Below are 57552 nucleotides of genomic sequence, written 5' to 3'. Positions count from 1 at the left end.
CAGATGGCCCTTGCTGCCGGCCGGTTGTGCGGGCGCGTAGGCGATGTCGGTGACCACCTGCGCGGCGTGGGCCGGCGGCGCCGAGGCCACCGACACACCGACGGCGGCCAGCACGGTCATCGCCATGCCGACGATCATGGCCGTGCGGATTCGAGCTTGCATGGTGCGACTCCGGTTGGTCGGATGATCGCCGCTTCCCCGGTCCCCGGCCATAGCGCCTGCTAGAACCCTGCTAGAACAATGTCCTGCTCGAGTGTCGCGGCTCACATCGATATGGGCGGGGAGACGATATGACACGTAAGTGACGCTGGTCAAAGTTTTCCGCACTTCATCCAGACCGGACTGAAAAAGCGGCATAAATCGTACTTTGTGGATCACAGGGCTCGAAGGCCGACCAGATCATCCATGGCGTGCACAGGCGGTCGGATAAGCACCCACGGGGCCTTGACAAGCCACTCGGCAAGCGACACCGGCCTTACCGGCAGTAAACACCCGCGCAACCTCGGGTTAACGCCGTGAAAGTTTCATCCTCTTGCCCCGGCCGATTCGACGTGACAATCTTTCCAACGCCGGGTTGGTGATAATGTCCACCGTGATGATCACCCCCCAGTCGCAGGAGGACGAATGCGAAAGGCACGCGCTGTTCTCGTCTCGGCCGTCATGGTCCTCGGAGTGTCGCTGACGATCGGCGCCGCCCCGGCGCACGCCGAAAGGCTGGCAGGCGTCTTCAGGGACTACTCGGAGTGCCAGCGGATCGGCAGCCACGGCATAAACCAGGGCTGGTGGGACGACTATTCATGCGAGTGGGAAGGCCGTTACCGCTACTACTTCCTCTACGCGTGACACCGTGAGCCGCGCGCACCCCCGGGGCTGAGGGGCCGGACCGGGGGGCGCGTGTGTCTCACCGTTCTTCCTGCCGGTCGCGAGGCCGGCCGGTGCCGGTCAGCGGTGCAGCAGGATCGGCAGGCGGGCCCAGCCGTGCGCGATGAAGGACGGCACGTGGGGCAGCTCGCTCTCGTCCACGGCCAGCCGGAGGTCCGGGAAGCGGGCGAACAACGCGGGCAGGGCGGTGAGCGCCTCCAGCCGGGCGAGCGGAGCCCCGATGCAGCGGTGCACGCCGATGCCGAAGGCCAGGTGCTCGTCGCGTTCCTTGGTCGGGTCGAACCGGTCGGCGTCCGGGCCGTGCTGGTCGGGGTCGTGCCCGGCCGCCAGGTAGCTGGTGATGATCGCGTCGCCCGCCTCGATCCGTACGCCGCCGATCTCGATCGGCTCGATGGCGAAGCGCAGCGGCAGGTTGGCGATCGACGGCGTCCAGCGCAGCGTCTCCTCGACCACCGCGTCCCAGGAGACCTCTCCCGACAGGACCCGCTGCAGGTGGTCCGGATGGGTGAGCAGGGCGTGCACCGCGTTGCCGATCAGGTTGACGGTGGTCTCGTGCCCGGCCGCGATGAGGAGCAGCAGGGTGTCACGCAGCTCGTCGTCGGTGAGCGAGTCGCCGCTGTCGCGGACGTTGATCAGCTCGGTGGTCAGGTCGTCGCCCGGGTGCTCGCGCTTGTGGGCGACCAGGGCGGGCAGCACGGTGCCGATCCGGACGGCCGTGGCAGCCGCCTGCTCCGGGGTGGCGGTGGTGTCCATGATGGCCTCCATCACCTGGGCCATCTCCTCCCGCATGCCCTCGGGGACGCCGAACAGCTCGCAGATCACCCGCATCGGCAGCGGGTGGGCGTAGGCGGCGCGGAGGTCGACGGCCTGGCCCCGGGGCTGCGCGGCCATGGTGTCCAGCAGTTCCGCGACGATGTCCTCGACGATCGGCTGCATGGCCTTGGTACGGCGCGCGGTGAAGCTCGGGGCGATCAGCTTGCGCAGCCGCCGGTGCTCCTCGCCGTAGGCGCTGAGCATGTTGGACACGCCGATCCAGGTCATGATCCAGGTCCAGCCCGGCTCGGCGAGCGCCTGGGGCAGCAGCCGCCAGTGCCGCTTGTCCTTGCTGACCAGCGGATCGAGGATGAGCTGCTTGAGCAGGTCGTGCCGGGTCACCGCCCAGGCCGGGATGCCTCCCGCGAGCTCTACGAGGACCAGGGCGCCGAGGTCGCGTAGTCGGCGGACCTCGCCGGGGAGGTCGGAGCCGAAGGGATCGAGGACGACGGGGGCCGCATTGCCCACGGGGATTCTCCTGGCTGGTCGGGACGGATCGGGGTGAAGCGCACCGGCAGGTGCGCCAGCGCGCGATGGAACGGGCCGGGCCGCCACGACAGCTCGTCGCGGGGGACGGTCAGTTCGAGGTCGCACAGGTGAGAGGTCAGGCGTTCGATCGCGGTCATCGCGATGAGCACGGCCGGGTCGCTGGCCGGGCAGCGGTGCGACCCGGCGCCGAAGCCCAGGTACGCGCCGCCGTCGGAGCGCAGTTCCTCGGGGATGCCGGTGGGCTCGGTGTTGGCCGCGGCGTAGGAGACGAGGACCAGCTCGGCCGGCTGGATCCAGGTGCCGTGGAAGTGCACGGGCTGGAGCGTGAAGTACGGGCCGTAGTTCGCCATGGCGGGCTCGGCGCGCAGGGCTTCCATGAGGGCGTCGTACGTGCTGAGCGCGCCGTTGGTGAGCGAGCTGTAGTAGCGGTCGTCGCTGACCATCCGGGAGATCGTGTTGGAGATCAGGTTGGCCATGGGGTCGTAGGTGGCGGCCGTCACCAGCACGAGGGTCTCCGCCAGCTCGTCGGTCCGCAGCATGGCCGGATGGTCCATGAACCAGGAGGTCAGGTCGTCGCCCCGCTGGGCGTGCTTGGCCTGGATCAGCTCGCCGATGTAGCGGCTGAACGCCTCGCTGCCCCGCGCGCCCGTCTCGCCGTCGGCCTCCATCATGTCCGACAGGGCCTGGACCAGGCCTTCGCTGTCGGAGTCGGGCCGCCCGAAGAGCAGGTTGAAGACGCGGGCCGGGATGAGCCGGGCGAAGTCGGCGACCAGGTCGGCCTCGCCCTTCGTGGCGAACCGGCCGATGAGCGAATCCGACACCTCGGTCACCAGCTGGCGCAGCTTGTGCGGCTGGATCTGCTGGAAGCAGTCGGCGATCACCTTGCGGTAGCGGGCGTGCTCGGCGCCGTCGGAGAACAGCGCGTTCGGCCGGTAGCCGAGCATCGCGATCACCCCGCCGGTCTCCGGGGTCTCGGGGAGCCGCGCCTGCCAGGCGCCGGAGTTCTTGCTCCAGAAGCCGCCGGCGTTGGTCAGCACGTCCAGGGCGGCCCGGTAGCCGATCACCAGGTGGGCCTCGACGCCCGGGGCGATCTCCACGGGCGCGACCGCGCCGTGCCGCGCGCGCAGCTCCGCGTAGACGGCCTGCGGGTCTCTGGCGTACTCGGGCCCGTACAGGCGCCCGGCGTCGGGCATGTAGCGCAGGGTCATGACAACACCAGCTCTCTGACGTGCTCCACCAGCGCGATCAGCGAGGCGCGGGCGGAGGCGGGGTCGCGGGCGTCGCACACCATCAGCGGCGTGCGCGGGTCCAGGTCGAGCGCCTGGCGCACGGACTCCAGCGGGTAGTCCGGCGAGTCGGGGAAGTGGTTGACGGCCACGGCGTAGCGGATGCCGGAGTTCTCCACCAGGTCGAGCACGGCGAAGCTCTCGTCGATGCGGCGGGTGTCGGCCAGCACCAGGACCCCCAGCGCGCCGCGTACCAGCTCGTCCCACAGGACCTGGAAGCGGGTCTGTCCCGGCGCCCCGAACAGGTAGAGCACGACGCCCGGCAGGGTGAGGCGGCCGAAGTCGATCGCGGTGGTCGTGGTCGTCTTCTCGTTCACGCCGGTGAGGTCGTCGACCAGCGTGCCCGCCTGGGTGAGCACCTCTTCGGTGTTGAGGGGCTTGATCTCCGAGAGCGCGCCCACGATGGTCGTCTTGCCCACCCCGAACGGCCCTGCGATGACCAGTTTGACCGGGATGTGCTCGGCGCTGACGCGACTGTCAGAGAGCGCGGAGGCCATTGAGTACCAACTCCAAGATCTCGATGTCGGGCAGGTCGGTGGCCGGCGGATCGCGGGTCAGCAGCGTTCCGCCGCCGACCAGCCCGGCGACCAGCAACCGCACCACGCAGTAGGGCAGGCCCAGGTGCGCGGCGCACTCGTACACCGACAACGGCCCGTCCCGCAGCAGGGCCAGCAGATGCGAGCCCGGAGGGTCCAGCCCGTTGGTGGCGGCGTCGGGCGCGATGTAGACCAGGGTCGTCCGCTGGACGCTGATGTGCTCGGGCACGGTCAGTCTCGCGGCGGCCATGTAGTCCGGGACGACCCGCCGCCGTTGTCGTCCTGAGGTCATGTCCGCACGCCCTGCACCCTGGCCGCGCTGGCCTCGTCGAGAGCCTTGATCAGCTTCTGCACCTGCAGCTGCACCTCGTAGGCCAGCGCGCCGACGTTGACCGCCCCGGTGGCGGCGACGACGATGGCGGCGCGGTCGCCGGCCGGGGCGATGTAGTAGTAGCCGCTGTCGGCCGAGATGACGATGTCCACCACCCCGCCTTCGGAGCCGCCGCTGAGGCCGTCGCACAGGGCGCGGGCGGCCCCCAGCACGGAGCTCGTCATGGCGGCGGCGCGCTCGCCGGTCTCGGTCGTCACGTCGGCCGAACCGCCGAGGATCAGCCCGTCACGGCTCAGCACCACGCCTCGCGTGACCCCGGGCAGCGCCATCAGGGGCGACAGGACCCAGGACACGTCGAGGGACAACGCGCGTCCCTTGGTCGGAACACGGCCAGAAGCGCTGTGAGCGTCCATGGAACGGTCAATTCCCTTCGGTGATGTCGTGCTGCTGGGTCGGGAGCGCTTCGCGGCGGCCCGCTTCGGCTCCGATCTGGAAGTCCCCCCACCGCTTCTGGGCAGCCTCCGGGGTGGTGAGCACCTTGCCGTCGGGGCCCTGGGAACCGCCCGCGCCGGGCCGGGGGCCGGACGCGGGGCGCGGCGGCGACTGGCGGCGACGCTGCGGCAGCGGGGCCAGGTCCTCTCCTGTCTGTTGCCGCGTCTCCGCCGCGGGCTCGGTCCGCGCGAACGAGGCGACGGGCGCCGACGCCACGGGCTCCGGCCGGAAGGCGGGGGCCGCGGCGCGGACCGGCTCGGGCGCCAGCACCGACGGCCGGCTGTGCTCCGGCATCTCCACGAGCAGGGCGGTGGGGATGTTCAGCACGGCCTGCACGCCGCCGAAGGCGCTCTTCTTGACCGTGACCTGCAGGCCGTAGTGCGCGACCTGGCGGCCGATGGCGGCCCAGCCGGTGTGGGGCGGGTTGCCCAGGTCGACGAGGCGGGCCGGCTGGGTGCCGCTCAGCAGGCGGGTGGCGCGGGCGTACTGCTCCTCGTTGAGTCCGACACCGGCGTCGTCGATGACGATGGCGGCGCCGTTGTTGGTCTCGTGCACGGCGATGGTCACCTTGAGCGTGCCGTAGGAGTGGTGGACCGCGTTGGCCAGCAGCTCGGCGGTGATGAACAGGATCGACTCCGCGGCGCGGGCGGCGACCCCGATCCGGCGGCGCAGGTGGTTGGCGGGGCCCTCGATGCGCTGCTCGAAGTTCTCCACCCGGGAGATGGCGCCCACCATCAGGTCCACCAGGTAGGTGTCGTCACGCGACAGGCCGGGCGTGGCGCCGCACGCGATGCCGGTCACCTGGACGCGGCGGATGATCAATTCGTTGAACATGTCGAGTCCCAGCACCTCGCGCAGGAGCGCGGTGTGCTCGTCGCCGCTGTAGCGCTGTTGCACACCGGCGAGCAGGTCCTGGGCGCGCAGCGCCTGGGTCTGCACGCGGGACATCGCGCCCCTGATGACCGCCTGGGCCGCTTCGTCGATACGCTCGCCCTCCTCTCTGACGCCGCGGGTGAACGCGTCGAGGAGGGCGCGGTGCTGCCTGTCGACGTCCGTGCCCGCGAGCGCCTGGTGCTGCACGCCGGGCACGATCACGTGCGGGCTGCGCAGGTGGGACAGCAGGGCGGGGACGCGCTTGGTGATCAGGTGCTCGGTCTCGGCGCGGACGAGCTCCTGCTGGGCGCGGGCCTCGCGCAGCAGCTCCGCGCTCTCCTGGGCCTGGCGCTCCGCGTGGGCCAGCCGCTGCTCGGTGGCGCTGGTCTCGCGCGTCCGGTGTTCGTGTTCCTGGCGGGCCTGGGCGAGCTGCCCGCGGGCCTGGGCGAGATCGCGGCGTACGCGCACGTGGTGGAGGAGGACGCCCACGAGGGCCCGGGCGAGGACCAGGGCGATGATCGCTGCGGGAACGCTGAAGGAGTCTGGCGGCATGACAAGTCCTGGGGTCGAGGAGAGCCGGCGGAAAGATGTCGACCGCCGAAGAGTTTGCTAGCGGCGCGTGGGGTTCTCGCGCGGCGTCCGGCCTGGACCGCGTCGGCGTTGACCGAGCCCTTCCGCGACGTGGGCACGGCTGCGTGCCCGGTGCGGCTCTGCCTGAGGCAGGGCGGGGCCAAGCGACATGTGCATCCTCAGTCTCAGTCGAACGACGGCCAACAGGGAAACCAGTATTCCCGCTTGGTCACGATAGTCAACCGTGTGTAAGGTCTTCAGTGCATTCCGTCGCGCAAATTGTCCCGATTTGTTCCGATTGCGGTGGCGTCGGGACTATTGGGCGCAGGGCACGCCGACCCCATGGAACCGGACCCCTCCCCCGTCCCCTCCGGCCGGCACCGCCTGACGCGGGCCGTCCGGGTGGTCCGCGGCGGCCGGCCTCACCCTCCAGGCCGGGGAGATCGCCTTCGTCGGCCTGTTCGCCGAGGAGATCGGGCCTTCAGGCGAGCAGCTCGACCGCGCCGAGGCGGCCTGAGCGGGGGTTCGGCCGGTCGATGCCCTCCGTCAGAGGGAACGCGATCCCCTTTTCTCACCCGTACGATCACCATAAATGGATAAAGAAGTCCCATGGGGAAGGTGCTCCGCTTCGACCCGGGCAACGCCCATTTTGAACACCTTTGGAGAAATGCGGGCGAAAGGCGAAGGTTCTGAACAGAAGAACCGAATAGGGTGTCTTTAGGTACACGCCTGAGCTGCCCGAATCGCTGAATCACCGGGAGACAGCGCCCGGACGAATTCGGCGCACAGGCGGGGCCGCGCAAGCGGGCCACCTCGCAAGCTCTGCCGTGCGAAGGGAGCCGGCAATGACCAATCCACGCTACGCACGACCGCAGGAGACGTCCCGAGGTCAGGTGCCTCCACAAGCCCGTCAGGAAACGCCGCAACAGGCGCCTGCCCGGCCCACGATGGAGGCGCCCCAGCCGACCGGCTGGGTCGGCTGGGTGGCACTCGCCGGCATCGGGATGATGATCCTGGGATGCTTCCAGGCCTTCATGGGTCTGGTGGGGATCTTCAACACCGACTTCTACGTCGTCACCGCCAACAACCTGGCGATCCCCGTCAACTACACGGCCTGGGGATGGTTCCACCTGGCCATGGGTGTGATCGTCTTCCTCGCCGGCGCCGCGATCATGACGGGCAAGACCTGGGGGCGAGTGGTCGGCATCACCCTCGCCGCCCTCCAGGCGCTCGTCAACTTCGCCTGGCTGCCCGCGTACCCGGTCTGGTCGACGATCGTCATCGCCTTCGACGTCCTCGTCATCTACGCGCTGGCCGTCCACGGGAGGGAGATGAAGGCGTTCGACCGCGGCGCTGTCCCATAGGACGCTGATCGAGGAATCGGCGCTGCTTCGGCGGCGCCGATTTCTCGCGGCCGTCGTCGGGCAACGGTCCAGCGCGAGCCAGGATGCCACGGTGGTTCCCCTCGGGAGGGATGGCCTGGTCAGCGCGGTCGGAGACCAGGCCGCAGGGTTGGCGAAGCCGCCGCGTCAGTCTCCGGTCTTGCGCTCGCGTTCGTACGCGGCGTTGATGCGCAGCGCCTCGGCGAGCTGGTCTTCCAGGACGATGATCCGGCAGGCGGCTTCCACGGGGGTGCCCTGGTCGACGAGTTCCCTGGCACGGGCCGCGAGGCGCAGCTGGTAGCGGGAGTAGCGGCGGTGGCCTCCGCTGGAGCGTCTCGGCTCGATCAGCTTGGCGGTGCCGAGGGCCCGCAGGAACGTGGGGGTGACACCGAGCATCTCGGCTGCCGCACCCATGCTGTAGGCGGGGTAGTCCTCATCCTCGAACCGGTCGTCGGCCTCGTGTGTGACGCTGCCCGCGGTGCCGCCCGGGCGGGCGCCGGGTGTGTGGGTTTGATCCATAGATGCCTTTCATCATGCGAACAAGGGCCCCGGCGCCTGTATGCGCCGGGGCCCGAAGAGGTTCAACACCATCTACCGGCCATTCGGCCGGCCTACTGTATTCCGCATCCGCCCTGATGTGCGGCGGTGATGCGGGGATCGCGAATGCGTGACCGTAGACCACCTTCCAATCTTGTGGAACTGCGGCACCCGTCCGGCGGGACTCAGCCGGCGACGGGCGATCCTTCGATGGCGTTCAACACTCCCTTCCTCAACTTGCCGGACTGACTGTCCACTTCCACTTCGGCAGCGCGTCCACGATCAGGACCCCTTACCACTGCGTTGGCCCATCACGTCCGACCTTCTGCCTTCACCTACTCAAACCTCGTCACGGGCAGTTCGTCGTGTTGCGGTAACTCTTCTGCTGCCCGGCGGATCCGTTCCTTTCGATGACAGGAACTCTAGCGCGTACGTCTTCGGATGTCTACTACGGCGAACATAGATTTTCGGTTCCAGGCCTCCGCCCCGGCCGGGTACCTGGAAAGGGCGTCGGACGCCGTGCGGGCTGATGCGACGGAGCCGGCGAGGCCGGGGTCCTCGCCGGAAACAGGGCTCAGCTACGTACGGCCAGGTCCTGGGCGAGATGGCCGATGACGTCGCGGGCGTCGTCCTCGATGCCGTTGATGAAGGTGGATCTGCGCCGCCGCAGCATGGGCAGGCCCAGCGCGTACAGTCCCGGGCTGTCGACCACGCCGCCGTCGTGGCGCAGCCGGCCCTTCTCGTCGACCACGGGCACGTCCAGCCAGCCGTAATCGGGCCGGAAACCCGTCGCCCACACGATCGTGCGGATCTCGCCGCTGTTCAGATCGAGCTGCAGGCGCGCCGACTCGGGCACCCGGGTCGGCTCGAAGCTCTCGGGCGGGCCGACCTCGGCCTCGCGGCCGGACGTGCGCGCCCACGCGTCGAAGCCGTCGAGCAGGCGCCTCATCTTGAGGTCCGCGAGCGAGAACACGTTGCGCAGGCCGCCGGAGAACAGCGCGCGGCCGTCGCGCACGGCCGCCCAGCGGCCCACCAGCTCGACGCCCATCGCGGTGAGCGCGTTGAGGTCGAGCGTCGCGCGTTCGGGGGTGCCGACGAGCTGGGGCGAGGGCAGCCGCCTGGCCCGCGTGAGATCGTCGACCTCGTCGTAGCGCTGGTCCCACACGCCGGAGGCGTCCATCCACCACAGCACGTCGCGCCCGCGGTAGGTGCGGGGCAGCCGCACGTGCTCGCCCACCGAGAGGATCACCGGCCGGCCCGACCTGCGCAGCTCGGCGGCCAGTTGCACGCCGGTGGCCGACGCGCCCACGACGAGCACGCCGCCGTCGGGGAGCTGACCGGGTTCGCGGTAGCCGAACGGCGTCAGCTGCCGCACGGAGGACGGCACCGCCTCGCTGAACTTGGGCACCACCGGCTGGTTGCAGGCGCCGCTGGCGATGACGACCGCCCGGCAGCCGATCTCGCCGTGGTCCGTCGTCACGTCGTATCCGCCGTCGGTCCGCCGGACGGACGTGACGTTGGTGCTCGTTCGTACGGGAGCGCCCGAGAGCACGGCGAAACGCTCGATGAACTCGGTCACCTCCCCCATGGTCATGTAGCCGTCGGGGTCCGGGCCCTCGTAGCCGAGGCCGGGCAGGCGGCTCTGCCAGTTGGGGGTGAGCAGGCGGAAGGAGTCCCAGCGCTCGCGCCGCCAGGAGTTCGCCACCTCGCCGCGCTCCAGCACGACATGATCGATCGAACGGTCGCCGAGGAAGCGGCTCGCCGCGAGGCCCGCGTGCCCCGCCCCGATGACGACCGTTGTGACACGCTCGCTGATGACTCGGCCCTCAGGCGACTTCGACGGTGACGTCTGTCGGGTTGGTGATGGCGTCGAACACGGCCGAGCGCTTCTGCGACTGGGCCACCAGCGCCTCGATGTCCTGCTTCGAGGCGTCCGCGTCGATGTTGAAGGTCACCTTGATGTCGGTGAAGCCGTTGCGGACGTCGGCGTCGGCGCCGAGGATCCCGCGGATGTCGTGCTTGCCTTCGAGCGTCGCCTCGACCGAGCGCAGCTGGATGCCGCGGTTCTGCGCGACGGACGCGACGCCCGCCGTCAGGCAGCTGGCCAGGCCGACGAGGAGGTACTCGATCGGCGTGATGCCGTTGTCCTCGGCCGCGAAGACGTCAGGGTGGTCGGCGTCGAACACCGCTTCGTTCTTGTGGGTCTGCTCCTGCCCCAGACCGAAGAACTCCTTGACGGTGGTGGTGCTGTGGACGCCGTTCTGCCACTTGGAGGACGCCCGCCAGACGAACTGCGCGGCCTCCGGCGCGGTCTTCAGCACCTCGCGCGCGTCCAGCAGCGCCTGCACGTTCACTCCGTTGGCGACAGTCGTCATGTCCCGCACCCTTCGGCTACTTCCTGTACTTCCAGTAGGTATTTGACCATACACCCACGGTGGCGGCTACCATAGCTCCCATGTCACAGCCAGCCTCGACGCTCGCGGCCGGCATGGCCGGCACGGCCGGCACCGTGGAAACCCAGTATCTCGACCTGCCGCAGCCTGTCCCCCTCGACTGCGGCAGAGATCTGCACCCGGTGCGCGTAGCGTATGAGACCTACGGAGTCCTCTCGCCCCAGCGCGACAACGTCATCCTCGTGTGCCACGCGCTCAGCGGCGACGCCCACGCCGCCGGCCTGGCCAAGGTGCCGTCCGAGGAGAGCACCCGCGACGGGTTCGGGGCCGCCGACCGCGACGGCGCCGCCGGCAAGGGGCTCGGCTGGTGGGACGGGATGATCGGCCCCGGCAAGGCCTTCGACACCGACCGCTTCTTCGTCATCTGCACCAACCTGCTCGGCGGCTGCGGCGGCACGACGGGCCCGTCGTCCATCGACCCGGCGACGGGCAGGCCGTACGGGGCGGACTTCCCCGTGATCACGGTGGCGGACATGGTACGGACCCAGCGCGCGTTCCTGGACGTCCTGGGCATCGAGCGGCTCGCGGCGGTGGCCGGGGGCTCGCTCGGCGGGATGCAGGCCATGGAGTGGGCGGTCATGTACCCCGACCAGGTCGACGCCGTCGTGGCGATCGCCAGCACGCACGCGCTCCACCCGCAGGGCATGGCCTGGAACGCGATCGCGCGTGACTCGATCATGCGCGACCCCGCCTGGCAGGGCGGCCACTACTACGGCACGGGCCGGGCGCCCGACGGCGGCATGGGCGTGGCCAGGATGGTCGGCCACATCACCTACCTGTCCGCGCCGGCGCTCGACGACAAGTTCGGCCGGCGGCTGCAGTTCGCCGACGACCTCCGCTACACGATCACCGAGCCGGAGTTCGAGGTGGAGAGCTACCTGCGCCACCAGGCCGGCTCGTTCGTCAAGCGCTTCGACGCCAACACCTACCTCTACGTCTCGCGCGCGCTGACGTACTTCGACCTCGCGCGGCAGCACGGCGGCGGATCGCTGACGCGGGCGCTCGAAGGCGTCGCCGCGCGGACGCTGCTGATCGCCTTCAGCTCCGACTGGCTCTACCCGCCGAAGGCGTCGGAGGAGGTCGCGCGGGCGCTGCGCGACCTCGGCAAGCCGGTCGAGTTCGAGGTGATCGAGGCACCGTACGGCCACGACTGCTTCCTGCTCGAAGAAGCGCGCCAGACTCCCATGATCCGCCGGTTCCTGGCTCAGGGCGGGACCGGATGACGTCGAAGAAGAGGCCTTCGTGACCGACCAGTTTTCCCGTGCCGAACAAGCCCGCGAGTTCGGGTTCGAGACCCGGCAGCTGCACGCCGGGCAGCGGCCGGACCCGAACACCGGCGCCCGCGCGGTGCCGATCTTCCAGACGACCAGCTACGTCTTCGAAGATCCCGAGTCCGCGGCGGCGTACTTCAACCTGCAGGAGTACGGCAACACCTACTCGCGCATCATGAACCCCACCGTCGCGGTGTTCGAGGAGCGGGTGGCGAACCTGGAGGGCGGCTGCGGCGCGGTGGCGTTCGCCAGCGGGATCGCCGCGCAGGCGGCCGCGCTCTTCACGCTGCTGGAGCCGGGCGACCACGTCGTCTCGTCCTCGGCGCTGTACGGCGGGACGGTCAACCAGTTCAAGCACCTGCTGCGCAAGATGAACGTGGAGCTGACCTGGGTCGATCCGGACGATCCCGACGCGTGGCGCCAGGCGGTGCGCCCGAACACGAAGGCGTTCTTCGGCGAGACGATCGGCAACCCCGCCGGCAACGTGCTGGACATCGAGACCGTGGCGGCCATCGCGCACGAGCACGGGCTTCCGCTGATCGTGGACAACACGTTCGCGACGCCTTACCTGTGCCGCCCGATCCAGTGGGGCGCCGACATCGTGATCCACTCGGCGACCAAGTTCATCGGCGGCCACGGCACGAGCATCGGCGGCGTGGTCGTCGAGTCCGGCGCGTTCGACTGGTCCAACGGGCGGTTCCCGGTGGTGGCGGACCCGTCTCCGGCCTACCACGGCCTGCGTTTCCACGAGACGTTCGGCACGTACGGCTATCTGATGAAGCTGCGCGCGGAGACCCTGCGCGACCTCGGGGCGGCGCTCTCGCCGTTCAACGCCTTCCTGTTCCTGCAAGGGCTGGAGACCCTGTCGCTGCGGATGGACCGCCACGTCGAGAACGCGCGGGCGGTCGCGGCGTTCCTGGAGTCGCACGAGTTGGTCTCCAACGTGAGCTATGCCGGCCTGCCTGGCAGCAGATACCGGCCGCTGGTGGAGAAGTACCTCCCGCGCGGCGCCGGCGCGGTGTTCTCCTTCGACTGCGCGGGCGGCCGGGAGGGCGGGCAGAGCCTGATCGGCGGGCTGACGCTCTGGTCGCACCTGGCGAACGTCGGCGACGCGAAGAGCCTGGTCATCCACCCCGCGAGCACGACGCACCGCCAGCTCGGCGACGCCGAGCTGCGGGCGGCCGGCGTCGGGCCGGGCACGGTGCGGCTGTCGGTCGGCACCGAGTCCGTCGAGGACCTGATCTGGGATCTGGAGCAGGGGTTCGCCCGCGTCGCCAAGGCGATCGGGGAGAAGGAGGAGACGGCATGACCGAGCTCGGGCGTTACCAGGACCCGCTGACGATCCAGCGCGTGCTCCACGCCACCAGGTCGATCGCGATCGTGGGCCTGTCCGGCAACGAGCTGCGGGCCAGCTACTTCGTCGGCTACTACCTCAAGCGGCACGGCTACCAGGTGATCCCGGTGAACCCCCGGGAGAAGGAGATCCTCGGGGAGACCTGCTACCCGAGCCTGCGCGACGTACCCGTCCCGGTCGACCTGGTGAACGTCTTCCGCGCGCCGGACGCGCTACCCGCCATCGCCGAGGAGGCCGTGGCGATCGGCGCCGCCGCCCTGTGGTGCCAGTTCGGCGTGATCAACGAAGAGGGCGCGCGGATCGCCGAGGACGGCGGCGTGACCGTGATCATGGACCGCTGCATCAAGGTCGAGCACGCGCGCTACGTGGGCCGGATGCACTGGCTCGGCTTCAACACCCAGCGCATCACGTCCGTCCGCGCCGGGCTCCAGTAGTCACGCGCTCCGCCGGGTCGTCCCGTCGCGAACGCGACGGGCTCGGCGACGGCGGCCGCCGGTGAAAGTTTCACGTCGTGGACGCTATAGCGCGGTCTGCTGGACCGTGAAACTCCAGATGCGGGCGCTTCGGGGGCAGGTCCGCACCGCCGGTACGGATCGCCCCCGTTGACGTGAGGGCGGGGTGTCGGATGTACTCCGCGACGACGCACCCACCGGAGCAGGCCATGTGGTTCGGCGGAAAGAAATGGTAGCGCTAACACGCGCTGTGGCCGCCCGCTCCGACCTAGCCAAGGAGCCCTGGATGTCCCTGAGCCGCAGGCAGTTCGGCAAGGCCGCCCTGGCGTCGGCCGCGCTGGCGGCCACCGGTGTGGCCGGTTTTCCCCGCGCGGCGCAGGCGGCCGGCACCGCCTACGTGTTCGCGTACTTCACCGAGTCCCCCAACCAGTCGGCCGCCGACTACGGCCTGCACCTCGCGGTCAGCCGGGACGGCCTGAACTGGGCGCCGCTCAACCAGAACAACCCCGTCGCGACTCCGACCGCCGGGCAGCAGGGCCTGCGCGACCCCCAGATCCACCGCAAGCTCGACGGCGCCTTCGTGGTGATCGCCACCGACCTGAAGGGCCTCGACTTCGGCACGACCAGTCAGTATCTGCACGTCTGGGACTCGGCCGACCTGACCGCCTTCACCGGCTACCGGCGGCTGCGCATGCACACCACCAGCGGCCACACCTGGGCGCCCACGGTATTCCGCGACGCCTCGCGGGGCCAGTACGGCATCGTCTACTCGTTCAACACCGGGGGCCGGGACATCCTGGCGGTCAACTACACCAGCGACTTCCAGTCGGTCAGCGCCCAGCAGCCGTTCTTCAGCCCCGCCTTCAACGTGCTCGACGGGGACATCGTCGTCGACGGCGGCACGACGTACCTCTACTACAAGAACCTGAACGACGGGAACCTCTACGGCGCCCGCTCGGCCACGGGACAGCCGAACAGCTTCACCACGTACACCGGCGGCCTGCGGATGGGCAACGCGATCGAGGCGCCGCTGCTGCAGAAGACCAACGAAGGCGGCTGGCGGCTGTGGGGCGACTCCTTCAGCCCGGTCAACAACGACTACTACCTGTGGTCGTCGTCGAACATCGGCGCCGGCGCGTGGACGGCGGCCAGTCAGCGGGACTACACCCCGCCGCTGAACTCCAAGCACGGCTCGATCGCCTCGATCACCGACGCCGAGTACAACGCGATGGTCGCGCGGTGGGGGCTGCCGAACTGGGTGCGGCTGAAGTCGTACAACTTCCCCGACTATTTCGTCCGGCACGCCGACCGGGTGGGGCGCATCGACCCCTACCCGTTCGATCCGCACCAGGATCAGTTGTGGCGGATGGTGCCGGGGCTGGCCGATCCGGCCGGGGTCTCGTTCCAGTCGGTGAACGTGCCGGGCGACTACCTGCGGCACAGCAACTACGCGGTCCGGCTCGACCCCGACGACGGCTCGTCCGTGTTCCGCGCCGACGCCACCTTCCACCGCGTGGCCGGGCTGGCGGACGGCGGCTGGTCGTCGTTCCGGTCGCACAACTTCCCGACCCACCACCTGCGGCACCAGGGGTACGTGCTGCGCATCGACCCGGTCAGCTCGTCGTCGAGCGCCACCGACCGCCAGGACGCGACCTTCCGGGTGGCCTCATGAGCGAGATCAGCCGCCGCCGGCTCTTCCAGGCCACGGGTGCCGCCGTCGCGCTCTCGGCCGCCGGCCAGGTGGCCGGCGCCTCCCCCGCGTCCGCGGCCGCGCTGCCGTGGGCCAGATCCGACATCGGCGTCTCGGCCTACGCCTTCGACCTCGGCCAGGTCCGGCTGACCTCCGGGCGCTGGCTGGACAACCAGAACCGGACCCTGAACTACCTGCGCTTCGTCGACGTCGACCGGCTGCTGTACGTCTTCCGGGCCAACCACCGCCTGCCGACCGGCGGCGCCGCGGCCAACGGCGGCTGGGACGCGCCCGGCTTCCCGTTCCGGTCGCACATGCAGGGCCACTTCCTGACGGCGTGGGCGCAGGCCTACGCCGTGCTCGGCGACACCACCTGCCGGGACAAGGCCGTCCACATGGTCACCGAGCTGGCCCGGTGCCAGGCCAACAACGCCGCCGCCGGGTTCACGGCCGGTTATCTGTCGGGCTTCCCCGAGTCCGACATCACCGCTGTGGAGAACCGCACGCTGACCAACGGCAACGTCCCGTACTACTGCATTCACAAGACGCTGGCCGGGCTGCTGGACGTGTGGCGGCTGATCGGCGACACCCGGGCCAGGACCGTGCTGCTCGCCCTGGCGGGATGGGTGGACACGCGCACCTCGCGGCTCGGCGCGAGCCAGCTGCAGGCCATGCTCGGCACCGAGTTCGGCGGCATGAACGCGGTGCTGACCGACCTGTACCAGATGACCGGCGACTCCCGGTGGCTGACCACGGCCCAGCGGTTCGACCACGCGGCCGTGTTCAACCCGCTGGCCGCGGGCCAGGACCAGCTCAACGGGCTGCACGCCAACACGCAGGTGCCCAAGTGGATCGGGGCGGCCCGCGAGTACAAGGCGACCGGCACCACCCGTTACCGCGACATCGCCGCGAACGCCTGGTCGATCACCGTCGGCGCGCACACGTACGCGAACGGCTCCAACAGCCAGGCCGAGCACTTCCGCGCCCCGAACGCGATCGCCGCCCACCTGACCAGGGACACCGGCGAGGCGTGCAACACCTACAACATGCTGAAGCTGACCCGGGAGCTGTGGCTGCTGTCGCCCACCCGGGCCGACTACTTCGACTACTACGAGAACGCCCTGCTCAACCATCTGATCGGGCAGCAGAACCCGGCCGACGCGCGCGGGCACGTCACGTACTTCACCCCGCTCAACCCCGGCGGGCGCCGGGGCGTCGGCCCGGCCTGGGGCGGCGGCACCTGGAGCACGGACTACGACTCCTTCTGGTGCTGCCAGGGCACCGGCATCGAGACCAACACCAAGCTGATGGACTCGATCTACTTCTACGACGGCACCACGCTGTTCGTGAACCTGTTCGCGCCCTCCACGCTCGACTGGAGCCAGCGCGGCATCACGGTCACCCAGACGACCTCATACCCGGTCGGCGACACCACGTCGCTGCGGGTCACCGGCGAGGTCGGCGGGACGTGGACGATGCGCGTCCGCATCCCGGCCTGGACCCAGGACGCGACGATCAGCGTCAACGGGGTGCGGCAGAACATTCCTGTCACCCCGGGCAGCTACGCCGGCCTCACCCGGTCGTGGGCGCCGGGCGACACCGTGACCGTGCGGCTGCCCATGCGGGTGGTCATGAAGGCCGCCAACGACAACCCCGGCCTGCAGGCCGTCACCTACGGCCCGGTCGTGCTGTCGGGCGACTACGGCAACACCGGCCTGTCGTCCGCCCCGGTCCTGGTCCCCTCGTCGATCACCCGTACGAGCACCTCGTCCCTGGCCTTCACGGCGACGGCGGGCGGGGCGACGGTGCGGCTGGGGCCGTTCCACGACGCGCACGGCCACAACTACGTCGTCTACTGGAACACCGGCGGTCAGGGCGGCACCGGCTCCGGCTTCCGGCTGCTCAACGCCGCCAGCGGGCTGGTCCTCGGCATCCAGGACATGTCCACCGCCGACGGCGCCCCGGCGCTCCAGTGGACCGACAACGGCACCGCCGACCACGACTGGGTCCCGATCGTCGACGGCGACGCCCTGCGGTTCCGCAACGCGCACAGCGGCAAGGTGCTCGGGGTCGAGAACATGTCGGCCGCCGACAACGCCCGGGTGGTCCAGTGGGACGACAACGGCACCGCCGACCACCGCTGGACGGTCACCGACACCGGCGACGGCTCGGTCAAGATCCGCAACGTCCACAGCGGCAAGCTGCTCGGCGTGCAGAACGGCTCGACGGCCAACGGCGCCCCGGTGGTCCAGGACTCCGACAACGGCGGCGCGGACAACCGGTGGCGGTTCGTGCCGAGCGGCGCCCGGCGCGTCCAGAACGTGGCCACCGGGATGGTGCTCGGCGTCACCGGCATGTCCACGGCCGACGGCGCGCTCGTCGTCCAGTGGGGCGACACCGGCACCGCCGACCACCTGTGGACGGCGGTCGTCGACACGGGCGGCTACCTGCGGCTGCGCAACGGCCACAGCCAGAAGGTGCTGGGCGTGGAGGACATGGGCACCGCCTCCGGGTCGCGCGTCCTGCAGTGGGCCGACAACGGCACGGCCGACCACCGCTGGCGGCTGCGCCCCGGGCCGGGGGCCGCCTTCCGCATCCAGTGCGCCAACGGCGGCCGGGTCCTCGGCCTCGCCGGGACGTCCCAGGGCGCGCAGGTCGTGCTCGCCGACGAGGGAGCGGGCAACACCCTCTGGAGGTTCCTCTGAGGGCTACGCGGCGGCGGCCAGGCGGCGTTCCACGGCGGCCAGGCGGCGTTCGACCTCGGTCAGCCGGTCTGCCGTGGGGCGGCCGCGCAGCAGGTCGGCGAGCTGGTCGGCCTCCTGCTGTTCGAGCTCCACGGTGTGCGCGGGCGTGTCGGGGTCCGCTTCGTCGTAGAGCAGGAGGGTGCGTCCGGCGGGAGTGACGATGACGGCGAGGTGGTCTCCCCGCCGGGTGTCGGTGTGATGGACGGTCCCGATGCCGGGGATGGTGTTGCTCGTGATCTTCATGGGTCTCCTTCCCTGTGACGTCATGCGGGCAGGCTCTCCTGCCGCCGGTCGCCCCTGCCCCACGCGATCAGATCGGCGCTGAGCGGGACCTGGATGTCGGTGATGTCGAGCAGCGTGACGCGGATGCCCCACTGCCGGGTCGTCTCGCTGACCTGGCCGGCCAGGTCGGCGCCCGCGCCGGCGACCAGGGCGGGGAGTTCGGCCAGGTCGCGCCGGGCGATCTCGCGCCGCAGCACGTTCTCGGCGACGATCGTGGTGGCCGTCAGCGGGCCTTCCACCGCCGTCGCGAAGCGGACCGGGTCCTCGACGGCCGCCATGACGCCGGCCCGCACCCGCACGCTCACGCCGTCGCGGGTGACGGCCTCCTTGCCGAACACGTCCAGCCCCGCCGTGCGCAGCGACACTCGTACGTCGCGCTCCAGGATCGGCCAGACGACCACGAGCCCCGGCCCTCGGACCCCCGTCACGCGGCCCAGCCTGCGCACCACCAGCCGCTCGTCCTCGCCGACGACGCGCACCACCCGGGCGATAAGCGCGGCGAGGAGCAGGAGGCCCAGCAGGAGCCACACGGCCGGCGCCTGCCACGTGACCGTCTGACCGTCCAGCGCGAACATGCCCTCATCCCCTGTCGACCTGGCTCGTCGTCGGCGCGAACCTCGTCACTTGGAGGAAATTCGAGCAATCGGGTCCGCTCACTTACCAGTTTGGCCCAGGAACAGGAATCCGGCTATCGGGGCCGGCACCCATTTCGCGGGGGGAAGACTATGTAGATTTCCGAATTCCACGGTGTAGCCGCACGTGGGGGCCGGGATTCAAGAGCCGGTCAACTGGTGAGCATTCTAACCTCGATTTATTCCCGGCACGCATCGGCCGTCGTTTCCTGAGGGCCTTCCCGGGTACGGTGCGACCGGCATGAGGGATGGAAGACGGCGCCTGATGGATTACGTGCTCCCGCTGCGCTGGGAGGACGACTCCGGCCTTGAGGAACTGACCGCCTACCTGCGCGCCCTGAGCCGCCGCCTACGGGTCGTCGTGGTCGACGGTTCTCCCGGGCCGCTGTTCGAGCGCCATGCCGCCGCCTGGCGCGGCCTCGTGACGCACGTCCGTCCGGACACCGATCTGCTCCGCGCCAACGGCAAGGTCGGCGGCGTGCTGACCGGCATGCGGCTGGCCCGCGCCGAGCACGTGATCATCGCCGACGACGACGTGCGCTACGACGAGTGGGCCCTGGCCAGGATGGATCGCCTGCTGGACGAGGCCGAGCTGGTCCGGCCGCAGAACTACTTCGCGCGACTGCCCTGGCACGCCCGCTGGGACACCGCCCGCACCCTGCTCAACCGCGGTCTGGGCGCCGACTATCCCGGCACGTTCGGGGTGCGCCGCTCGTTCTTCGCCCGGATGGGCGGCTACGACGGTGACGTGCTGTTCGAGAATCTCGAACTCATCCGTACCGTACGCGCGCACGGCGGCCGGGAGCTGCGCCCGCTTGATCTCTACGTCCGGCGCCTGCCGCCCGACGCCGCCCGCTTCTGGAGCCAGCGCGTCCGGCAGGCGTACGACGACCTGGCGCAGCCCGGCCGCATGGCGCTGTTCCTGTCCGTGCTGCCGGGGCTGGCCTTCTGCCTGCTGCGCCACCGGTATGTCCTGCCCGTGGCGGGCGCCGTACTGGCCGTGGGGGTGGCGGAGGCGGGGCGGCGCAGGGCGGGCGGGCGGCGCGTCTTCCCGGGCACGTCGGCGCTGTTCGCCCCGGTCTGGATCGTGGAGCGGGCGACGTGCGCCTGGCTCGCGGTCGGGGCCGCCGTGTGCGGCGGCGTGCCGTACGCCGGGCGCAGGCTCCGCCGGGCGGCCCATTCCGTACGGTGGCTGCGTCAGGCCGGGGCCTCGCGCTCGCTGGGCGCCCGGAAGCCGGCCACCTTGTGCGAGCCGTCGCAGAACGGCTTGACCGACGAGAACCCGCACCGGCACAGCGCGACCGTCGCCCGCCCCGCCGGGATCGGCACGCCGTCCTGAGTCACCAGCTCGAACGGCCCCCGGATCAGCAGGGGCCCGTCCTCGCAAGGCGTCACCGTCACCACGTCATCTCCCTGATGCGACATCCCACCCCTCTTCCCGGCGGAACAGCGGGGACACCTGACACCAGGGAGGCGAGTTTGGCGCACAGGTCCCCGGGCAGTTCCCGGGCGAGAAGGGGGACTCGTGACAGCGGTTGATGCCAGGAGGGCCAGGAGGGAAGGTCGCGGCGCCACCGGGCGGGAGCCGGCCACGAGGCTGCCCGCTCCGCGCGGGCCGGTCACCGCGACGCTCTTCGACCGCCTGACCCGTCCGCCGGACGACAGCCCGATCCCGCTGGACGTCACCGGCGCCGAGCTGGGCGACGACGACTTCCAGCTCGCCCTGTTCGTCTGCTACGAGCTGCACTACCAGGGCTTCGACGACGTGGACGAGCGCTGGGAGTGGGCGCCGCCGCTGCTGGCCGCGCGCATGGAGCTGGAGCGGCGCTTCGAGGAGACGCTCGCGGCGGCCGTGCCCCGGCCGCCGCTCGACGGGCCGGTCGAGGTACGCCGGGCGCTCAGGGAGCTGACCGCCGACGACGACGGCCCCTCCCTGTCCGCCTTCCTGTCCCGCCGGGCCGGCCTGGAGCAGTTCCGCGAGTTCGTCATCCACCGGTCGATCTACCACCTCAAGGAGGCGGACCCGCACACCTGGGCGATCCCCCGCCTCCGTGGCCGGCCGAAGGCCGCGCTGGTGGAGATCCAGGCCGACGAGTACGGCGGCGGCCGGGCCGAGCGCATGCACTCCGAGCTGTTCCGCGCCACCATGCGCGGCCTCGGCCTGGACGACTCCTACGGCGCCTACCTCGGCCGCGTGCCGGGCATCACGCTGGCCATCTCCAACGCCATGTCCCTGTTCGGCCTGCACCGGCGGCTGCGCGGCGCCCTGATCGGGCATCTCGCCGCGCTGGAGATGACCTCCTCCCTGCCCAACCGCCGCTACGCCATCGGGCTGCGCAGGCTCGGCGGCGACGACACCGCCGCACTCTTCTACGACGAGCACGTGCAGGCCGACGCCGTGCACGAGCAGATCGCCTGCCACGACCTGTGCGAGAACTTCGCCGCCGAACACCCGTGGCTGGCCGGGGACGTCCTGTACGGGGCGGCGTGCGCGCTGCGGCTGGAACGCCTGTGGGCCGAGTACATCCTCGGCCGCTGGGACGCGGGGCTGACGTCGTTGCGGCATCCCTGACGGGGGCTCGCCGATCTTCGTCACGTGAGGCATACTGTTGCCGCCCTAACAGTGATCATTGACTCATGTGCGGGCATCCTGTGGCGGAACCGGCAAAGGAAACAGATGTCTGATCATGGCGTCGACCGGCGTAGATTTCTGACCGTCTCCGGCCTGGCCCTGGGGGTGGCGGCCTTGCCCACCGGCGCGACGGCCGCGACCCCGTCCCCTTCTCCCGCCCGTGCCGAGACGTGGGAGAACATCATCGAGAAGTCGTCCTTCGACAGCTGGACGGCCTTCGACCGGGAGTGGAACCGCCTCTATCCCTGGGGAGGCGACGACGACACCCACAACGGCGCCGCCCGGATGCACGCCGACCAAATCTCACTCTCCGGGGGCGTGCTGACCCTGAAGGCGACCCGGCTGGCCACGGCCGACGGGACCAGCCCGCACAAGCCGTACGCCCCGCTGTGGTACCGCTCCGGCGCCATCCACGCCAAGGAACAGATCATCGTCAACGACCAGTTCCCCGAGTACGACATCGAGGGCGAGTTCAGCGCCCAGACCGGGCCGGGCATCTGGCCGGCGTTCTGGACGACCGGGGAATGGCCGGCGTGGCCGCCGGAGACCGACATCCTGGAGTACGTGGGCGACTCCACCAACCTCTTCAACACCTGGAACAAGACCTCCAGCGGCGATGAGGGCGAGGAGGCCGGCGACGACTACTTCGTCACGCGGGAGCGGGTGCCCGTCGCGGACCCGGCCGCCTGGCACAAGTACCGGGTCTGGATGTACAAAGACGGCGACGACGTCGGGCTGGACTACTACCTCGACGGCTCCTGGGTGGCCACCCACAAGGGCGAGAACTGGGCCGGCGTCCCGCAGTACCTCATCATCAACCTGCAGATGGGCTCGTACGCGTCCGGCCTGGACGGGCCCGGCGACCCCGGCTGGAACCAGCAGCTGCCGGGCCCCACCGGCGACACCCACCTCCGTGCCCGCAACGTCTGGGTGGGCCGCACCCGCGCCTGGTGACAGGCCGCCGTTCCGGAACTCCCCGCGTGTCGGATCTTCGCCCCGCGCCGGCAGGCTCCGGCGTCATCTGTCGCCGGGAGTCAGGAAGTCCTGGAGCTCGCGGTGCCGGAACTGGTACGTGGCGCCGCTGACGCGCAGCAGGTTGGCCTCGCAGGCCCAGTCGAGAAAGGCCCACAGCCGCAGCGGCAGCAGGCCCCGCGCGGCCGCGACGGCCAGGCCGATCATGGTGCGGGCCCAGGCGATCGCGCCGAAGGCCAGGCCGAAGGTCACGCCGCCGACGAGTGCGCACAGCAGCGACTCGGCGACGTCGTGGTTCATGAGGAACACCAGGAAGGCCGCGACGCCGCCGATGAGGCCGAAGGCCAGCCCGATGACCGCGTTGCGGTGCAGGGCCTCTCGCGGGTGGGCCAGCTCCGCGTCCTTGCTCCAGCCCCCGGTGGCGATCGTGAAGACGACCCCGAGCGCGAAGGCGAGGACGAAGGCGGCGGCCACCCCCGCGGCCAGCGGCAGCGGACCGGCGCCGGCCAGCCGCAGCGGCGGCAGGCCGGTGAGCGCGCCGCACAGCCCGAAGCCCAGCAGGGTGAGGGGTTCGGCGCGGATCGCCTCCGGCACGGTCATACGCTCGGCTCCCGGACGACCGGCCGCCGTCAGCCCGATCACGGCGCCCAGCACCAGTCCCCCCGTGCCCCCGGCGACGACCGCGAAGCCTGGACCGAAGGCTCTTCCCCCGGTCAGCGCGAGCCCGGTCAGCCCTCCGAGCACGCCGACGGGCACTCCCGCCAGTGCGCCCACCAGACCGCCGGTGACCCGGCGCCGTCGCGGCACCCCCGTCCGCCCACCGGCGGCGGCCGGCCACGGCGCCAGCGACAGCACGGTGGCGATGCCCACCCAGCCCGCCATCAGCGCCAGAGTGAGCGACTGATCCGGCAGCTCACCGGCCGCCGAGCCCGTCCAGAACGCCAGCATCGCGATCACCGCGAACACCACACACCCCAGACTGTGCAGCACCCGCACCCGCCGCCGCCCCCCGATCGGCCACAACAGATGAGGCACAAGATCGATCGCCGTCAACCCAGGCGACATCCGCCCCACCCCAGCAGCGCGACCCGCCTGCCCACGCGGGTGGAGGCCGAGGGGCCCGTCCGCCTCCGCACCGCGACCCGCTTGCTCGCGCAGGTGGGCGGCCAGGCGGACGAGCCATGCTCGGACCTGGTCAGGGCGGTAGGGGGTGCCGTGGGGGGTGCGGGGTGCCAGGTGGGTGGCCGCAGGCACGTACGCGTCCAGGAGCCTTCCGGCGATCAGTGCCGCTCCGGCGGCGGGGTCGGCGTCCGGGTCGGCGTGGAGCAGGTCGTCGGGGTCGCCGCCGGACTCCACGGCGGTCACGGTCAGCAGCAGCCGCCACGGCGTGGCGAGCGCGGCGTGCACGGCCTCGCCCGCCGGCCCCGACAGCGCCGCGTGGACGGCGTCGCGGTGCGGGGCGAAGGGGTGACCGTCCGGCCAGCGGGCGCGCAGGTAGGTGCCGATCTGCTCGGTGTTGAGGTGTCTCAGCCTGATCAGGGCGGCGTTGTCCAGCCCTGCCCCGGCCGCGCGCAGCTCGGCGTGGCGGTCGGCGCGGCAGGTCACGACGACCGCGCCCGGCCGCCGCCCGGAGAGGTCGCTGTAGCGGTTGAGCTCGGCGAGCAGCCCGATCGCCCGGCGCGGCGGGCCCGACGACGGCTCCGGGTCCAGCTCGTCCAGCCCGTCCACCACCGGCAGCACCAGGCGGTCGCGCACCAGCCGGTGCGCGTCCCTGGCCGCGACCCCGAACTGCTGCGCGAGCTGCTCGGCCAGCCAGGATTCGAACGGCCTGCCCAGGGTCCACCGGGCCGCGTTCAGGCGCACCGGCACCGGCCGGTCCCGGCCGGGTCGTCCCCCCAGCAGGGGTTCCAGCAGTTGCAGCACCAGCTCGACGGCGAGCACCGTCTTGCCCGCCCCCGACTCCCCCACGACCAGCAGGCGCCGCGGGCGCAGGCCGCCGAAGAACCGGCCGATCGCGTGCAGGTCGTGCGCCGCCCCGCCGCCCGAGGCGTCGTCAGGGCCGAAGGGAAGCGGCGCGAGACTGTAGCCGCCGAGCAGCCCTTTGCGTGCCCGGTCCTCCTCCCGGAGCACGCGCCGGGCCAGCAGCCGGACGGCGGGATCGGGCAGGGGGACGTCGGCGGGGGGCGGCTCGGGTGCGGGGGCGGCCGGTTCGGCCAGGGCCGCCCTGGCCGCCCGCCAGCGTTCGAGCTCGGCGGGGATCAGCTCGGGCGGATGGTCGCAGTAGTGGAAGCAGGCGGTGACGAAGGCCCGGACGAAGTCCCACCGGGGCAGCCTGTCGGTCTGCCGCAGGACGTGCGAGGTCGTGCTCTTCGGCAGGGCGTCGACCTTGGTCCCGTCGGCGGTCGACGTCTGACCGCCGAGGACGCGCAGCCTGCTCAGGGACGGCTCGCCCGCCCACTGCCTGAGCAGGGCCAGCGAGCGTACGAAGTCCGCCGTGCCGGCGGTGCCGGGGCCCGGCGGGCGGGGACGCTCCGCGGTCATCCGTCCCCCGTCCGGACCAGCGACCACGCGAAGCTCGCGCGGCCGCGCCGCGGCCACCGGCCGGCCACGCACCGGCCCTCCAGCGTCTGGACGTGGCGGCACTCCATCAGGAAGTTGCGCGCCTCGTCGGCCTCGACGAGCTCGCGGCCGACGGCGATGGGCACGAACCCGTGGCGGGGGATGTAGACCCATCGGCCCCGGTCCCAGTCGTAGGGGTCGAACCAGCGGTGGCGCACCGTACCCGACACGCGCACCTCCGGCCCGTCCCTGGTCAGGACGAACGACCCGTGCGAGCGCAGCAGGCTCATCCTGCTGACGTAGAACAGCTCCGTGCCGATGAAGGCGTTGATCCGCGCGTCCCAGTGGTCGTGCGACCAGCTCGACCCGCCGTCGGGCAGCAGCCCCGCCTCCCGGGTGAGCTGCCGCTCGAACCGGCGCTGGTTCCTGCGCTCGGCCTTCTCGATCACCCGGAACGAGCGCAGCCACCGCGACGACATCGTCCTGGACGCGCCAGCGCCGTCCATGAAGTGCTCCAGGAAGTCGGACGCGATCGGGTGGACGTCGCGGCCGCCGTCGATGATCGAGCGGAACAGCGCCACCAGCTCGGGGACGGGCCGGTCCGTCCGCCGCCGCAGGCCTCGCAGGAACATGCGCGCTCTCCCCCCGAGGGGGCCCGGCTCCGGGGTCATGGACACGTCCGGCGGTACTCTTCCTCCTGCACGTGGTTCTCCCATTCCTCGCGGGTGAGGGCGCGGCCCGCGTTGGCGCACGCCGCGGCCACCAGGTCGGCGGGGGTGCGGACGTTCCAGAGCCGCGCGGCGCCGTCGCCGCCCACCGTGGCGACGGACGCCCCGTCAGGGCCGTAGGCGACGTCGGTCACGCCGCCGGTGTGGCCGGTCATCGGCGCTCCGAGCCTCCGGTGGATCCGCAGGTCCCAGAGCTGCACGCCGCCGCCCGCTGAGCCGGTGGCGAGGATCCGGCCGTCAGGGCTGAACGCGAGCGCGCCGGTCGCCCCGTCCTCGTTGATCAGGGCGATGCCCGCCGGGCGGCGGCGTCCGACGTCCCACAGCCGGACCGCGTCGTCGGCGGCCGTGTAGGCGAGCGTCCGGCCGTCGGGGCTGAACGCCAGGTCGTTGACCAGCCCGCCGGCGGCGGCGGGCGGCGAGCCGGGGATCTCGCGGCGGGTGGCCACGTCGAAGAGCCGCACCCGCTCGTCGAAGCCCGCGCTGGCCAGCGTCGCGCCGTCCGGGCTGATCGCCATCCCGGTGACGACGTCGGTGTGGCCGGGGACGCGCAGGCGCGGCCCGGTCTCCCTGCGGCGGGCGAGGTCCCAGAACGCGATGTCCTGACCGACCTGGACGGCGGCGAACCTGCCGTCGGGGCTGAGCTCGGCCACGCCGTCGAGGGCCTGGTCGTGGGCGAGCTCGCGGCGGCCCGCGACGTCCCAGAGCCGCAGGCCGTCCACGCCGGAGGTCAGGAGCGTGCGGCCGTCGGGGGTGAACTCGATCGTGGCCACGGAGCGGCGGGTGCCCGTCGGCCTCAGCGGCGGGCCCGCGGGCCGCTGGGTGGCGGTGTCCCACAGCTGGATCGCGGGATCCTTCTCGCCGGCCGCCCCGGCGGCGAGCGTGCGTCCGTCGGGGCTCAGCGCGACGGCCGAGCGCGCGGGCACGTGGGTCCCGATCTGCTGGCGGATCCGCGGGTCCGCCAGGCGCACCACGCCGTCCTGGCCGGCCGCTGCGAGCAGCGTCCCGTCCGGGCTGAACGCCACGCGTTCGAGGACGCCGACGTTGTCGGCGAGCGTGAGGAGCCGCCGGCGGGCCGCGGTGTCCCACAGGACGGTGCGGCCGCTGCCTCCCGCGGTGGCGATCCGGGTGCCGTCCGGGCTGAAGGCGATCGCGGTGAACCCGGCGAGGTGGTCCTTGAGCTCGCCCGTCCGCTCACGCGAGGCCAGGTCCCACAGGTGGGCGGTCCTTCCCTGGCTGACGGTGGCGAGGGTGGCGCCGTCCGGGCTGAGCGCGACGTCGAGGACGGTGTCGGCCTGCCGGGCGACGGGTTCGCCCCGCGGGCGGGAGGTGACGGGGTCCCAGAGCCGTACGGCCCTGCCTCTCGCGACCGCCATGACCGTGCCGTCCCGGCTGAAGGTCACCTCGCGGACGATGTTCGCCAGCTCCGGCCCGTGGTCGGCGCGGCCCATCGGCGGGCCGTGCGGGCGGTGCGTCGCGGCGTCCCACTGCCGGACGACACCTCTGAAGTCGCCGGTCACCAGGGTCTTCCCGTCGGGACGGTACGCCAGCGCCGACACGACCGCTTCGTGCTCCAGCGGCCGGCCCAGCTCGCGGCGGGTGGCCACGTCGTAGAACCGGACGCTGCCCGCGCACGCGGTGGCCAGCGTCCGGCCGTCGGGGCTGAAGGCCAGGCGGACGTCCGAGCAGTCGTACTTCGGCCGGGTGATGGGCGCGCCGAGCTGCCGGCGCGACGCGGTGTCCCAGAGCCGCGCGGTGCCGTCGTCGCTCCCCGTCGCGATGGCGGAGCCGTCGGGGCTGAACGCCAGCGCCATGACGCCGCGCGCGTGCCCGGTGAGCGTCCCCCTGCCGGTGCGGGTCGCCGCGTACAGGACGCGGTTGCGCGCCTCGTCGGTCGGGGCGATGTCCCACGCGGCCACGGCCAGCAGTGAGGAGAGCGTGGCGTCTCCGGTGACCTCGCTCTGCGCGGCGAGCTGGCGCGAGATCGCCACCGCGCGCTGCCGTACGGCCTCGTCGGCCGCGGCGACGGCGGCGACGGCCGCGCAGAGGGCGAGCACCGACAGCGCCGACAGACCGCCCATGACGAGACGGCGGCGGCGGGTCACGCGCCGCGCCTCCCGCACGGAGGCCGTGACGAAGCTCTCCGCGGTGGGGCCCGGCGGGGGGAAGCTGCCTGGGTCGCGGTCCCAGCGGGGCCTGCTGTCCTGGACGGCCAGCAGCCGGGGGCCCCGGTAGAGGAAGGCGGGGTCGCGGTGGTTCTCGGCCCACTGCCCGGCGGCGTCCAGGAGCCGGTCGTACACCTCCTGCGCGGCGAGGTCGGGTTCGAGCCACTGCCGCAGGGTAGGCCAGGCCGTCAGGAGCGCGTCGTGGGCGATCTCGACGGAGTCCTCGTGCAGGGTGAGCAGGCGGCGGCCGGCGAACGCGGACAGCAGCGCCGCTACCCGCTCCCCTGGGCGCGCGGACGCGGCGGCGTGCAGCTCGGCCAGCGTCGCCGCGCGCCGCGCCGGCCGGCCGCCGGGGGTGATCACCATCATCCGCCGGAAGATCCTCAGCGCGGCCTTGCGGTCCTCCGGTGGCAGCTCGCCGAGCGCCTCGTCGGCCGTACGCCGTACGGAATCGCGGACCCGGCCGGACTCCTCGTAGCCGCGGACGGTCAGGGTGCGGCCCTCGCGTCGCTCCCAGGTGTTGCGCAGCGCCTGGGAGAGCAGGGGCAGGGCCGCGGCCCCGTAGCGATCGCCCGCCGACGGCCCGGCGCGCAGCTCGGCCAGGATGATCTCCACCAGGCCGGGTTCGAGCTCCAGGCCCGCCGCGGCGGCGGGGCCGGTGATGGCCAGCCGGAGGTCCGGCTCCGTCATCGGCTCGACGATCACCTGGCCGTCCTGGATGGCCTCGGCGAGGTGCGGGTAGGCGGCGCAGCGTTCCCAGTAGTCCGCGCGCACCCCGATGATCACCGCGGCGCCTCCGGGGCGGGCCGCCATGGCGTGCAGGGCTCCGACGAACGCCTGGCGCTCCCGCTCGTCGGTCACCAGGGTAAACAGATCCTCGAACTGGTCGACCACCAGGACGAGCCGGCCGGGCGGCCGCGGGTCGGCACGCAGTGTCCGCTCGATCTCCTCCGGGTGCCCACCGAACGCCCGCGCCCAGGCTTCGGCGAGCGCGCGGAACGGCCGCGCGGTCGGCGTGACGAGCAGGCGCGGCCAGTCGTGCGATCCGGCGAGCGCCGGCATCAGCCCGGCCCTCAGCAGCGACGACTTGCCCACGCCCGAGGCGCCGGAGACCAGCAGGACGGTGCCGTGGTCCGTCAGCCGCCTTCTCAGACGGCCGAGGAGGTCGCGGGTCGCCCTCGTACGGCCGAAGAACAGCTCGGCCCTCCCGCTCTCGAAGGGCGCCAGACCCTGGTAGGGGCATAGATCGTGCGCATGGCCGTGATCCTCCCGCTCGCCCATGGCGCTCATTCTGGTCACTCGCCGCCGCTCCCATCAATCGCATTCGAACGGGGATCCGGGATGGCCCGGCCCGTCCGATTCCGTCCGATGTCGTCTCACCAGTGGCCTGAACAGCGTGGACGCGGTTTCGATGGTCCTCTCTGTCCGCACCGGCAGGGCTGACGAAATCGAACCGGGGGGTGTCGGAACCGTGGGGGATCCCTGTGCCGGGATGTCCTTGGGGGCGCTGCTGCGCGGGTGGCGGGAGCGCGCGCTGCTGACCCAGGAGCAACTCGCCGAACGGGCCTGTCTCAACGTCAGAACCGTGCGCCGTATGGAGAGCGGCGCGCTCCTGCGGCCGCGCGTGACGTCGATGCTGCTGCTGGCGGAGGCGCTGGAGCTGAACGGCGCGGACCGGGCGACGCTGAACGCCGCCGCCCACGGCCGGCCCGGCCCGGCGGTGGCGGGGCCGCCTCCGGTGACCGTGCCCCGGCAGCTGCCCGCCGACGTCGCCGCGCTGGCCGGCCGGGATCGGGAGCTGGCCGTCGTGGAGGGCCACCGCAGCGCGCACACGGTGCCGGTCGTCTGCGTCAACGGCATGGCGGGCATCGGCAAGACAGCGCTGGCCGTGCACGCCGCGCACCGGCTCGCGCCGCTGTACCCCGACGGCCAGCTCTTCGTCGACCTGCGCGGCCACGCCCCGAAGGCGCCCGTCGAGCCGGGCACGGCCCTCGCCCGCGTGCTGCGCACCCTCGGCGTCCCCGGCGAGCACATCCCCTGGCACCCCGACGACCGCGCCGCGCTCTACCGCAGCGTGCTCGCCGGGCGCAGGGTCCTGATCGTCCTGGACGACGCCGCCGGCGAGCACCAGCTCCTCCCGCTGCTGCCCGCGGGGCCGGGATGCCTGGTGATCGTCACCAGCCGCCGCCGCCTGACCTGTCACGGCGACGCCCGCGGCCTGTCGCTGGACGTCCTGCCGGTCACCGCCGGGATCGCGCTGTTCACCCGGCTGGCCGGCCTGGACCGCCGCGCCCCGTCGGACGTCCTGGCGGAGGTCGTGCGGCGCTGCGGGCTGCTCCCCCTGGCCATCCGCATCGCCGCCGCCCGGCTCAGGGCGCGCCCCGCCTGGGGGGTGCGGCATCTGCTCGACCGGCTGGCCTGCGACCGGCTGGCCGAGCTGGCGGACGGCCCGCACAGCGTCGCCGCCGCCCTGGACCGGTCGTACGATCGGCTGCCGGACGAGCAGCGGCGGGTGTACCGGCTGCTGGGCTCGGGCGGCCGCGGGGGCCTCGGCGCCGACACGGCCGCCGCGCTGCTGGACACGAGCATGCCGCGGGCGCGGCGGCTGCTGGACCAGCTGATGGACGCCCACCTCCTCCAGGAGACGTCACCCTGCTGGTACCGGATGCACGACCTGGTGCACGACCACGCCGCGGCGCTGTGAGCGGCCGTCGGCGCGCTCGACAGATGTTGTGCCCCGCGCCGGATGCACACGACGAATACCCGGTCCCCCCGCTCCCGCCCCCGGCCTAGCATCGTCGGCGAAAACGGGTCTTGTGCCCGATAACTGTCGCACTGGGAGCTTTTGTTGCCCGCTTCGATGCACTTCCCGCGGTCTGTCGCCTCGGTCTCCGGGGACAACCTCCACCAACTGCCCGAGTTCCGCGACACGCGGGTGCTCGGCCTGCTGCCCGACACCCTCGGGGCCGACGCGGACATCACCTTCGGCGAAGTCACGATCGCGCCCGGCCAGGTCGTGCCCACGCACAGCAACGGGCACGCCGAGGCGATCTTCATCGTCGAGGGGACGCTGCGGCTCTGGCGTCCGGGCGGCTCGGTGGAGCTGTCGGCTCCGGGCGCCGCCTATTTCCCGCCCGGGGAGGCGCACTCCATCGCCAACATCGGCAGTGAGCCCGCGCGGTTCCTGGTCGCCTACGCCACCGGCGGCCACGACAAGACCGTGACCTCGCGGCTGCTGCCCGACACGGCGCTGGAATCGGGCGTGAACCCGAACACCGCCCCGTCCACGGGCCTGTTCGACCGGTGGGCGGTCGCCGAGGACATGGTGTCGTGGGTCCCCGTCGAGCCGTCGAAGGGGATGCGGCTGCGCTGCCGCTACCTGCTCGAACCGGCGAACGGCACCAAGGAGTTCGTGATCGGCACGGCGGGCGTCGACCCGCACCTGCACTACACGATCCACCGGCACGCCCCGGCGGAGATCTACCACGTGCTCGAAGGCACCGCGACGATCTACGTGGGCGACGACGGCTACGAGGTGGCGCCGGGTGACACGGTGTACGTGCCGGCGTGGGCGCCGCACGGCATCGACACCGGCGACTCCGAGCTGCGCATGTACTGGTTCTACACGCTCGACGCGTGCGACGGCGCCTGGGCGTGGGAGCCGCTGGAGCCGGTCTACTCCACGCCGCCGCGCCGTCCCCTGGAGACGGGCCCGCGCCGGGGGTTCCACGTCTGATGGCCGGCATCCTCTTCGCCGGCGGCCGGGTCTTCGACGGCACGGGCGCGGCTCCCGGGCGGGCGGACGTGCTCGTCGAGGACGGCGTCATCGTCGCGGTCGGCACCGGCCTGGCCGCCCGCGACGACGTCCGGGTGGTCGACGCGACCGGGAAGATCGTCCTCCCCGGCCTGATCGACACGCACGTCCACCTGACGCTCTCCGACATCAACCTGGTGAACCGCGTCTCCGACCCGTTCTCGCTGCACTTCTTCAAGACAGTGGTCAACTGCCGCAAGACGCTCGAAACCGGCATCACGACCGTGCGGGACGCGGCGGGCGCCGACCTGGGACTGAAGCAGGCGCTGTCACGCGGCCTGATCGAGGGCCCGCGCACCCTGATCGCGGTGAACATGATCAGCCAGACCGGCGGGCACAACGACGGCCACCTGAGCTGCGGCGTGAACCTGGCCCTCTTCCCCGAGCATCCGGGTGTGCCGTCGGGCATCGCCGACGGCCCTGACGAGATGCGCAAGACGGTGCGCACGATGCTGCGCGCCGGCGCGGACGTGATCAAGGTCGCCACCACGGGCGGCGTGCTGTCGCCCGCGGACGATCCGCGCCACGCCCACTTCCGCCCGGACGAGCTCGCCGTGCTGGTGGCCGAGGCGGACGCGGCCCACGTCCACGTGATGGCGCACGCCCAGGGCGTGGAAGGCATCAAGAACGCCGTACGGGCCGGAGTCCGGTCCATCGAGCACGGCATCTTCCTCGACGACGAGGCCATCGAGCTGATGCTGGCGCGAGGCACCTGGCTGGTGCCCACCCTGATCGCGCCCATGTCGGTCATCGAGGCGGCCGAGCGCGGCGAACTGCACGAGCCCGCCGTACTCGACAAGGCGCTGGAGGTAGCCTCCGTACACCGTGAGGCCGTCACCAGGGCCATCGGGGCGGGCGTCAACATCGCGCTCGGCACCGACACCGGAATCGGCCCGCACGGCGACAACCTGCGCGAGCTTCAGCTGCTCGCGGAGTGCGGCCTGCCCCCGTACGCGGTCTGGGCGGCGGCCACCTCGCGGGCCGCGGAGCTGCTCGGCCTCGCGGACCGGATCGGCCGCGTCGCGCCGGGACTGACGGCGGACCTGGTGCTGCTTGAGGGCGAACTGACCGATCTGTCGGACCTGCGGGGCCGGGTGGCCGAGACGTGGCAGTCCGGCCGACGCGTGTACGAGCGAGGAGAGGACGGCACACTCCGATGACCGCCGACGACATCACGGGGTCCGGCACGCACGACCAGGGAGCGTCGTCTCTGGCGTCGCTGCGGTCCTTCCAGGACTACCACTGGCTGATGCTGAAGGTGTTCCACGAGGCCGTGGAGAGCCGGCACGGGACGCGGGGCCTGGCGGCGATCGCCCGGGGAGTGCGTCAGGAGGGCGTCTACCGCGGCACGGCCATGCGCGACCAGCCCGCCTCGTTCGTCACCGGCCGCGACCCGGTCGCGCTGCTCGAACACTGGGACAGCGGCGAATGGGAGCTGGCCGCCGCCGAGGGCGAGCTCTCGGTCGCCACCGACGGGCCGGCCGTCGTGCTGACCCTGCCGGAGGCCCCCGGCCGCGCGTACCTGACCGAGCTGATCGGCGAGACCGCGGCGCTGTCCGCCCTGGGGCTCTACTGGCCCGAGCTGACGGCGGGCATCACGGCGGGCTACGGCGCCGGGGTGGTCCTGGAAGCCGACGACGCCGCCGCGCGGCCCTGGCGCCTGCGCGTCACGGGCGCCGGCCCGGTGCGGCGCGCGCCGCGCCTCGGCGCCCTGGCGGCGGACCCGGTCCGGCTGATCGAGGTGAACCGGCGCACCACCGGCCTGCTCGCCGCCATGCAGATGTACGTGTCGCGCGAGCTGGTGAGGGCCTACGACGCCTCCGGTGAAGAGACGATCCGGCAGGCGGCGTACCGTTTCGGCGCCGACAGGGGCGGCGTCATCCGGGACCGCATGCTCGCCCTCGGCAAGCCGCTGACCATGGCCAACTTCGGGAGCACCGACGGCCTGCAGGAGCGCGACCCGAGCGAGGCGGTCTTCGTCTTCAAGGAGCGCCAGCACATCAGCGACGGGGCCTACTACCTCGACTGCACCTACTGCCCCCTGGCGGAGGTCTGGTCGTCGGAGGGCGAGGAGGGGCTGCGGCTCGGCTACCTGTTCGACTCCTCCAACCACCGAGGGCTGTTCCAGGGGTACAACCCGGAGACCGAGGTGCGCTGGACGTCGGTCAAGTCGCGCGGTGACCAGGTCTGCAGGTTCCGCTTCACCGTTCCCGCCCTGCTCACCGAGGACGATCCCACACCGGAGGAGTTCGACCGGATGGACCATATATCGCTTTAACGGCTTTTTGTCCAAATCACGGGGTTATGCCCCTTACGATGACGGCATGATTGCCGAGTTGCAGCGCATCGCCGACCGGTTGGGGGCAGCCCTCGACCGGCCGGTGGCGATCGACGACATGCAACTCCGGCAGTACGTCTACACCTACCACCCCAGCGGCAACGACCCGGCCCGCGAGCAGGCCATCCTGCGCCGTCACGCCGGCCCCGACATCCTGCGCTGGACCGCCGTGCACCGGGCCCAGGAACGCAGGGGCGCCTTCCTGCTGCCGGCCAACCCCGCCATCGGGATGACCTGCCCGCGCTGGGGCGCGGTCGCGCGGGCCGGCGGCAAGGCCGTGGCGTACATCTGGGTGCAGGTCGACGATCCCGAGCTTTCGGAGCAGCGTCGACGGCGGATCGAGGCCGCCGCCGAGAGCGTCGCCGAGGTGTTCCAGCGCCAGCGGCACATCGACGAGCTGCGCAGCCTCAGCGAGCGGGAGAGCCTGATCCGGTTGCTGTCCGACGACGCCGAGGCCCGGGTCCGCGCGGTCGAGCGCATCGCCGACGCGGACATCTTCCGGCACGAGTGGCCGACCGCCGTGGCGGTGTTCCTGCCCGTCTCCGGCACCGGGGCGGGGCTGGGCGAGGCGGAGCGGTCGAGCCTGTCGGCGGCTCTCGAATCGGTGCGGATGGCCCTTCCCTCACGGCAGACCCTGAGCCTGGTACGCCAGAATCACGGTCTGCTGGTGATGGCCAGGCCGGACGACGGAGCGGTGCCGAGGCACACGCTGGACCAGAGGTTCGCCGAGACGGCCCGGGAGAAGATCGAGCTGGCCCTGCCGGCAGACGGTTCGTTCACCGTCTGGGCGGGCGTGGGCTGCGCGTACCCACAGCTCACGGAGCTGGTCTCCTCCTACCGGGAGGCGCTGCGCGGCGCCCAGGTGGCCGCCTCGCTGGGCAGCATGGCCAGGACCGTGCACCACACCGGTCTCGGGGTGTACTCGCGCATCGCGCAGCTCGTGAACGACCAGCCGGAGGAGGTCGTCCTCCATCCCGGGATCCGCCTGCTGATCGACCGGGAGAGCACGGGAGCCCCGCTGGCCGAGACGCTGGAGGTCTTCCTCGACAACGCGGGCGACGTGGCGCGCTCCGCCCAGCGGCTGCACCTGCACCGCGCCTCGCTCTACGGACGGCTGCGCCGCATCGAGGAGATCACCGGCCTGGACCTGGGGAACGGCAACGACCGCCTGGTCGCCCATCTGGAGCTGAAGCTGGCGCGGCTCATGCGGTTGCGCACGCCGTACGGCACGGACACGACCGGCACCGGCATCTCCGCGTTAGGCGACGCGTAGCCGAGCGGCCGGGTGAGCCCCGGCCCCGACACGGCCGGTCTCGTTGACAAATGTCGTTCCCCACGCTCCGACGTGCAACATCTGTCGGCAGTCAGCGGAATGTCACTCTGCGAGGATTCCGGCAATCCCACCCGTGCTTGGAGGTTCGATGACTGCTCCCAACCGGATCCCGCCCCGGCGGGTGCTCCGCGCTCCACTGACGTGTTCCAGGTAGGGGGCGGACGATGAACAGGACGATGAGGCTGCTCGGCCTCGCGCTGAGCGTGACGCTCGCGCTGACCGCGTGCGGGAGCGGCTCCGGCGACGCGGCCGGCGGCGGCGAGACCACGACCAAGCCCGCCGGGACCTGGGCCAGCGCCGATCCCGCGCTGGCCGAGGAGCTCAAGGCGGCCGGGTTCACCGGCGAGATCAAGGGCGCGACCGACCTCACGATCGGCATGCCGTGGGCGGTGGAGGAGAACGGCAAGCCGACCGGACTCGACATCGACCTGGCCGAGGCCCTGGGCGACGTGCTGGGCACCAGGATCGACCTGCAGAACACCAGCTTCGACAGCCTGATCCCGGGGCTGGCGGCGGGCCGCTACGACGTGACGATCTCCGCGATGCTGGACAACAAGAAGCGTCAGGAGCAGGTGGACTTCGTCGACTTCATCATCGACTCCTCCGGCTTCGTCGTCCCCGCCGACAGCGACATCGACGACCTGACGCTGGAGACCAGCTGCGGCCGGACCATCGGCGTGGTGCGGGGCAGCGCCGAGGAGATGTACCTGTCCGAGCAGAGCACCAAGTGCGAGCAGGAAGGCAAGCCCGCCGTCAAGCTGCAGGTGTTCCAGCAGCTCCAGCAGGGCATGCTGGCCGTCACCAGCGGCCGCATCGAGGCGCTGTGCGGCGACAGCCTGCAGAACTCCTACCTCCAGGCCCAGCCCGACTCCAAGATCAAGCCGGTCGGCGAGCCGATCAACGAGGCGCCGGTGGGCATGGCACTGCCGAAGGGCAGCAAGCTCGTGCCGGTCCTGCAGAAGGCCCTGCAGAAGCTCGTCGACGACGGCGCCTACGTCAAGATCCTGGAGAAGTACGGCGTCGCGGACGGCGCGCTGACCAAGATCACTGTGAACGATGCCCGCAGCTGACCGTACCGCCATCCTGGACGGCGGCGAGGGCGGAGACCCGCGGGGACACGGCGACGACGTGCGCGCCGTGCCCCTGCGGCATCCCGGCCGCTGGGTCGCCGCGGCCGTCGTGCTCGTGGTGGCGGTGGCGGTCGTCTCCTCCCTCGTCACCAACGAGCGGTTCCAGTGGGACGTCGTCGGGCAGTACTTCTTCTCCTCGGCGATCCTGTCCGGCCTGTGGACCACGCTCTGGCTGACCGCGGTGTCCATGTCGATCGCGGTGGTCCTCGGCATCGTCATCGCGCTGATGCGGCTGTCGCCCAACCCGGTGCTGAAGGCCGGCGCGAACTTCTACACGTGGTTCTTCCGCGGCACCCCGCTGCTCGTCCAGCTGATCTTCCTGTTCAACATCTCGGCGCTCTACCCCGTGCTGACCGTCGGCCTGCCGTTCGGCCCTCAGTTCTTCGAGATCCCGGCCAACGACATCCTCACCCCGGCGCTGGTGGCCATCATCGGGCTGTCGCTCAACGAGGCCGCGTACATGGCCGAGATCGTCCGCGGCGGCATCAACTCCGTCGACCACGGCCAGACCGAGGCCGCGCAGGCGCTCGGCCTGCGCCGGTCGGTCATCATGCGGCGCGTCGTGCTGCCCCAGGCCATCCGCGTCATCCTGCCGCCCACCGGCAACGAGACGATCTCGATGCTGAAGTACACCTCGCTGATCAGCGTGATCGCGATGCCGGAGCTGCTCTACTCGGCGCAGGTCATCTACTCGCGGACGTACGAGACGATCCCGCTGCTGATGGTGGCCAGCCTCTGGTACCTCATCGTGACCAGCGTGCTCACGCTCGGCCAGACCTACCTGGAGCGCAGGACGTCGCGTGACCGGCGGACCCCCGAGACCTTCCTCGGCGGCGTGCTGCGCCGCCTCCGGCCGCACGACACGCGGGTAGCCGCGGGGAGGGCACACCCATGACGACACCCGCGGTCCGCATCCGCGGCGTCCGCAAGTCCTTCGGCAGGCTGGAGGTGCTGCGCGGCATCAACCTGGACGTGTACCCCGGCGAGGTCGTCTGCCTGATCGGGCCGTCCGGCTCGGGCAAGTCCACGCTGCTGCGCTGCGTCAACCACCTGGAGAAGGTGGACGGCGGCCGGATCGAGGTGGAGGGCGAGCTCGTCGGCTACCGCCGCAAGGGCGACAAGGTCTACGAGCTGAAGGACCGCGAGATCTGCCGCAAGCGTGAGCAGATCGGCATGGTCTTCCAGCAGTTCAACCTCTTCCCCCACATGACCGTCCTCGGCAACGTCGTCGAGGCGCCGGTACGGCTCGGCAAGGCCCGTCAGCGGGAGGCCGAGCAGGCCGGTCGCGAGCTGCTGGCCAAGGTCGGCCTCGCGGAGAAGGAGTCGGCGTACCCGAGGCAGCTCTCCGGAGGCCAGCAGCAGCGGGTGGCGATCGCCCGCGCGCTGGCCATGCGCCCGCGCCTGATGCTCTTCGACGAGCCGACGTCGGCGCTGGACCCGGAGCTGGTGGGCGACGTGCTGTCGGTGATGGGCGGGCTGGCCCGCGACGGCATGACCATGATCGTGGTCACCCACGAGATGGGGTTCGCCCGCGAGGTCGCCGACCGGGTGGTGTTCATGGACCAGGGGCGGCTCGTCGAACAGGGCCACCCTTCCGAGATCTTGGAACGCCCGAGCCACGAACGGACCCAGGCCTTCCTGCGCCGGGTCCTCTAGCTCGGATCGAGTGAGGAGACAGTGATGACCGCACGCGAGGAGTGGCTGCGCGCGCACGAGGTGACGCACCTCAAGGAGCCCGGCATCGTGCTCAACGGCAAGTTCGAGGACCGTTTCGAGCCCAGGGTGTGGAACTGGCTGCGCCCCTGGGACTTCGACTCGTCCTTCGACGTCGGCCTCGTGGGCGTGGGCCTGTCGACGACGTCGATCCTGCCGACGAGCTGTTTCGCCGCGCCTGACGCGCTGCGCCTGTCCACGCCGTCCTTCACCACCTACAGTCCCGACTTCGACGTGGATCTGGCCAGCATGACAGCCCGCGATCTGGGCGACATCGCCGTGCCGGTGCTGGACCAGTACGAAGGGCTGCAGCGGATCGAGGACACCATGTCCGCCCTCTGGCGGGCCAGCGGTGACTCGTTCCTGGTGCTGATCGGCGGGGACCACGCCATCACGGCGCCGGCCGCCCGCGCCTTCGCCCGCACGCACCCCGGGCAGAAGCTTGGCCTCATCCACTTCGACGCGCACAACGACGTACGGGTCATGGACCACGGCCCGACCAACGGCACGCCGATCCGCCAGCTCCTCGAATCCGGTCTCCCCTTCTCCGGGAAGAACCTGGTGCAGGTCGGCATCCACGGCTTCATGAACGCCAGCTACTACAAGCGGTGGGTGGAGGGGCACGGCGGCACCATCATCACCGGCCGCCAGGTCCGCCGGGCGGGCATCGACGCCGTGATCGAGCAGATGGTGCAGGTCGCCGGCGACGGCACCGACGCGATCTACGTCACCGTGGACGTCGACGTGCTGGAGCTCGGCTACGCGACCGGCACCGGCGCGGCCACCCCGGAGGGCCTGCACCCGGTCGACCTGTACGAGGCGCTGTACGCGCTGGGCCAGCACCCGAAGGTGGCCGCGATCGACTTCGTGGAGCACGATCCGGCGCGGGACGTGTCCACGATGACGGGCCGGACCATGACCGGCGGGCTGCTCAGCTTCCTCGCCGGCCTCTTCCTGCGCCGCAACGACGGCTGGCGCGGTTACGACCCGACCCCCATCACCGACGACTGACCGTATACGCCTCCGGCTCGGCCGGCCGCGTGGGGCCGCTGGGCCGGAGGGTCGCCTTGGAACCGGCAGATCGGTATAAGTGAGACGTCCTGCTCCTCGACGCAAACCAGGAGAAGCATGTCCCCGCGCCCCCGTCTGCTTTCGGCCGCACTCGCCCTCGCGTTAGTCACCACCGGCGCACTCGCCCAGCCGGCTTCGGCCGCCGCCGCGACCGCGAGCGCCGCTTCCGCCGCCACCGTCGCCGATCCCCTGCTGGACAAGCTCGCCGCGATCCCCGGCCTGACCGTCGTCTCCGAGTCCCGGCCGAGCGGTTTCCGCTTCTTCGTCCTCACCCTCACCCAGCCGGTGGACCACCGCCGTCCGGGCAAGGGCACGTACCAGCAGCGTCTCACCCTGCTGCACCGGTCCGACGACGCGCCCGTGGTGCTCTACACCGGCGGCTACGGCCTGGCCGTCAACCCGTCGGCCTCGCAGACCGAGCCGACCCGGCTGCTGGGCGCCAACCAGGTCTCGGTCGAGCACCGGTTCTTCCGCAGCTCCCGGCCGGACCCCGCCGACTGGGGCAAGCTCGACATCTGGCAGCAGGCGAGCGACGAGCACCGCATCGTCCAGGCGCTCAAGACCGTCTACGGCGGCAAGTGGATCCAGACCGGCGCCAGCAAGGGCGGCATGACCTCGGTCTACCACCGCCGCTTCTACCCGGACGACGTGGACGGCGTGGTCGCCTACGTGGCGCCGAACGACCGGGTCAACCCCGCCGACCGCGCCTATGACGAGTTCTTCGAGAACGTGGGCGACGCCGCCTGCCGCACCTCGCTGGAGAACGTGCAGAAGGAGGCGCTCAAGCGGCGCGCCAGGCTGGTGCCGAGGTTCGAGGCCGAGGCCGCGCGGAACGGCTACACCTTCACCCAGTCGCTCGGCAGCGCCGACCGGTCGTTCGAGATGACCGTGCTCGACGCGGTGTGGGCCTTCTGGCAGTACTCGAACGAGAGCGACTGCGCGGACGTGCCGCCCGGCACGGCGACCGACGACGAGATCTACGACTGGATCGACACCGTCGCCGGCTTCTCCTTCTACACCGACCAGGGCATCGGCTACTACGTCCCCTACTACTACCAGGCCGCCACCCAGCTCGGCTGGCCCACGCTCAAGTTCGGGCACCTGCGCGGCCTGACCCGTTACCCCGGGCTCTACCAGCCCAACTCGGTCATTCCCGCCGAGCTGCGGTCCCGCCACGACCCGCGCCCGATGCTGGACGTCGACCACTGGGTGCGCAAGCAGTCCAGCCGGATGATGTTCGTCTACGGGGAGAACGACCCGTGGAGCGCGGAGCGGTTCACGCCCAGCCGCCATGACTCGTACCTGTATGTCGCCCCCGGCGCCAACCACGGCGCGAACATCGCCCGCCTGCCCGACGCCGAGCGGCAGGCGGCCACGGACACGCTGCTCCGCTGGGCCGGGGTGACCGGCGCCCAGGCTGCCCAGCGCGGTGTGTCGTCCATCCCCGACGACGACATGCTCCCCGACCGCCGCACCTTCTGACCCGCCGCCGGGGCGAGGCCTGGCCGCGCCCCGGCCCGGGTTCAGGACCGGAGGACGGCGCCGAGGTCGCGGCGGCGGACGGCGGCGCCGTGCGCGTACGCGCCGAGCAGGGTGCAGACGGCCAGCCCGGCGGCCAGCGCCACGGGCGTGAGGAGTCCCGGCGCGTAGTCGCCGACGGGCAGGCCGCCGGCGTACGAGGACAGGTCCACGCCCGGCCCGAGCGCGACCGGCAGCCCCAGGCCGAGAGCGAGGCCCGCGGGCGCCGTGACGAGGACCAGGGGCAGCAGCTCCAGCACGGTCAGCCGCCGGGCCTGCCTCTCGGTCAGCCCGAGCGTGCGCAGCAGCGACATCGCCCTGGCCCGGTCGGGCGCCCCGGCGACCAGGGACAGGACGATCGCGGCCAGCGCGTACGCCCCCAGCGCCACCGTCACCACGAGCAGCGTCGAGCGGACCGTGCCGGTGAGGGGATCGGCCCGGATGGCGGCCAGCGCCTGTTCCTGGGTCTCCACGGTGGCCGAAGGGACGAGCCGCGCCAGCTCGGCGGGCGAGACGTCGCCCCTGATCAGCAGGGTGTTCGCGGCGGGCCACGGCAGCACCTCCCGCGGCACCAGCAGGAACGGCCCGCCGGGACGGAACCCCGGAAGGGAGTCGATCACGCCCTGGGTGGTCAGCTTCGCCGGGGACAGCCACATGATCTCGAAGGTGCCCCGCTCACCCAGGCCGGGTGAAAGCAGCGCGGACGTGCTCCCCTCCAGCGTGGGCAGGGTGATGGGCGCGTCGCCGATGACCCGCCGCCACTCCGGCAGGTCCACCGCGATGGCCACGGGCCGTTCCCCGGTGGGCCGGATCTGCGCCCGGCCCGTCAGCGCGAGCGCCACCTGCTCGACGCCGGGAGCCCGGCGTACCCGCTCGATAGCGGCGGGCGGGATGTCCTCGTCCGACGTCAGCTTGATCGGCGCGCCCACCCGCTGCCAGGACGCGACCCGCTGCGTGGTGGCGATCCCGTCCGAGATCACCGCCGCGAACACCGACACGCTCAGCGCGGGCAGCAGGACCAGCACCGGCAGCACGCCGGCGGACCGCGCCCTGGCCGCCAGGGTCAGCCCCAGGAACGGCACGGCCGCCCGTCCCCGCGCGGCCAGCCGGACGAGCAGCCGCAGCGGGTACGGGTAACAGCGCATGGTGATCAGCGCGGCGGCGAGCGTCAGCGCGACCGGGATCAGCAGCAGGAACGGATCGCGCTCCGCGGAGCCGGACAGCCCGCGGGCCCGCAGCAGGTAGGCCCCCGCCAGCGCGAGCACGACGACCAGGGCCTCCAGCGTCAGCCGCCGCGCGGACGGCCGGACGGCGGCCACGTCGTCGCGGCGCTCGGGCAGCGGCGTGCGGTGGGCCACCACCAGCCGCGCCCCGGCGAAGGCCACGGCGGTGACGACCACGACCGCCGGTCCGAGGTGGGCGACCGGCGGCGCGGGCCCCGGCACGAGGAAGGACAGCCCGTACCCGGCCAGTGCCGCCGGGCCCACCGCGAACGCGGCCATCGCGGACCCCGCCCCCGCCACCTGCCACAGCGACCCGCCGCGCGCCCGCACCAGGGCCAGCGCGGGCGCCATCCGGTCGGTCAGCAGCCGCACGCCCAGCGCGATCACGCCGAGCGCGACCGCGAGCAGCCCGCCGAGCACCAGATACATGACGGTCCGCGCGGCGGACAGCCCGGCCTGGAACTCGTCGAGCACCTGGGGCAGCCCGGTGATCAGGCGGTAGCTGGTGGTGCCCGACCTCTCGACCGCCAGCCGCTGCCGGAACCCGGCGACCGCCGCGCCGGCCTCCGGCACGTCCAGCGCGCTCGCGGCCCGCCCGTCGACGGGGAGGACCCAGCGGTAGACGAGGTTGCGTGTCCTGCTGTTGAGCGCGGTGAGCCCTTCGTCGGGGATCAGCGCCGTGGTGTGGAACTCCTCCGGGCCTTCCAGCGGCACGACGTGGGTGACGTGCAGGATGTCGGGGTCGTGGTTCCAGGAGCGGTCGCCGGGGTCCTTCGCCCTGAAGACGCCGACGATCCGCACCGCGGCGTGGGCGCTTTCGCCGATCACTCTGGTCTGGCCGATCCGCAGGCCCATGACGCGGGCGGCCTCGTCCACGACGCCCACCTCGATCAGCGGGATGGTCACGCCCTCGTGGCCGGTGGTGGACGGCTCGCCGGGCTCGCGGCCCTGGATCCAGTCCACCCGCCGTCCGGCGTCGGACAGCCAGCCGAGGTTGACGAAGGTGCCGCGGGTCCCGGTGACGGGTGTGCGTACGGTCTTGGCGCTCACGTGGCCGTCCGGCCTGATCAGGGGGCGCAGCGCCGCCGGGAGGAGCCCGCGCCAGTGGCGGTCGCCGGCTTCGAATTGCGCGCGTTCGTGCAGGTCGCCGTCGAGGGTGACCGGCTGCCCGCTGACCGTCAGGTCGGTCTGGACGGCGTCGGCGGTGGCCAGCGACCGGCGCAGCGCCTCGTCGAACGACGCCTGCGTCAGCCTGGGCAGCCCGGCGACGAGCAGGCAGGCCACCGCCGTCAGCACGGCGAGCAGCGCCGTCGCGCCGGGGTGCGTCCGGACGCCGAGCACGGCGAGCCGCGCCGTCGCACCGCCGTGCGTCCGGAAGCCCAGCACGGCGAGCCGCCCCTTCACGCGGGCCCTCATCGCTCCTCCAGCGTCTGCCCGCGCCGCAGATGCCGCGCCAGCCCGGCCACGATCAACAGCAGCACCCCCGCCACCAGCGCCAGCATCGCGGCCGTGGCCGCCCACGGGACGTGGAACAGCACGCCGGGCGTGACCGCCGACGCCTGCCCGGTCAGCACGATGTGCGGCACCACCAGGTTCCCGACGACCACGGCGAGCGCGGTGCCGGACACCAGCGACAGCCCGACGACGAACGCCTGCTCCGTCACCAGCATCCCGAAGATCTGCCGGGAGCCGGCGCCGAGCGCCCGCAGGACGGCGAACTCGGCCCTCCGCTCCCGGGCCGCGACCACGGCGTTCACCAGGAACCCGAGCAGCGCGAACCCCAGCGCCGCGCCGAACCCGAGGACCAGCGCCCCGCGCAGCCCGCTGGCCAGCGGGTCGTCCCGCAGCTTCGCGGTCAGCTCGCCCCGGTCGACGACGGTCACGTCCCACTGGGGGTTCTCGCGCAGGATCGCGCGGGCCGGTGCGGTGTCGGAGGCGGCGAGCCACCATTCGGTCACGGGCCTGGGCGGCTGCGCCGCGGCCAGCTCCCGCGCCTGCAGCGTCTCCCAGTCGGCGAGCACGGCCTGCTGACCGGGGGCACTCGTCGGCATGCTCGCCACGACGCCGGCCACCTCCACCCGCAGGACCCGGCCGGCGAAGGTGGCCGGTCCGGTCTGGCCGACGCCCAGGCCGAGCGAGGCGGCCAGGCCGGGGGTGAGCACCACGGGCAGCGGTCCCGGCTCCCGCGACGGGCCGAAGGCGACGGCGCCGGAGGGCACCGGCACGTCCCGTCCGTCCGCGCTCAGCCCGGTCAGCCGCAGAGCGGTCCGCCCGTCCGTGACGAGGCCGCGCAGCGACAGCGGGTACGTGATCGCGCCGGAACGTCCGGCCAGCGGGGTCAGATCGAGCTCGACCCGGTTCCCGCCCGGCCGCAGCCCGCCGAGCGGCAGGTCGTGCCACGCGCCCAGCGCGTCGGACAGCACCAGCCGCGCCGGCACGGCGGCGCCCGCCTCGACCCGCACGGTGAGGGCGCGCGGCCGGCCGGGCAGGTCCAGCTTGCCGGCGCGGTCCCCGGGGAGTGCCCGGGACAACTGCTCGACCGTACGCGCCGACAGGTCGGGACGCAGGCCGAACAGCTCACCGAGCCGGGCGGCGTCGAGCCCGAGCAGCAGCGCGCTCTCGCCGCCCACCTCGGCCTGCCCGCGGAAGGCCGGGGAGGCCGCGGTGACGCCGGGCAGTGCGGTGAAGGCGGTGCCCCGGCCGAGCGGTCCCAGCTCGGGCCCGGCGGCCGGCCCGGACAGGCGCAGGTCCGCCCCCGCCCGGTGGACCGCCTGGTCGAGCTGTGAGGCCTGCCAGGTGGAGGTGGTGGCCATGGACAGGATGCCGATGGCGATCGCCATCGTGAGCAGCAGCGCGGGTCCCGCGTACCTGAGCGGCCGCCTGCCGACCTGCCAGGCCCCCAGCGCGGGGGCGAGCGTGGGTCTGCGCGACATCAGCCGCCCGGCCAGCCGCGACACGCGCGGCACCAGCCGCAGCCCCAGCATGCCGCCCGCGAGCAGGGCCAGCGCCGGACCGGAGACGATCAGCGGGTCGACGCCGAGGCCGCCCGCCGCCGTCCCGGTGACCGGCGCGCCGTAGTGCTGGAGCTGCCAGATCGCCAGCCCGGCCACGGCCAGCAGCGCCAGGTCCGCGCCCGCCCTCTCGATCAGCCCGCGCACGCCGCGGCCCCGCGCCGTCTGCTCCTCCACGTACGTGCGCCGCGCGCCGGCGAGGGCAGGCAGGGCCAGCAGCACGGCCGCGGCCAGGGCCACGCAGAACGCGACAAGGAACGCGCCCGGATCGGCCGCCGGCGTCAGGCGCACCCCCGAGGCCTCGATCCACGGCAGCCGGTGGACCAGCGCGAGCAGCGGCGGCGCGAGCCACGGCGCGGCGATCGCGCACGGGACCGCCACCAGCAGCGCCTCGCCTCCCGCCAGCGCGGCCAGGCGCGCCGTGCCCGCGCCGCGCGAGCGCAGCAGCGCCGTCTCCATGCGGCGGTGGTCGGCGAGCAGCCGCCCGGTGAGCATCGTCGTGTACGCGGCCAGCACCAGCAGTTGCAGCACCGGGACCAGCATGGTGGAGCGGGTCACCAGGGACGCGGTGGCGAGCTGGGTGAGGATGCCGGGCAGCCGGCCGGCGGTCAGGCAGTTCACGCAGCCCGCCGCCGTCAGCCGCTCGCGCACCTGGCCGAGCGCCTCCGCCAGCGGGCGCAGGCGGTCGAGCGTTAACGTGCCGAGGTCCGGCTCCGCGGTCCAGACGGCCCTGACGTTGGTGGCGAAGCGCGCGGTGAACGTCTCCCGCGCCACCATCAGCGGCCCGTAGGTGGTGTAGTCCCCGTGCTCCACGCCCCTGCTCAGCAGTTCCTCGCCCGCCCAGCGCTCGTCGGCGGGGTCGTGGAGCTGGAAGACGCCGACGACGCGGACCGTGACGGGGCGGTGGTCGAGCCGCCCCTCCGTGACGAACTCCCGGCCGGCGCCGAACCCGGTGGCCGAGGCCGCGGGCAGCGGGATCGCCGCCTCGACGACCGGCCCGCCGGTGCGCGGCCACCTGCCGGAGACCAGCCTGGCGTGCCGGTCGAGCCCGTCGTGGCTGCCGAACCTGAGCAGCTCGGGCGCCTTCTCGCCGTCCTGTCCCGGCATGACGTACGAGTCGGAACGGAGGCTGACGGTGAGGGCCGGGGGTGTGGCGTGGATTCCGGTCAGCACGTCGCGCACGGCCCGGTCGTACCTGGGGAGGGTCTCGGCGGTGACCAGCGAGCTGATCGTGGTGGTGGTTTCGCGGTACGAGGCCGTCTCCATCGCCCGGCGGACACCGGCGTCCCCGATGGAGGAGACGTACATCGTCAGCGCCACCAGCGTGGTGGTCGCCAGCAGGATCGACCCGAAGGCGGCCAGGAGGAGCAGCGGCTCGCTGAACGCCCTTCTGACGACCAGCGGCCCCCGCATCCGTCCCCCTTCACCCCGTTCAGTGAACCTTCGGGGCATGGTGGTGGCGAAGCAAGGGTGATCTCTCCAACGGTGACGCACCTGATACGCCGGTGTGATACCGAAACCGTGACACGACTCCGCATGACCATCGGGTTCGCCGGAAAGGGTTGGCCCCGGCGCCTTCCGTGAAATATGTTCATGCTGCTGAACAACCCCCCCTTTTACCTGGAGGTCACCGGTGACGTCGGGAGGCCGGTCCGCGGACGAGCCCCGTCAGGAGCTCGTGGGCGCGCGGATGCGCCAGTTCCGCAAGGAACGCGGGATGACACTGCGCGGCCTGTCGGCCGGTTCCGGCCTGTCGATCGGGTTCCTCTCCCAGGTGGAGCGCGGGATCTCCACCATCGGGCTGGTCGCGCTGAACAGCGTCGCGGCGGCGCTGGACCGGGGCGTCGCCGAGTTCTTCGACGACTCCCCCGGCCACCAGCCCGGACGGGACGCCGAGCGGCTGCCGGAGCATTTCACCCTCACCCGGGCCCAGACGGCGGCGACCGAGTACGTGTCGGGGGCCCAGACGTACCGGATGCTGTCCTCGCGCGGGCCCAGCCTGGTGCTGGAGCCGCTGCTGGTGCACATCGCGCCGGGCGGGCGGCGGGAGCCGGCGTACGGGCACTCCGGGGAGGAGTTCGCCTACGTGCTGAGCGGGGAGTTGCTGTACGAGGTGGACGGGGTGGAGCACCGGCTCCACCCCGGCGACAGCGTCCACCTGCGCTCGACGGTGCCGCACAGCATGTACAACGACACCGACGAGGTGACGACGGTGGTGTCCGTCGTGACGCCCAGGCTGTTCTAGACGCTCAGATCAGGGTCCTGGCCGACCACAGCTCCGGGAAGATCTCGCGGCGCAGCGACCGCTCCAGCCAGCTCGCGCCGCTCGACCCTCCGGTGCCCGTCTTCGCGCCCATCGCGCGGCGGACCACCATGAGGTGGAGGGTGCGCCACCGCATGAACCCCTCGGCGACGTCGGTCAGCGCCTCGGCGAGCTCCCAGAGGTGGTCGCCGGCGCCGCGCTCGGCGTACACACGGGCCCAGGCCTGCTCGACCAGGGGCTCGGGCTGGTACGGCTGAGCCGGGTCGCGCGCCAGGGTGGTGGCGGGGATCTCGTAGCCGAGCCGGGCCAGCACGGACAGGGCGACGTCGTACAGGCTGGGCGCGCGCAGCGCCGCCAGCAGCTCGCCGTGGGCCTCGGGATTGCCGCGGTGCACCCGCGCCAGGGACTCGGACTTGTCGCCGAGCAGGAACTCGACCTCGCGGTAGAGCGCCGACTGGAACCCGGAGCCCTCGCCGAGCGCCGGCCGGAAGGCGTTGAACTGGCGCGGCGTGAGGCGGTTCAGCGGGCGCCAGGCGGTGTTGACCACCTCCAGGTAGGCCGCCGCGCGGGCGATGGCGGCGGTCGCCGGGGGCAGGTCGGGGGTGCCGAGCAGGCGGGCGGCCAGACGCAGTTCGGTGCGCACCAGGCCGAAGTAGAGCTCCATCACCTGAGTGGTCACCAGGAAGGCGGGCTCCTCGGGCGCGTCGGTGCGCGCGCCCGGCAGCGCGCGCAGGGTGTCCGTGCCGACGTACTCGTCGTACGGCGTGGCTTGCGCGAAGCTCAGATTGGGGGTCACCATCGCTTCCTCCTCGTTCACCTCAATGTTCACCGAAGACGAACTGTGATGAAATGGCATGTCGAAGGCGTTGGGACGGGGAGACTTTCCGTTCTCAAAGCAGGACCGCGGGTTCGCCTTCACCGCTGCCGAGAGTGATGGGTGGGTGCCGTGGACGCGATGGACTGGGCGATCCTTACCGAGCTGCAGGCCGACGCCCGGCTCTCTTTCAGCGAGCTGTCCCGGCGGGTGCACCTGTCCTCCCCCGCCGTGGCCGAGCGGGTGCGGCGGCTGGAGGAGACCGGGGTGATCGAGGGCTACCACGCGCACGTCGACCTGGGGCGGGCCGGGCGTACGGTGCGGGCGCTCATCAGGATGTCCTGTTACGGGGCGCGCTGCGTGCTGCGCCACGAGGAGGCGCTGGAGCAGCCGGAGATCGTGCAGGTGTACCGGGTCACCGGTGACACGTGCTGCCTGCTGGTGGTCGCGCTGGCGTCGATGGCGGACTTCGAAGGGCTGATCGACCGGCTGGCTCAGTACGGGCGGCCGTCGAGCACGATGGTGCTGTCCAGCCCCGTGCGGTGGCGGCCGGTCACGGAGCTGCCCTGAGCCTCGCGGCGATCAGCTCGGCGGTGGCGTCCCAGATGGGGGCGGCCGGGTCGATCACGTCGAAGTGGTCGCCGGGGCGTTCCAGGTAGGTGACGTCGTCGTCCGTCCCCGCGGCGGCGTACCGGCGGTTGAAGTCCACCAGGTCCGGGTCGTCCTGGGCGCCCTGCACGACGAGCTGCGGGCCGCCCAGCGGGAGACGGGCCAGCGGGCTGGATCTGGCGTACTCCTCCGGGATCTCGGTGCTGCGGCCGCCCAGCGCCATGGCGGTCGCGCCGCCGCTGAGGTCGCGCAGGTCGCATTCCACCAGGTCAAGCAGCCCGGCGAGGGAGACGGCCAGCGCGGGGGCCGGGCGTCCCGACTGCCACAGGTCGGCGGCCAGGCGCAGTGCGAGCTGACCGCCGGCGGAGTGGCCGATCACGGCGACGCGGGCGGGGTCGAGGTCCGAACGGTCACCGAGCGGCCGGTCGGGGTCCGGCAGGGTGCTGAGCGCCGTGTAAGCGGCGGCGACGTCGGACACGGTCGCGGCCCAGCCGTGCCTGTCCGGGCGGCGGTACTCCACGTTCCACGCGGCGAATCCGCGGGCGGCCAGGTCGGCGGCGAGGGCGTCCATGAGGTCGGCGGCCCAGATGGACCGGTAGAAGCCGCCGTGTAGCAGCATCGCCACGGGGGCGGGCCGCGTCCCCGGCAGGTGGAGCTCGCCGTACTGGTCGGGGTGCGGGCCGTAGGGGACGCGGCGGGGCCGGGCCGCCGCGCGGTGCACGACGTGCCGGATGGCCCAGGTCAGGCCCTGTGCGCCGCGCCCGTACAGGTGGGTGGCGCCGCCGGCCGGGTGCGGGCCGGTCACCCCCAGGTCCAGCCAGACCAGCCGCGACGCGTACGGCCTGGGCGGATCCATCAGGCCGCGCACCTCAGGATCGGCGCCGGGCAGCGCGACCACCAGTCCGTCCGCTCCGGCGGCGTCCAGGGCGACCTGGAAGGACGGCGTGTCCGGCGGCGAGACCACCCGCCCGGCGACCCCGAGCGCCGCGAACTCGCGCCCGGCCAGCTCCCCGAGCAGCCCGAGATCCGCGACGAGCCCGGGGGCGGTGAGCACGGTAACAGTCGTCATGACGTCGCGGACCTCCCCATCGTGACAGCCGTCATCGCGCCGCCACGCCCGGCGTCGGCACGGCCTCGTGGTGGTCTGATCGTGTCGCCGCGCCCGGCGTCGGCACGACCCCGTGGTGGTCTCATCGCGTCGCGGGCCTCAGCATGGGGACGACCTCCGCCCCGATCAGGGAGACGCCCTGATCGTCGGTGAGGCCGTGCGGGGTGCCGAACTCGACGCGGTGGACGCCCGCGTCGATCAGGCGCTGTGCCTGGGCTGCCACCTGGTCGGGTGTGCCGGAGAACGCGAACAGGTCCAGCAGGTCGTCCGGGATGAGCCCGGCCGCCTCGTCGTGGCGTCCCGCCGCGGTCTCGGTCTTGACCCGTGCCAGCAGGTCGGCGGGGACGTTCGCGGTGGGGTCCAGGTCGGCCACGACGGCGAGGTACATCGCCACCTCACGCCGGGCCTTCGCGCGGGCGGCGGCGCCGTCGGCGGCCACGACGGTGACCGCGCCGAGCACGATGCCGACGTCCTCGGCGGACCGCCCGGCCTGTTCGGCACCCGGACGCAACCGCTCCCTGATCACCGGCACCATCGCCGGGTTGGCGCTGCCGCCCACCTTGATCTCGTCGGCGAGACGTCCCGCGAGCGCCGCGCCGCGAGCGCCCCAGGCGCCGATCAGCAGCGGCGGGCGGGGACGCTGTACGGGGTAGCGCAGCGCGGTGCCGGGCGCCAGCGTGAACACCTCGCCGGAGAAGCCGGAGGTGTCGCCGCCGAGCAGCCGGTACACGACCTCGGCGCACTCGGCCAGCGCGGTCAGCGGGCGCGGCTGCGCCAGCCCCACCTCGCCCAGCCAGGTGCCGCGGGCCAGGCCCAGGTAGGCCCGCCCGCCGGAGGCCAGGTCGAGCGCGGCGACCTGGCCCGCGATCTCGTACGGGGCCATCGAGTAGGGGTTGAGGCAGGCCGTGCCCAGGCGCACCCGGGAGGTGGCGGCGGCCATCTCCAGCAGCGGGAAGATGGGCGGCTGGTACATCAGGTCGCCGAACACCGACACCACGTCGATGCCGTGCTCCTCGGCGATGCGGGCCAGCCGGGCGTAGTCGCCCGGGCGCTTGTCGCTCTGCAGGCCGATGCCGATCTCGAAGCCGCGGCTCATGTGAGGTCCGCCGAGTTCATCGGGCGGCGCCGGACGCGCTCCAGCCGCATGGTGAGCCGCTCCTCCGGGTCCGGGCAGCAGAACAGGGTGTCGCGTTCCAGCCAGTCCCCCGGGCCGAGGTCGCGCTGTTTGGCGGCCAGGAAGGGCAGGACGGCGGCCAGGGCCCAGACGCAGAAGTGGCGGCCGTCGGGGATCCGCAGGTGGGCGCTGTTCTCCAGCTCGAAGTAGTCGCCGACGGCCATGCCGCAGACCGAGCGGCCCTCGATCGTGTCGACGGTGACCCGCAGGTCGTAGAGCTCCATGTCGGTGTCGCCGGTGGTCATGCTCCCTCACTCAGCAGCTCGGCGTGATGGTGGGCGATCAGCCAGCGGCCGCGCGTGTGCCGGAGCACGTCGGTGACCCTGGTGTGCTGGGCGGGGGCGCCGTGCGGCTCGGCCACCAGGACGTACCGGGCCACGCCCACCTCTCCCCAGACGTCGATGCGCTTGTCGCGGGCGGTCAGCGTGTCCATGACCGGCCGGCGGCCGGCGCCGTCCCGGGCGTCGCGGTAGGCGTCCAGCTCGGCGCGGGTGCGCAGGGGGCCCGGCAGGTGGGTCTCCCAGGTGGTCACGTCGGGGTGCAGGTGGCCGTCGAAGCGGGCGCGGTCGCCGGCGACGAACGCGGCGTACATGTCGTCGATGGCGGCGGCGATGTCCGCCGCGGCGTCCAGGGTCACGGTGTCTTCCTTCCAGAGGTCGGGGGGCCGGTCCGCACGACGCGGCCGCCCTTCATCACCCAGTGGACGCCCCGGTACGCGGACGCCGCGGCCAGGGGGTTCTCGTCCATCGCGATCAGGTCGGCGTACCGGCCGGGTTCCACGGTGCCGATGTCGGCCTCGGCGCGGAGCCAGCGGGCGGGGCCCAGGGTGGCGGCGTGGAGCGCGCGGGCCGGGCCGATCACCTCGGCCATGTGCTCCAGCTCGCGCACGGTCGCGTTGGTGCCCTCGAACGACCAGAACGGCGGCATGTCGCTGCCGAGCAGCACCTCCACCCCGGCGGCCACCGCGGTGGCGAAGCTGTCCAGGTGGGCGGGGCCGGCGCCGAGCGAGCGGCACTGCATCCACTCCGGCACGCCCAGCTCGTCGAAGAACCCCTTGCACCGGGTGACCAGCAGGGTGGGCACCAGCGCGGTGCCGCGGGCGGCCATCCGGGCGGCCACCTCGGGGGTGAGCTGGTAGCCGTGCTCCACGCAGTCCAGGCCGAGCTCCACGGCCTGGGCGATCACGGCGGCGGGGCCGGCGTGCGCGGTGACCCTGCGGCCCCAGGCGTGCGCGGTCTCGATCACCGCCGCCATCTCGTCGGCGAACAGCTGGGGCGTGTCGATCGACTCGTGCTGTCCCGCGATGCCGCCGGAGATCATCACCTTGATGAGGTCGGCGCCGGCCTTGAGCTGGGCGCGGGTGCCGCGCCTGAAGCCGTCGACGCCGTCGCACTCCAGGGTGTCGGTGCCCTCGTGGCCGTGCCCGCCGGTGCAGACCAGGGCGCGCCCGGCGGTGAACATGCGAGGTCCGGGCACCCGGCCGGCCTCGATGGCGCGCCGGAGCGCGAAGTCGGCGTGGTCCTTCTCGGCCACGCACCGCACGGTGGTGACGCCGCAGTCGAGGGTGCGGCGGGCGCCGTCGGCCATGTAGAGGGCCAGCTCGTGCGGGTTCAGGTCCTTGACCTGGTCACCGCCGGCGCCGGGGAGGGACAGGGACAGGTGGGTGTGCATGTTGACCAGGCCGGGCGTGACGTACGCGCCGCCGAGGTCGACGCGGTCCACGTCCGTCCGGTCCGCCACCTCGGCCAGGATCTCCTGCCGGGTGCCCACGGCCGCGATGCGGTCGTCCCGTACGAGGATCCCGGCGTCCTCGACAGGGCTCGCCCCGTCGGCCACCCGGCCGTCGGCCACGGTGCAGCCGGTGATCACGACCGTGTTCATCGCATCTCCTTGAGCGTGGAGTCCCGAACCGTTGGGGGTGAGGAGGGCTTGAGCGTGGAGCCCTCTGCCGTCGGGCGTGGGGAGGGCTTGAGCATGGAGCCCTCTGCCGTCGGGCGTGGGGAAGGCTTGAGCATGGAGCCCTGCGCCGTCGGGGGCGGGGAGGGCTTGCGCGTGGAGCTCTGCGTCGTCAGGGGTGGGGAGGGCTTGCGCGGGGAGCCGCCCGCCGTCGGGCGTGGGGAGGGAACGGGGAGCGGCGCTGCCACGCCGTAGACGTCGCGGGCGGCCTTGGCCGAGACGTAGCCCTCGGCGACGTCGCGGCGGACCGCCTCGGGGTCACGCTCGCGCGGGTTGCCGTGGCCGCCGCCGCCCGCTGTCAGCAGCGTCACCCGGTCTCCCGGCTGGACCTTGACCCGTTTGGTGCTGACCCGCGCCTCACGGTCGGTGCCGGGGAACACGATCACCTGGTTCGGGTCCGGCTCCAGCCCGCCCATCAGGGCCCATGGCCGCGACCGCGTCTTCTTGATCACCGACAGGAACTCGCCCGGCGTGGTGAACCGGATCTCGCGCCGCAACCCCACCCCGCCCCGGTGACGGCCCGCGCCGCCCGAGTCCGTACGCATCTCCAGACGTTCGAAGAACATCCCGGTACGCGCCTCCAGCACCTCGACCGGCGTGTTGCGGGCCTGCGTCTGGGCCAGGTGGTTGGCGGGGCCGATGCCGTCGTGGTCCGGTGTGCCGCCCCAGCCGACGGCGTCGTTGTTGCTGACGGCGAACATCCGGCCGGTGTCGGGATGCGTACCGACCATCATGAAACCGGGCACGTCGCCCCCGGACGACGCAGGCAACCGGTCCGGCATGCCCTGCGCCAGCGCCTTGTAGATCAGCTCCAGCGCGACCGTGCCCGTCCACTGGGTGAACGTGGCCGCGGGGTAGATGGCGTGGAACAGGGTGCCGGGCTCGGCCCGTACCTCCAGCGGCGCGAAGTGGCCCGCGTTGGTCTCCTCCCACGGGGTGGTGATCGCCTTGAACGCGACCCGGCAGGTGGCGATGGTGGCGCCCAGGGGGAGGTTCACCGGCCCGGGCGTCATCGCGGCCGAGCCGTCGAAGTCGACCGTGAAGCGCCCGTCGGCGATCGTGACCGTGACCCGCATCTTGACCGGGTCCTCGGTGATGCCGTCGTCGTCCAGCCAGTCCTCGGCCGTCCACGTGCCCTGCGGCAGCGCGGCGACGGCGTCGGCGGCCGACCTGGTGGCGGCCTCGACGGCCCTGTCCACGGCGGCGGCCACCAGGGGCGTGCCGTACCGGGCGTGCACGTCGGCGAGGCGGCGCTCGCCGGTGCGCAGGGCGGCCACCTGGGCGTGCAGGTCACCGATGACCAGGTCCGGCATCCGCGAGTTGAACCGGATCAGCTCATGGATCTCCCGCACAGGCTCGCCCCGGGAGAACACCTTCGTACCCGGAAAAATCAACCCTTCCTGATGCATGTCCGTCGAATCCAGGACATAGCCCGGGTCCTTGGCGCCCAGATCCATCCAGTGCGCCCGCACGCACACGAAGCCCAGCAGCCCGGGGTCCCCGTACACCGGGGCGAACAGGGTCGCGTCGTAGGAGTGGGCCGCGTTCCAGTACGGGTAGTTCAGCAGCACCACGTCACCGGGCAGCAGGTTCTCCCGCCCCACGTACTCCACGCCCTTGCGGATGGAGTAGTCGTTCGCGCCGAGGAACCGGCTCAGCCCGGTGGCCTCGGCGACCAGCCTCAGGTCCGGGTCGTAGACCGAGATCCCGTAGTCGCGCACCTCGTAGATGACGGGGTTGAACGAGGTCCGCTCCAGGGTGGCCCGCATCTCCTCGGCCACCGCGACCAGATGACAGCGCACGACCTCCGCCGTCGCCCCGTCCAGCGCGATGCCAGAAACCCCGGCACCAGACCGCGCAGGCCCGGACACCCCGCCGTCCGACCGCGCGGATCCGGGCGTCGCGGGGTCCGGCCATGCGTGGCCGGACGCCGCGAGATCCGGCCGCGCATGGCCGGGCGTCGTGAGGTCCGGCCGCGTGGGATCCGACACCCCGGCATCCGGCCGCGCAGGACCGAGCGTCGCGGGGTCCGGCCGCGCATGGCCGGGCGTCGTGAGGTCCGGCCGCGTGGGATCCGACACCCCGGCGTCCGGCCGCGCAGGACCGAGCGTCGCGGGGTCCGGCCGCGCGGGGCCAGGCGTCGCGGGATTCGGCCGTGCGGGGCTGGGCGTGGTGGGGTCAGCCATCGTCCACGCCGTAGATTTCGCGGGCGGCTTCCGCTGAGACGTAGCCCTCGGCGACGTCTCGGCGGACCGCCTCGGGATCGCGATCGCGGGGGTCGCCGTGGCCGCCGCCGCCCGCTGTCAGCAGCGTCACGCGGTCCCCCGGCTCGACCTTGACCCGTTTGGTGCTCACCCGGGCCTCACGATCCGTGCCGGGGAACACGATCACCTGGTTCGGGTCCGGCTCCAGCCCGCCCTCCAGCGCCCACGGACGCGAACGCGTCTTCTTGATCACCGACAGGAACTCGCCCGGCGTGGTGAAGCGGATCTCGCGCCGCAGGCCCACTCCGCCCCGGTGACGGCCCGCGCCGCCCGAGTCCGTACGCATCTCCAGGCGTTCGAAGAACATCCCGGTACGCGCCTCCAGCACCTCGATCGGGGTGCTCCGCCCGGCGCTGCCGGAGACGTGGGTCGCGGCGTTCATGCCGTCGTGGTCCGGCGTGGCGCCCCAGCCGACCAGGTCGTTGTTGCTGACGGCGAACATCTGACCCGTGTCGGGATGCGTACCGACCATCATGAAACCGGGCACGTCACCCCCGGACGACGCGGGCACCCGGTCCGGCATGCCCTGCGCCAGCGCCTTGAGGATGAGCTCCACCGCCACGATGCCGGTCCAGAGCGTGAACGTGGGCTGCGGGTAGACGGCGTGGAACAGCGTCCCCGGCTCGGCGCGGACCTCCAGGGGCACCGTCGTGCCGTGGTTGGACGGCTCGTCGGGCGAGGTCAGCGACTTGAGTATGACCTTGCAGAGCGCGACCGTGGCGCCGAACGGCATGTTGATCGGGCCCGGCGTGGCCGGGGCGGAGCCGTCGAAGTCGACCGTGAAGCGCCCGTCGGCGATCGTGACCGTGACCCGCATCTTGACCGGGTCCTCGGTGATGCCGTCGTCGTCGACCCAGTCCTCGGCCGTCCACGTGCCCTGGGGCAGCGCCGCGAGGGCGGCGCGGGTGCGGGCCTCGCCGTCCTCGACCATGCGCTGGACGGCCGCGTCCACGGTGGGGCGGCCGAACTTGTCCAGGATCTCCAGCAGGCGGCGCTCGCCGGTGCGCAGAGCGGCCACCTGGGCGTGCAGGTCGCCGATGACCAGATCCGGCATCCGCGAGTTGAACCGGATCAGCTCATGGATCTCCCGGACAGGCTCACCCCGGGAGAACACCTTCGTACCCGGAAAAATCAACCCTTCCTGGTGCATGTCCGTCGAATCCAGGACATAGCCCGGATCCTTGGCGCCCAGATCCATCCAGTGCGCCCGCACGCACAGGAACCCGACCAGCGTGCCGTCGGCCTCCGGGTCCGCGGGATCCGGCTGGAACACCGGGGCGAACAGGGTCGCGTCGTAGGAGTGGGCCGCGTTCCAGTACGGGTAGTTGAGCAGCACGATGTCGCCGCGGTGCAGGTTCTCCCTGCCCACGTACTCCACGCCCTTGGCCAGCGAGAAGTCGTTCGCCCCGAGGAAGAACGTCAGCCCGGTGGCCTCGGCCACCAGCCGCAGGTCCGCGTCGTACATGGACAGCCCGAAGTCGTGCACCTCGTAGATCACCGGGTTGAACGAGGTGCGGATCAGGGTGGCCCGCATCTCCTCGGCCGCGGCCAGCAGGTAGCTGCGGACCACCTCGGCCGTCGCGCCGTCCAGCCGCACGTTCGCCTCGCTCATGCCCGAGCCTCCGGAGTGAGAGTGACCAGCAGATGACCGAAGGGGTCCACCTGGACGCGCTGCCCGGAGTGCACGACCGTGGTGGAGGTGCCCTCGTCGATCAGGGCGGGACCCTCCAGTGCGTCGCCCGGCTCCAGCTTGGCCCGGTCGTACACGGCGAACTCCGTCACCGCCCGCGTCCCGAAGTCGTAGGCGTCCCGCCGGCCGGTGCGGGCGCGGCCGGGGTCGCCGTCGCCGGGGGCGTGCCGGGGCAGCTCCGGCTTCTCGATGCGCCCGATGCCGCGCACCCGCAGGTTCAGGATCTGCAGCTGGTTGTCCATGACGTGCCCGTACCGGGCGTGGTGCAGCTCCTCGAACGCGGCCCGTACCACGTCGGGGCGCAGGTCGCGGCCGACGGGGACCGTCAGCGAGTGCTCCTGGCCGAGATAGCGCACCTCCATGGCGCGTTCCAGCACGGCCTGCCCGGCGGGGATGCCCTG

The 57552-nt window shown here is 72.3% G+C and carries 48 protein-coding genes and 1 pseudogene (2 of these 49 running past the window's edge); 22 read left to right on the top strand and 27 right to left on the bottom strand.

Annotated elements, in window-relative coordinates; genetic code table 11:
* A protein-coding gene (locus AB0K05_RS35000) for a cellulose binding domain-containing protein (protein WP_187281285.1) crosses the window boundary here: on the bottom strand, positions 1-162 show its 5' portion. It extends 1161 nt beyond the left edge of the window; only the first 162 of its 1323 coding nucleotides appear in the window; the start codon lies at positions 160-162; the stop codon falls past the left edge of the window.
* 462 nt (positions 163-624) lie between these two features.
* Here AB0K05_RS35000 and AB0K05_RS34995 point away from each other — a divergent pair, with 462 nt between their 5' ends.
* Positions 625-843: a hypothetical protein gene (locus tag AB0K05_RS34995; protein ID WP_148033053.1), complete on the top strand. Its 219-nt coding sequence runs from the start codon at positions 625-627 to the stop codon at positions 841-843.
* Between the two features lie 99 nt (positions 844-942).
* Here AB0K05_RS34995 and AB0K05_RS34990 read toward each other — a convergent pair whose 3' ends face one another.
* From AB0K05_RS34990 to AB0K05_RS34965, 6 genes are read right to left on the bottom strand one after another with little or no spacing between them, the layout of a single operon-like run.
* Positions 943-2163 carry a cytochrome P450 gene (locus AB0K05_RS34990; RefSeq protein ID WP_271277332.1) on the bottom strand — a complete coding sequence of 407 codons (1221 nt, stop codon included), beginning with the start codon at positions 2161-2163 and terminating at the stop codon, positions 943-945.
* Positions 2067-3392, bottom strand: a complete 1326-nt coding sequence (locus tag AB0K05_RS34985) for a cytochrome P450 (protein ID WP_187281286.1) — start codon at positions 3390-3392, stop codon at positions 2067-2069. Before AB0K05_RS34985 ends, AB0K05_RS34990 begins: the two co-directional genes overlap by 97 nt.
* Positions 3389-3967 (bottom strand): ATP/GTP-binding protein, encoded by a 579-nt coding sequence (locus AB0K05_RS34980; protein ID WP_271277331.1) that lies wholly within the window; start codon positions 3965-3967, stop codon positions 3389-3391. The genes AB0K05_RS34985 and AB0K05_RS34980 overlap by 4 nt, the downstream gene beginning before the upstream one ends.
* Positions 3948-4298: a DUF742 domain-containing protein gene (locus AB0K05_RS34975; protein ID WP_148033056.1), complete on the bottom strand. Its 351-nt coding sequence runs from the start codon at positions 4296-4298 to the stop codon at positions 3948-3950. The genes AB0K05_RS34980 and AB0K05_RS34975 overlap by 20 nt, the downstream gene beginning before the upstream one ends.
* Entirely contained in the window at positions 4295-4702 is a 408-nt protein-coding gene (locus AB0K05_RS34970; RefSeq protein ID WP_219546228.1) for a roadblock/LC7 domain-containing protein, read from the bottom strand. Before AB0K05_RS34970 ends, AB0K05_RS34975 begins: the two co-directional genes overlap by 4 nt.
* Before the next feature lie 55 nt (positions 4703-4757).
* Positions 4758-6254, bottom strand: a complete 1497-nt coding sequence (locus tag AB0K05_RS34965) for a hypothetical protein (RefSeq protein ID WP_364234959.1) — start codon at positions 6252-6254, stop codon at positions 4758-4760.
* Positions 6255-7219: 965 nt separating this feature from the next.
* Here AB0K05_RS34965 and AB0K05_RS34960 point away from each other — a divergent pair.
* Positions 7220-7636 (top strand): hypothetical protein, encoded by a 417-nt coding sequence (locus AB0K05_RS34960; protein ID WP_271277329.1) that lies wholly within the window; start codon positions 7220-7222, stop codon positions 7634-7636.
* Positions 7637-7801: 165 nt separating this feature from the next.
* On the opposite strand, the gene AB0K05_RS34955 is transcribed toward AB0K05_RS34960, so the two are convergent.
* The 3 genes from AB0K05_RS34955 to AB0K05_RS34945 form a co-directional block, all read right to left on the bottom strand.
* Positions 7802-8068, bottom strand: a complete 267-nt coding sequence (locus AB0K05_RS34955; RefSeq protein WP_246640272.1) for a MerR family transcriptional regulator — start codon at positions 8066-8068, stop codon at positions 7802-7804.
* Between the two features lie 697 nt (positions 8069-8765).
* Positions 8766-9980 carry an NAD(P)-binding domain-containing protein gene (locus AB0K05_RS34950; RefSeq protein WP_222709174.1) on the bottom strand — a complete coding sequence of 405 codons (1215 nt, stop codon included), beginning with the start codon at positions 9978-9980 and terminating at the stop codon, positions 8766-8768.
* A 37-nt stretch (positions 9981-10017) separates the two neighbouring features.
* Entirely contained in the window at positions 10018-10566 is a 549-nt protein-coding gene (locus tag AB0K05_RS34945; protein ID WP_148033062.1) for an OsmC family protein, read from the bottom strand.
* Between the two features lie 80 nt (positions 10567-10646).
* Here AB0K05_RS34945 and AB0K05_RS34940 point away from each other — a divergent pair, with 80 nt between their 5' ends.
* From AB0K05_RS34940 to AB0K05_RS34920, 5 genes are all read left to right on the top strand, one after another.
* A complete protein-coding gene (locus AB0K05_RS34940) occupies positions 10647-11867 on the top strand; it encodes a homoserine O-acetyltransferase (RefSeq protein WP_271277328.1) in 1221 nt (406 codons plus the stop codon).
* A gap of 19 nt (positions 11868-11886) precedes the next feature.
* Entirely contained in the window at positions 11887-13224 is a 1338-nt protein-coding gene (locus tag AB0K05_RS34935) for an O-acetylhomoserine aminocarboxypropyltransferase/cysteine synthase family protein (RefSeq protein WP_148033064.1), read from the top strand.
* Positions 13221-13703, top strand: coding sequence for a CoA-binding protein (locus AB0K05_RS34930; RefSeq protein ID WP_271277327.1), 483 nt, complete (start codon positions 13221-13223; stop codon positions 13701-13703). The genes AB0K05_RS34935 and AB0K05_RS34930 overlap by 4 nt, the downstream gene beginning before the upstream one ends.
* A 304-nt stretch (positions 13704-14007) precedes the next feature.
* Positions 14008-15393 carry a glycoside hydrolase family 43 protein gene (locus tag AB0K05_RS34925; RefSeq protein ID WP_271277326.1) on the top strand — a complete coding sequence of 462 codons (1386 nt, stop codon included), beginning with the start codon at positions 14008-14010 and terminating at the stop codon, positions 15391-15393.
* On the top strand, positions 15390-18116 hold the full coding sequence (locus tag AB0K05_RS34920) for a beta-L-arabinofuranosidase domain-containing protein (RefSeq protein ID WP_364234952.1): 2727 nt from the start codon (positions 15390-15392) through the stop codon (positions 18114-18116). Before AB0K05_RS34925 ends, AB0K05_RS34920 begins: the two co-directional genes overlap by 4 nt.
* 3 nt (positions 18117-18119) lie before the next feature.
* On the opposite strand, the gene AB0K05_RS34915 is transcribed toward AB0K05_RS34920, so the two are convergent.
* Together AB0K05_RS34915 and AB0K05_RS34910 are read right to left on the bottom strand one after the other, a co-directional pair.
* Entirely contained in the window at positions 18120-18398 is a 279-nt protein-coding gene (locus tag AB0K05_RS34915; protein WP_271277324.1) for a hypothetical protein, read from the bottom strand.
* 20 nt (positions 18399-18418) lie between these two features.
* Positions 18419-19012, bottom strand: coding sequence for an SPFH domain-containing protein (locus AB0K05_RS34910; protein ID WP_271277323.1), 594 nt, complete (start codon positions 19010-19012; stop codon positions 18419-18421).
* Between the two features lie 322 nt (positions 19013-19334).
* Between AB0K05_RS34910 and AB0K05_RS34905 the strand changes: the two genes are divergently transcribed.
* Entirely contained in the window at positions 19335-20408 is a 1074-nt protein-coding gene (locus AB0K05_RS34905) for a glycosyltransferase family 2 protein (RefSeq protein WP_364234948.1), read from the top strand.
* Here AB0K05_RS34905 and AB0K05_RS34900 read toward each other — a convergent pair.
* Positions 20372-20494 (bottom strand): annotated as a pseudogene (locus AB0K05_RS34900) (hypothetical protein); the annotation flags it as partial. The gene AB0K05_RS34905 and the pseudogene AB0K05_RS34900 overlap by 37 nt on opposite strands.
* Positions 20495-20594: 100 nt before the next feature.
* Between AB0K05_RS34900 and AB0K05_RS34895 the strand changes: the two are divergent.
* Both AB0K05_RS34895 and AB0K05_RS34890 read left to right on the top strand, forming a co-directional pair.
* The gene (locus AB0K05_RS34895) at positions 20595-21641 is read left to right on the top strand and encodes an iron-containing redox enzyme family protein (protein WP_364234945.1); all 1047 of its coding nucleotides are present in this window, start codon (positions 20595-20597) and stop codon (positions 21639-21641) included.
* A gap of 105 nt (positions 21642-21746) precedes the next feature.
* The gene (locus AB0K05_RS34890; protein ID WP_271277320.1) at positions 21747-22655 is read left to right on the top strand and encodes a family 16 glycosylhydrolase; all 909 of its coding nucleotides are present in this window, start codon (positions 21747-21749) and stop codon (positions 22653-22655) included.
* Between the two features lie 63 nt (positions 22656-22718).
* On the opposite strand, the gene AB0K05_RS34885 is transcribed toward AB0K05_RS34890, so the two are convergent.
* Genes AB0K05_RS34885 through AB0K05_RS34875 form a run of 3 tightly spaced genes read right to left on the bottom strand, consistent with a single transcriptional unit; the run spans position 22719 to position 29403 of the window.
* The gene (locus tag AB0K05_RS34885) at positions 22719-25214 is read right to left on the bottom strand and encodes an NACHT domain-containing protein (RefSeq protein WP_364234942.1); all 2496 of its coding nucleotides are present in this window, start codon (positions 25212-25214) and stop codon (positions 22719-22721) included.
* Entirely contained in the window at positions 25211-25864 is a 654-nt protein-coding gene (locus AB0K05_RS34880; protein ID WP_148033072.1) for a hypothetical protein, read from the bottom strand. The genes AB0K05_RS34885 and AB0K05_RS34880 overlap by 4 nt, the downstream gene beginning before the upstream one ends.
* Before the next feature lie 35 nt (positions 25865-25899).
* A complete protein-coding gene (locus tag AB0K05_RS34875) occupies positions 25900-29403 on the bottom strand; it encodes a WD40 repeat domain-containing protein (RefSeq protein WP_364234939.1) in 3504 nt (1167 codons plus the stop codon).
* A gap of 190 nt (positions 29404-29593) precedes the next feature.
* Here AB0K05_RS34875 and AB0K05_RS34870 point away from each other — a divergent pair, with 190 nt between their 5' ends.
* The 10 genes from AB0K05_RS34870 to AB0K05_RS34825 all read left to right on the top strand — a co-directional run bounded on the left by AB0K05_RS34870 (position 29594) and on the right by AB0K05_RS34825 (position 41003).
* Positions 29594-30826 carry an NB-ARC domain-containing protein gene (locus tag AB0K05_RS34870; protein ID WP_364234936.1) on the top strand — a complete coding sequence of 411 codons (1233 nt, stop codon included), beginning with the start codon at positions 29594-29596 and terminating at the stop codon, positions 30824-30826.
* 144 nt (positions 30827-30970) lie between these two features.
* Entirely contained in the window at positions 30971-31858 is an 888-nt protein-coding gene (locus tag AB0K05_RS34865; RefSeq protein ID WP_271277317.1) for a cupin domain-containing protein, read from the top strand.
* Positions 31858-33096: an amidohydrolase family protein gene (locus AB0K05_RS34860; protein ID WP_364234933.1), complete on the top strand. Its 1239-nt coding sequence runs from the start codon at positions 31858-31860 to the stop codon at positions 33094-33096. The genes AB0K05_RS34865 and AB0K05_RS34860 overlap by 1 nt, the downstream gene beginning before the upstream one ends.
* On the top strand, positions 33093-34214 hold the full coding sequence (locus AB0K05_RS34855; protein ID WP_364234931.1) for an L-2-amino-thiazoline-4-carboxylic acid hydrolase: 1122 nt from the start codon (positions 33093-33095) through the stop codon (positions 34212-34214). Before AB0K05_RS34860 ends, AB0K05_RS34855 begins: the two co-directional genes overlap by 4 nt.
* Before the next feature lie 46 nt (positions 34215-34260).
* A complete protein-coding gene (locus AB0K05_RS34850; RefSeq protein WP_364234928.1) occupies positions 34261-35547 on the top strand; it encodes a helix-turn-helix domain-containing protein in 1287 nt (428 codons plus the stop codon).
* Positions 35548-35771: 224 nt separating this feature from the next.
* Positions 35772-36677: an ABC transporter substrate-binding protein gene (locus AB0K05_RS34845; RefSeq protein ID WP_364234925.1), complete on the top strand. Its 906-nt coding sequence runs from the start codon at positions 35772-35774 to the stop codon at positions 36675-36677.
* A complete protein-coding gene (locus AB0K05_RS34840; protein ID WP_219546250.1) occupies positions 36664-37632 on the top strand; it encodes an amino acid ABC transporter permease in 969 nt (322 codons plus the stop codon). Before AB0K05_RS34845 ends, AB0K05_RS34840 begins: the two co-directional genes overlap by 14 nt.
* Complete coding sequence (locus tag AB0K05_RS34835; protein ID WP_219546251.1) at positions 37629-38393, top strand: amino acid ABC transporter ATP-binding protein; 765 nt, start codon at positions 37629-37631, stop codon at positions 38391-38393. Before AB0K05_RS34840 ends, AB0K05_RS34835 begins: the two co-directional genes overlap by 4 nt.
* 24 nt (positions 38394-38417) lie before the next feature.
* Positions 38418-39461: an agmatinase family protein gene (locus AB0K05_RS34830; protein ID WP_219546252.1), complete on the top strand. Its 1044-nt coding sequence runs from the start codon at positions 38418-38420 to the stop codon at positions 39459-39461.
* Between the two features lie 117 nt (positions 39462-39578).
* Entirely contained in the window at positions 39579-41003 is a 1425-nt protein-coding gene (locus AB0K05_RS34825; RefSeq protein WP_271277315.1) for a S28 family serine protease, read from the top strand.
* 41 nt (positions 41004-41044) lie between these two features.
* On the opposite strand, the gene AB0K05_RS34820 is transcribed toward AB0K05_RS34825, so the two are convergent.
* On the bottom strand, positions 41045-43678 hold the full coding sequence (locus AB0K05_RS34820) for an FtsX-like permease family protein (RefSeq protein ID WP_364234921.1): 2634 nt from the start codon (positions 43676-43678) through the stop codon (positions 41045-41047).
* Complete coding sequence (locus AB0K05_RS34815) at positions 43675-46686, bottom strand: ABC transporter permease (RefSeq protein ID WP_364234919.1); 3012 nt, start codon at positions 46684-46686, stop codon at positions 43675-43677. Before AB0K05_RS34815 ends, AB0K05_RS34820 begins: the two co-directional genes overlap by 4 nt.
* A gap of 220 nt (positions 46687-46906) precedes the next feature.
* Here AB0K05_RS34815 and AB0K05_RS34810 point away from each other — a divergent pair, with 220 nt between their 5' ends.
* On the top strand, positions 46907-47518 hold the full coding sequence (locus tag AB0K05_RS34810) for a cupin domain-containing protein (protein ID WP_271276375.1): 612 nt from the start codon (positions 46907-46909) through the stop codon (positions 47516-47518).
* Positions 47519-47522: 4 nt separating this feature from the next.
* On the opposite strand, the gene AB0K05_RS34805 is transcribed toward AB0K05_RS34810, so the two are convergent.
* On the bottom strand, positions 47523-48335 hold the full coding sequence (locus AB0K05_RS34805) for a tryptophan 2,3-dioxygenase family protein (protein WP_364234917.1): 813 nt from the start codon (positions 48333-48335) through the stop codon (positions 47523-47525).
* Between the two features lie 156 nt (positions 48336-48491).
* On the opposite strand from AB0K05_RS34805, the gene AB0K05_RS34800 reads away from it, so the two are divergent.
* Positions 48492-48920, top strand: coding sequence for an Lrp/AsnC family transcriptional regulator (locus AB0K05_RS34800; RefSeq protein WP_219546296.1), 429 nt, complete (start codon positions 48492-48494; stop codon positions 48918-48920).
* On the opposite strand, the gene AB0K05_RS34795 is transcribed toward AB0K05_RS34800, so the two are convergent.
* From AB0K05_RS34795 to AB0K05_RS34760, 8 genes are all read right to left on the bottom strand, one after another.
* Positions 48904-50028, bottom strand: coding sequence for an alpha/beta hydrolase (locus AB0K05_RS34795; RefSeq protein WP_364234914.1), 1125 nt, complete (start codon positions 50026-50028; stop codon positions 48904-48906). The genes AB0K05_RS34800 and AB0K05_RS34795 overlap by 17 nt on opposite strands.
* Before the next feature lie 121 nt (positions 50029-50149).
* Positions 50150-51163, bottom strand: a complete 1014-nt coding sequence (locus AB0K05_RS34790) for an LLM class flavin-dependent oxidoreductase (RefSeq protein ID WP_271276378.1) — start codon at positions 51161-51163, stop codon at positions 50150-50152.
* A complete protein-coding gene (locus AB0K05_RS34785) occupies positions 51160-51486 on the bottom strand; it encodes a TIGR04076 family protein (protein WP_148033081.1) in 327 nt (108 codons plus the stop codon). The genes AB0K05_RS34790 and AB0K05_RS34785 overlap by 4 nt, the downstream gene beginning before the upstream one ends.
* Positions 51483-51878 (bottom strand): nuclear transport factor 2 family protein, encoded by a 396-nt coding sequence (locus tag AB0K05_RS34780; RefSeq protein WP_219546257.1) that lies wholly within the window; start codon positions 51876-51878, stop codon positions 51483-51485. The genes AB0K05_RS34785 and AB0K05_RS34780 overlap by 4 nt, the downstream gene beginning before the upstream one ends.
* Entirely contained in the window at positions 51875-53122 is a 1248-nt protein-coding gene (locus AB0K05_RS34775; protein ID WP_271276379.1) for an amidohydrolase family protein, read from the bottom strand. Before AB0K05_RS34775 ends, AB0K05_RS34780 begins: the two co-directional genes overlap by 4 nt.
* A complete protein-coding gene (locus tag AB0K05_RS34770; RefSeq protein WP_364234909.1) occupies positions 53119-55383 on the bottom strand; it encodes a hydantoinase B/oxoprolinase family protein in 2265 nt (754 codons plus the stop codon). The genes AB0K05_RS34775 and AB0K05_RS34770 overlap by 4 nt, the downstream gene beginning before the upstream one ends.
* Entirely contained in the window at positions 55376-57073 is a 1698-nt protein-coding gene (locus AB0K05_RS34765) for a hydantoinase B/oxoprolinase family protein (RefSeq protein WP_364234907.1), read from the bottom strand. The genes AB0K05_RS34770 and AB0K05_RS34765 overlap by 8 nt, the downstream gene beginning before the upstream one ends.
* A protein-coding gene (locus AB0K05_RS34760; protein WP_364234904.1) for a hydantoinase/oxoprolinase family protein crosses the window boundary here: on the bottom strand, positions 57070-57552 show its 3' portion. 1569 nt of this gene lie beyond the right edge of the window; 483 of the gene's 2052 nt are visible here — the last part of the coding sequence; the start codon falls outside the window, past its right edge; the stop codon is at positions 57070-57072. Before AB0K05_RS34760 ends, AB0K05_RS34765 begins: the two co-directional genes overlap by 4 nt.

Source organism: Nonomuraea sp. NPDC049486 (genome assembly GCF_040676925.1).
In the GTDB taxonomy this organism is placed as follows: domain Bacteria; phylum Actinomycetota; class Actinomycetes; order Streptosporangiales; family Streptosporangiaceae; genus Nonomuraea; species Nonomuraea ferruginea.
This window is presented reverse-complemented; position numbering and strand designations above follow the sequence as displayed.

Coding starts and splice junctions, on each gene's coding strand:
- AB0K05_RS34995 (WP_148033053.1), top strand. CDS start 625: ATGCGAAAGGCACGCGCTGTTCTCGTCTCGGCCGTCATGGTCCTCGGA.
- AB0K05_RS34985 (WP_187281286.1), bottom strand. CDS start 3,392: ATGACCCTGCGCTACATGCCCGACGCCGGGCGCCTGTACGGGCCCGAG.
- AB0K05_RS34980 (WP_271277331.1), bottom strand. CDS start 3,967: ATGGCCTCCGCGCTCTCTGACAGTCGCGTCAGCGCCGAGCACATCCCG.
- AB0K05_RS34975 (WP_148033056.1), bottom strand. CDS start 4,298: ATGACCTCAGGACGACAACGGCGGCGGGTCGTCCCGGACTACATGGCC.
- AB0K05_RS34965 (WP_364234959.1), bottom strand. CDS start 6,254: ATGCCGCCAGACTCCTTCAGCGTTCCCGCAGCGATCATCGCCCTGGTC.
- AB0K05_RS34960 (WP_271277329.1), top strand. CDS start 7,220: ATGGAGGCGCCCCAGCCGACCGGCTGGGTCGGCTGGGTGGCACTCGCC.
- AB0K05_RS34955 (WP_246640272.1), bottom strand. CDS start 8,068: ATGGGTGCGGCAGCCGAGATGCTCGGTGTCACCCCCACGTTCCTGCGG.
- AB0K05_RS34945 (WP_148033062.1), bottom strand. CDS start 10,566: ATGACGACTGTCGCCAACGGAGTGAACGTGCAGGCGCTGCTGGACGCG.
- AB0K05_RS34940 (WP_271277328.1), top strand. CDS start 10,647: ATGTCACAGCCAGCCTCGACGCTCGCGGCCGGCATGGCCGGCACGGCC.
- AB0K05_RS34930 (WP_271277327.1), top strand. CDS start 13,221: ATGACCGAGCTCGGGCGTTACCAGGACCCGCTGACGATCCAGCGCGTG.
- AB0K05_RS34925 (WP_271277326.1), top strand. CDS start 14,008: ATGTCCCTGAGCCGCAGGCAGTTCGGCAAGGCCGCCCTGGCGTCGGCC.
- AB0K05_RS34920 (WP_364234952.1), top strand. CDS start 15,390: ATGAGCGAGATCAGCCGCCGCCGGCTCTTCCAGGCCACGGGTGCCGCC.
- AB0K05_RS34915 (WP_271277324.1), bottom strand. CDS start 18,398: ATGAAGATCACGAGCAACACCATCCCCGGCATCGGGACCGTCCATCAC.
- AB0K05_RS34910 (WP_271277323.1), bottom strand. CDS start 19,012: ATGTTCGCGCTGGACGGTCAGACGGTCACGTGGCAGGCGCCGGCCGTG.
- AB0K05_RS34905 (WP_364234948.1), top strand. CDS start 19,335: ATGGATTACGTGCTCCCGCTGCGCTGGGAGGACGACTCCGGCCTTGAG.
- AB0K05_RS34890 (WP_271277320.1), top strand. CDS start 21,747: ATGTCTGATCATGGCGTCGACCGGCGTAGATTTCTGACCGTCTCCGGC.
- AB0K05_RS34885 (WP_364234942.1), bottom strand. CDS start 25,214: ATGACCGCGGAGCGTCCCCGCCCGCCGGGCCCCGGCACCGCCGGCACG.
- AB0K05_RS34880 (WP_148033072.1), bottom strand. CDS start 25,864: ATGTTCCTGCGAGGCCTGCGGCGGCGGACGGACCGGCCCGTCCCCGAG.
- AB0K05_RS34875 (WP_364234939.1), bottom strand. CDS start 29,403: ATGGGCGAGCGGGAGGATCACGGCCATGCGCACGATCTATGCCCCTAC.
- AB0K05_RS34860 (WP_364234933.1), top strand. CDS start 31,858: ATGGCCGGCATCCTCTTCGCCGGCGGCCGGGTCTTCGACGGCACGGGC.
- AB0K05_RS34855 (WP_364234931.1), top strand. CDS start 33,093: ATGACCGCCGACGACATCACGGGGTCCGGCACGCACGACCAGGGAGCG.
- AB0K05_RS34850 (WP_364234928.1), top strand. CDS start 34,261: ATGATTGCCGAGTTGCAGCGCATCGCCGACCGGTTGGGGGCAGCCCTC.
- AB0K05_RS34845 (WP_364234925.1), top strand. CDS start 35,772: ATGAACAGGACGATGAGGCTGCTCGGCCTCGCGCTGAGCGTGACGCTC.
- AB0K05_RS34840 (WP_219546250.1), top strand. CDS start 36,664: ATGCCCGCAGCTGACCGTACCGCCATCCTGGACGGCGGCGAGGGCGGA.
- AB0K05_RS34835 (WP_219546251.1), top strand. CDS start 37,629: ATGACGACACCCGCGGTCCGCATCCGCGGCGTCCGCAAGTCCTTCGGC.
- AB0K05_RS34830 (WP_219546252.1), top strand. CDS start 38,418: ATGACCGCACGCGAGGAGTGGCTGCGCGCGCACGAGGTGACGCACCTC.
- AB0K05_RS34825 (WP_271277315.1), top strand. CDS start 39,579: ATGTCCCCGCGCCCCCGTCTGCTTTCGGCCGCACTCGCCCTCGCGTTA.
- AB0K05_RS34820 (WP_364234921.1), bottom strand. CDS start 43,678: ATGAGGGCCCGCGTGAAGGGGCGGCTCGCCGTGCTGGGCTTCCGGACG.
- AB0K05_RS34815 (WP_364234919.1), bottom strand. CDS start 46,686: ATGCGGGGGCCGCTGGTCGTCAGAAGGGCGTTCAGCGAGCCGCTGCTC.
- AB0K05_RS34805 (WP_364234917.1), bottom strand. CDS start 48,335: ATGGTGACCCCCAATCTGAGCTTCGCGCAAGCCACGCCGTACGACGAG.
- AB0K05_RS34800 (WP_219546296.1), top strand. CDS start 48,492: ATGGACTGGGCGATCCTTACCGAGCTGCAGGCCGACGCCCGGCTCTCT.
- AB0K05_RS34795 (WP_364234914.1), bottom strand. CDS start 50,028: ATGACGACTGTTACCGTGCTCACCGCCCCCGGGCTCGTCGCGGATCTC.
- AB0K05_RS34790 (WP_271276378.1), bottom strand. CDS start 51,163: ATGAGCCGCGGCTTCGAGATCGGCATCGGCCTGCAGAGCGACAAGCGC.
- AB0K05_RS34785 (WP_148033081.1), bottom strand. CDS start 51,486: ATGACCACCGGCGACACCGACATGGAGCTCTACGACCTGCGGGTCACC.
- AB0K05_RS34775 (WP_271276379.1), bottom strand. CDS start 53,122: ATGAACACGGTCGTGATCACCGGCTGCACCGTGGCCGACGGCCGGGTG.
- AB0K05_RS34770 (WP_364234909.1), bottom strand. CDS start 55,383: ATGGCTGACCCCACCACGCCCAGCCCCGCACGGCCGAATCCCGCGACG.
- AB0K05_RS34765 (WP_364234907.1), bottom strand. CDS start 57,073: ATGAGCGAGGCGAACGTGCGGCTGGACGGCGCGACGGCCGAGGTGGTC.